The following is a 57,671-nucleotide window of genomic DNA, read 5'->3' as shown; positions in this document are numbered from 1 at the left end:
CCCGCAAATTACTGTTGAACTTACCGATCAGTACCAAACCGTCATTCACCATAATCCCGATTAGGGCGATGATACCCAACATCGATAGAATATTAATCGGAAAACCATGGATCCAATGGCCCCAAGAGACCGCCGTCAAGCTAAAAGGCACCAATAGCAATAGCAACAAAGGTTGGCTAAAACTTCTAAACGTGAAAGCAATGGTTAGGTAGATTAAAAAAAGTACGGCCAGACCAACGAAATTCAATGAATCGGTCAACTTGTTACGTTCCCTGTTCTGACCTTCATATGAGGCGGTGACGGTCGGGTATTTTGACTGTATATCGGGCATGATCTCACCCCGTATCCAAGTTAAGATATCAGGTGCACTGGTGGTTTCGGCATCTTTCAAATCGGCACTTATCCGAATTTCGCGCTGTCCTTCCAAATGGTTGATGGCAACGTCCCCCCTAGAAATACTGTAGGTTGCAATTTCTTTAAGTGGCACCCTAGCCCCTGAAGCGGTAGCGATTCGCATTTCATCCAAATCAATAATCGATGACCTATTTTCCCGGTCATATCGAACCCAAACCCTGATTTCATCTTGGCCCCGTTGAAAGCGTTGTGCCTGAACCCCGAAAAACCCTGCCCTTACTTGGTTCATCACAGTACGGAGGTCTAGCCCCAAAAGATAGGCGTTCTCTTTTAGGTCTAACTGAATTTCCTTAATTCCCGCAGGGTCGTTATCGGCCACATCCTTCAATAAGTCATTGCTTAACAATGCCGCTTTTAGCTCTTTTTTAGCCGCCTTAAGTTCCGAGATATTATTTCCGAGTAATGAAACGGACACGGGATCACCCCCGAAATTACCCCCTGAGCCGTATATCAGACTTTCTACCCCAACTACTGGGCCAACCAATTCGCGTAGGCGAGTGGTGACCAAATCTGAGCGAATGGCATCAGGTCGCTCTTCACCCGGCAGTAAATTAATTACCAGAGTGGCCGTTGAAGAACCAGGACCCACATTCTTAATCATATTCTTAAAAAGCATCTTATCGGCCCCTTGCAAATATTCTTCGGTCAACTCTTCATTGACCAATACTGCTTTTTCCTCTATCAGACTGATGATGGAATCCGTAACTTTTTCATTGGTCCCATTAGGCATAAGTAGCTCGACCGCGATACGGTCACTTGCAATTCTGGGAAAGAAAGCGGTTCTAATAATTCCCCCACCAATAGATCCGAAGGTCAACATCAAGGCCATTATGAACAGGGCAAATGTCAATAACTTGTAGTCCAATGTGAATTTTAGGGCCGGGCTGTACAGTTTATCACGCATCCAACCCATAAACTGGTCCCCTGCCTTATTGACTACCCTTAGTTTGGCAAACACTTGGCCAATTTTTGATTTTGGCCCATCACTTTGCTGACTTAATGCCTTTGAGTGTGCTAAGTGGGCTGGTAGTATGATCAGTGCTTCTACAAGTGAAACTACCAAGGTCAGGATTACAATTACCGATACCTCACCAAAAAAATCCCCTATACGACCATCTAAAAATAGAAATATCGAAAAAGCAAGAATCGTAGTGATGATTGCCGAAACGATGGGTGGAATTACTTCCATTGTACCATCAACAGCCGCTTGAATGGGGCTCTTACCCTTTTCATAGTGTTGGTAAATATTCTCTGCTATGACTATACCGTCATCTACTAGGATACCGATGACTATTATCATTCCGAATAAAGACAATACATTGATGGTAACATTTAGCATTGGTGCAAATACGAACATCCCCAAAAAGGCGACCGGCAGACCAAAAGCAACCCAGAAAGCAAGTCTTGTATTCAAGAACAATGATAAAAACAGTAATACCAAAATCATACCCATTACCGCATTTTCAGTGAGCAATTGGGTTCTTTGGGTCAAGGTGGTCGATAGATCACTTACAACGTTCAGCTCAACATTGTTATATTTTTGATTGAATTCCTCTATGTATTCCTTTACGTTTTCGGCCGACCCGATCAAATCTTCGGTATTCGTACTTGTAATGGTGACATTTACCGCCAAATCGCTATTGTAGTAGGTCGCATTCGGAGTTTCGGAAAAACGATCTGAAATCGTAGCTACATCTTTTAAGCGCACGGTTCTTCCAGAGGCATCGCCCCTCACGATAATATTTGAAAGTTCATCGCCATAATAAGAACGATTGTTGGCCCGGATCAAGTATTCTTCGGCACTTGTTTTGATATTACCGCCCGTAACCAAAATATTGGCGTTGGCAACGGCTTGGGACACCTCATTAAAAGATAGATTATAGGCCAATAGACTATTTTCATTTACGGCAATCTCAATTTCTTCTTCTGGATACCCTGAAATGCTAATTTGGGATATTCCCTCCATCGCCCTTAAATCATTTTCTACCTGTCTGCCAATTTGTTTCAAGGTCGCCAATGTTATGCTCTCGCCACTTATCGAGAAACTTATGGTCTGACGAACAGCTTCCAATTTGGAAACCACCAAAGGCTCCATACCCGTAGGAAAGGTAGGAACACGATCAACGGCATTCTTTACCTCTAACAACATAAAATCGATATCCTGACCCTTTTCAATCTCAACATTGATGGAGCCGGAATTTTCTCTAGAGGTCGACGTAACCCGGTCTACACCCTGTAACCCTTTTAGGTTATCTTCTATTTTCAATACGATCCCTTCTTCAATTTCTTGAGGGGACGCCCCGGGGTATACGATACTGATCAATACATTTTTTGATTCGGTAAGCGGAAAGAACGAGGATTTTAGGGATAATGCACCTACTACACCAAATACCAAGAATGCTACGATTATGACATTGACCGCAACATGGTACTTGATGAAATATTCAATTATCTTTCTCATTTTGAAGCTTTTTCTTGATTCGCACCTGCGTAAACCTTCACCAACATACCTGAATAAGCGCCAACGACCGGTCTAGAAACTATGGTTTCACCATTTGGTACATTTTTCAAAACCACCTTTTTATCGGAAAAATAAATGGGTGATACATCAATAAGATCTAAGATTGAATCACGTACCACATAAATTTGATTGTTTTCGGTCAGCAGGGCACGATCGACCTCTATGGCATTATCCTCATTTTTGGCATTGAGGTTGGCCTCTAGATATTGACCTTCTTTAAGGCGTTCACCACTGACCTCGATAAATGTGGTAATGGTTTGCGAGGCTTGGTCTACCCGTCCGTTTATGCGAACCACCTTACCTGTATATGTTTTGGTTTTCCCTAAATTATTAAGTGTGACCTCTTCGCCGACATTTAAAAAATCAGCGTACGACTTACTAATCGCCACTTCAAGCTCATATACATCAGGTTTAATAAACTCGCCCAACTTCTGCCCTGCCCGCACCAAGGTACCCTCAGTAACGAGCGTCTCGGTAAGCACCCCGGAAAACGGTGCTGCTATGGTATATTTTGATAGACGTTGTTCAAGGTTCTTAACATTGTAGTAGGCGCTAAAAACCCCACGGCCCGTTATAAAGAATTTTTCTTTTTCAGAACTTATTTCAGGCAATGGCGGTGTGGTCTTGTTCAAATCAAAATTGGATACATAACCCTGCCATTTTGAAAAGTGTTCAGGATAATCCAATCGTAAATCAGGAAGCACGGATGTAATCAAGTTGTACAACTCACTTTTTGCCGATTGTACAGTGGCATAATACTCAGATGCGTCAATTTTAATAAGGGTCTGACGGGCAGAATAGGATTGTCCCGTTTTGAAGAGATGGCTTCCCTTTCGAAGTACCCCTTGTACTTCAGCATACAATTCCACACGGTTTTTGGCAACAAGGTTACCGTTGGCCGGAACTTTAATGGCCACGGTAGTATTCTCGACTGTGTCGACAAAAACGGTCTTAACTACTTTTTTCGGTTGGGGCCGACGATTTTCTTTACTGTCAACTATGAATTTGGAGATGAGTATGGAACCTACGATTACGGCAATACCCAATATAACTGAGAGAATTGTTTTACGCATTAGGGTCTGATTAGTTTCTGCAAAACTATTGCAACCGTATAGCTTCTTGGTTAAAAATTTCATAAATGTTCGGGCCAGGCCCAAAACCATGGAACAAAAAAGGGGACACACCTCTGCGTCCCCGAACCAAACAAACTAAAGTATAACTAACTACTCATTATCGTCATCATCTTCAAACTTCGTATCGGCCATTCGGGTACGTGCACGTTGAAGATTGATTTCATTATAAAGGTTCAATGTCTTATCATCGGTATCAAAGACCAAAAACTGTTTTGAATCCATTGCTTGTAATCCTTTGAAGGATTCGAACCTATTGTTCTGTATTTGCAAAACCTTAAGGCTCGCCAACTGACCAAACTCCGTAGGAATCTCACCACCCAACTTATTATTGGCCAAGACCAATTCCTTCAATTTTCCCAGCTTACCCATTTCTTGGGGAATCGCTCCCTCAAGGCTATTCTCAAAAAGGCCCAGTACTTCCAATTTACTTAAGTCACCGATTGAAACCGGTATGAAACCTTTTAGATTATTACTAGATAAATTCAACACTTTCAGGGATTTTAAATTCCCCAGACTTTCCGGTATAGGACCGGTCAAAAAATTGTTGAACAATGATAGTTCTTCTAGCTCACTGAGATTACCAATGCCCTGGGGCAATGAACCTTTTATCCTATTCATCTCTAACTTCAAAACCCTCAACTCGGTTAAATTCACGATGTCTTTAGGCAGAACACCGGTAAGGCTATTGAAGGCTAGATTCAGCTGTCTTAAGTGTTTAAGTAACCCTATGCTTTCAGGTAGGGTTCCGCTGAGATTGTTATTGAATAGATCAATGGCCACCACATGATCATTTTCTACCGAAACCCCCTTCCATTTCGCTATTGGTGTATCCAAATCCCAACTTGTAGACCAATTCTCACCATTTGTACTCGCATATAGGTCTAGCAATGCCTTCTTCTCTTGCGTAGAAATGGTGCTTGCAACAGTCGTTGAACTTATACAAGCGACCCATAAGAGTAAAAAAATAGTGGTTCGGTTCATATCAGCCTTTATAATTATAAGAATTTACCTACAAATAAATAGGAACCCATGACTATCACCAAATAAAATAAGTGTAATCGCTAAAAATTGTGGTGAAAGTGATGAATCTTGTGGTAAAGTAAGTTTATTCTTACTTTATTGTTCATTTTCGACTTGTACGGAAATTTTTTCCCAATCTTTCATAAAAGCGTCCAACTGCTTTTTTGCCCCATTATATTTGTCAAAGAAACCGGGGTCTGCGACGGTATTGTCGTAATCCATTAAAAGTGCATGGTCGAATTCGGCAATCTCACTTTCTAGACCCGTTATTTTTTTCTCAATACCGCTCAATTTATTCTTTAAGGATTTTTGCCGTTTCTGTTTTTCGTATTCATTGGCGGGTTTATCCAATTTCTTTTTCGCGTCGACTTTTTCCTTAAGCTCAATCTTTCTAAAGTTAGCTGCATTTCGTTGTTCTAAATAAAAGTCAATGTCACCGAGATATTCTTTTATTTGTCCGTCTTTGAATTCGTAGACCTTGTCCGTAAGTCCTTGAAGGAAATCACGGTCATGGGATACCAAGATCAAGGTTCCCTCAAAACGCTGTAAGGCTTGTTTAAGTACGTTTTTAGATTTGATATCCAAATGATTGGTCGGTTCATCCATCACCAGAACATTGAAAGGCTGCAACAACATTTTTGCCAGGGCCAACCGATTTCGCTCACCCCCTGATAGTACTTTTACGTATTTATCCACATCGTCACCACGAAACAAAAAAGAACCCAAAATATCACGTACCTTACTGCGATTACCCTCATTGGCGGCATCTATCATCGTATCAAGTATCGTTTTATCGCCATCTAGGTATTCTGCTTGATTCTGGGCGAAATATCCAATCTGTACATTATGGCCCAATCGAAAGGTGCCCGTATAATCCAATTCGCCTACCATTATTTTGGCAAGGGTCGTTTTCCCTTGTCCGTTCTGACCTACAAAAGCAGTTTTACTTCCGCGTTCGACAAGCAGGTCAATACCAGTCAAAACGTGCTTTTCACTATAGCTTTTAGCAAGTCTTTCGAGTTCGGCAACAACTTTGCCCGGTGTGATGGATACGGGAAAACGTAGATTCATCACGCTGTTATCATCTTCATCTACCTCGATACGATCGATCTTATCCAATTTCTTGATCAACGATTGTGCCATGGAGGCCTTTGTTGCTTTTGCCCTGAATTTCTCAATGAGCTTTTCCGTTTGCTGAATCTGCTTTTCTTGGTTCTTCTGCGCATTTAATTGCTGTTCTTTTATTTCGGCGCGAAGGGTCAAATATTTTGAATAGGGTTTGTTGTAATCATAGATACGACCTAAGGATATCTCAATAGTTCTATTCGTCACATTATCTAAAAACATTTTATCGTGGGAAACGATGACGACCGCCCCTGAATAATTTCTTAGAAACTGTTCCAACCAAATAATGGATTCTATATCGAGATGGTTTGTAGGTTCATCAAGAAGAAGCACATCGTTTTTTTGTAATAATAATTTGGCGAGCTCGATACGCATGCGCCAACCCCCAGAAAAGGTTTCGGTCAATTTGTCAAAGTCTTCCCTTTTGAAGCCTAGGCCTTGAAGTACTTTTTCCGTCTCACCTTGATAATTATAGCCCCCAAGTATTTCGTAATGGTGTGAGACCTCATTTAAATCGATCATCAATTGGTTGTAGCCTTCACTTTCGTAATCGGTTCTTTCGGCCAGTTGGGTATTTATACCTTCTAACTTAAGTTCAAGTGTTTTGATTTCCTCAAAAGCCTCATAGGTCTCATTCAGTACGGTCTTGCCCAGGTTAAAATCAATATCTTGTTTCAAGAATCCGATCTTTACTTCTTTATCTGCTGCTATGGTACCCGAATCAGGCTTCATTTCTTTACTCAATAATTTGAGTAGGGTAGATTTTCCGGCACCATTTTTTCCAATAAGTCCGACCCTATCACCCGAATTCAAACGAAATGCGATCTCTTCAAATAAATACTCCCCCCCGAAAGAGACGGAAAGGTTATGGATATTGAGCATAGGTGCTATATAATTTCACTATTATGAAATCAGGTTTTAATATTACTACGAGGTATTGAAACCTGACCAATTTCTATCTTTGCCTTAAACAGCTGCAAATGTTAAAAAAAGGAAGCAAATTGTACAGTATTTTAACAGGAAGTTGTCCTAAATGCCATGCCGAGAGTATGTACAAAAATCAAAATCCGTATGCCTTGGGCACCCTCTTTAAAATGCATGAACGTTGTTCTAATTGCCATACCAAGTATAAGATTGAGCCTTCTTTTTTCTATGGCTCCATGTATGTCAGTTATGGTGTTGGTGTGGCCTTTGCAGTAGCGACATTCGTACTGGCCTTTTTGATATTCAAAACCTCATTGATGAATACCTTCGTTGCCATAGTACTTACCCTAATCGTGTTTATGCCCATAATCATTAGGTTATCAAGAAATATTTGGATCAATCTGTTCATTAAATACGATCCAAACCTGAAAGATCAACCTAAATGATATTTTTCGGTGAACCTTGCGCTATCCATTTCTGGGTCTAGCGGTCCCCCATGTTCGATATGATCAAAAAGATTTTGGGAGGCATATGGGGCTATGAGCACTCCCCTAGATCCGAACCCGTTCAATACGTACATGTTTTGAATTTTAGGATGCCGACCGACCAAGGGCCTTCTATCCACCACGGTAGGGCGCACCCCGGCCACATGATCCACTACGTGATAATCACATTGTAAAAACGAATCCAATTTTTCAAGCAGCTCATTTTTAGAGGCTGCCGTGGGGGTATTCGTCTTGTCTTTCCATTTATATGTCGCTCCCACACGGTACAAGTCGTTCCCCAACGGAATAATAAAGACCGAAGACTTGATGACCTTAGCTTCTTTGAGGTCCGTTGCCTTGATCGTCAACAGTTCTCCCTTGGTTCCATTCATGGGTAAATATTGAAAGTATGGATTCATCTTTAAACCATATCCCTCTGCAAATACTATTTGTTTTGCCTCAAACTGTTTGTAAGCGACACTTTCTTTGGCAATCGCCAATTGTGCATATTCAAATTTCTCTTGAACAAGCAGTTCGTTCTTAATCAAATAGGCATGGTATTTTTTTAATAATTCCCTAGTCTCGATCCTACCCGTATACTTCACGACACCATATCCGTAGGGTGCATCAATACAGGGATTATGATTCTGTAGGATTTTTGGGGATAAGAAATACCCCAAATCTTGATGATCCATTGCCTCAAACCATGCATTCTGTTCTTCTATGGAGGCAAACCTTCTCAAAACCGGTAATTTGTAGTCTAATCTTGTATCCAGTTTTTTCTCTAAATGGGCATAAAATGGTAATGCCATGTCCATCTGCGTACGTGCCTTCCAGGCCAAAGTGAAACGTTTAAGAATAACAGGGTTATAAAGTCCGCCAGCTACAATTGATGCTTGTTGTGAGTTATCACTTATGATACGAAATGATTTACCTTCTGCCTCTAACCGTTCGCAAAAAGACACCCCCGCCAAGCCCAGACCTACGATTATATAATCAAGCATGACGCAAATGTAACCATCAACGATTTATTAAATAAATCGGAACCACCATTTCTCGATCCCTACATCAAAAAAATGAATTAAACAAAACGCCTCGATGGTATGACCATCGAGGCGTTAATTTATAATGAATTGGAAATTCTATGTTTGGGGAATCACGCCCCGAAAAAGGTTCGGAAACATTCGAACCACCAAATTTAAATTTGGATTCTCATCAATAGGCCCACATATCTTGCTCCCTATCTCGAATAGCCTCTTTGATCCTATTCGCTTCAAGTAACTGAAACAAGGCGTTATCGAATACGTAATCATCAATCTTACGGTCACCATGAACATTATCCTCTTTGTAGATAACCCCATTAAACCTTCTCGCATTCAACAACATATCATACGATATGGGTTGCGCAGAGTTTCGGTTATTGAAAACCTTGGCCTCATGTAAGATCTGTCTGGCGCTAGGGTACCATACCCAAAACAATTCTACCTTGTTTGCATTGGGATCGACTGATTCATCGTCAATAAAGTTAACATCCGGAGCCACTGGGGCAATACCCAATAACCTGTACTTTAACTCGCCCTGACGTTTATCAAAATACCACATTCCCTTTATACGATACTCTTCAATATCCGCAGCATCCAAATCCCTTTTGTTGATAAACTCTTCTGAGATTTGTTCCCCTGCGTTGAATTGCTCGTAACCCAAGTCTGTAGTATCGACCTTTTGCATGGTCGCCGTTAGGTCTTCAAACTTCCGCTTTTCGGTAAAGTAAGAATCCGTGTATACCTCGGTCAGATTTCCATTCTTGATATTCTTCATCAATACATGGTACAAAGACCTTCTGTCGGCACCGATACCAATGGTGTCGGTAGGGTAATATAGTGGAAAATTCACACGCTCATCCAAGTCTATGGTTTCCCATACGGTTTTTGACCAGAGGATATCCCTGTCATCAACATAACCATACGCCAAGGGGGCATCGTTATCTTGGGCAATCTGAGCTTCCGTTTTCTTACCGACATCTTCTGGCTTCTTCGCATTCAAGATGTTAGCCTGCGCAGCCATTGACACGGGTAATAAACCCACCGCAACAATTACTAAAACATTTTTCCAATTCATAATTAACTATACTTTTTAGTTTGTAAGCTCAACCACAACAGGAGATACTTTTTTCAGCTTGTAACTCTTGTTGTTTGTGATGAAAGCTTGAATATCAAATATCTGGACAGCATCACCTCGACGGGCCCTTTTTAAGGCCGACTTGGCCGCACCGTTCAACTTACTACCTTTCACTACTACAGTAGGCTGACCTGGAACTTTGAACTTAAATCCGCTTACGCCAATATTCAATTCAAAATCAAAATCCTCCAACATGGCACTGATCGTAGAAACCTCAAGATTCTTTCTTGGCATTTTGATGCTACCAGGCTCACCACGTACCGTACCTGAAGGTCTTGGAATATCTTTGATACGGAATGTAGCAGGAGTACTGATTCGCTGTCCATCAGGCAATACACCTGAAGCACTGATCGTAACTTCCCTACCCTTACCAGGATTCATAACATACCTACTTCCTTTTACCGGTCTAAGACCTGGAGCGGACGCGGTTACTTTATTGTCAGGAATTCCAGGAATGGAAATCGTCATCGGGTTTGCTACCCCGCGGTATACCACGTTCATTTTATCGGCGGCAATTACGGCAGCATTAGGTTTGTTTATGGTAGCAAAAGAATTTTTAACCTCTACAGGCACTTCTTTACCATCTTGCATAAACGTTAGCGTACCTGCAATCTCATGGTCACCGGCAGAACCAGCACCAATTAACATTTTGACGCCACCAGCTTCCAATTTGTAATCCCTACCTTCTGTCAACTTTCTACCATCTAGGGTAAGTTCAGCTTTGACCGGTGTGGATGTCTTATCCGTTTTACTGACAATGATCTTACCGTCATACTTGTCACCACTATAGAATGCAGATTTAGAGGCATTCAACGAAGTAGTGAAGTTTTTCAAGGAGACGGCAGCAGTTAAGTTACCTTCCAATAAACTCTTCAATACTTCTTGCTCCGTGGTTTTAATGTCGGCTTGCAACTGGGTCAACTTGGTCAACGAGGCCACCATTGGAAAACCTTCAAAATGATAGTTGATCCAATCTTGGCGCGTACCATCCCTTTTCTCTACCTTACCTTCGGCATCACCTGTAGAAAAACGGGTCTTAACAGCTTCTTTGATATCTTTAAACTTATCTTTCGGCAAGGCGTTTACCACCCCTTCACGATAATTATTGATAAAGTTCAAAAACTTCTTACCTTCTTCAGTCAAATTGTCTCCTTGAAAGAATTTACCGTCCAAGAAATCTGACTTATCCATAACCACATAATCCTTAGGATCTTCTAAATCAGCGGTCATTTCGGTTTTTAATTCTTCCAAATACGCGAAATACTCATTTGAAAGCTTATTGACCTCTTGTGCGTTTTTGTAAAGCGCACCATATTCTTCTGAATTCTCAGAGGCTTTTGTAGCCAAGCCCTCAAAGAAACCATCATTACTTGCGGTCATCTTTTCGTTTGAAGTCTCTAGCTTCTCATTCATCAATCCGAATGCTGCTAACACTTCTTTACTCATATTTAATGCCAACATCGCGATGAAGATCAAGTACATAAGGTTGATCATCTTCTGACGTGGTGTTTGTTTTCCTCCTGCCATGGTTTTTCTAATTAGTTTTGATTAATAATTTGATTTGGGGGTCCTAATTAGTTTTTACTCATAGCTGACAACATACCACCGTAAACACCATTCAATGATGAAAGGTTAGTTGCCAAAGATTCCATTTGCTCTTTTAATGCACCGGCATTTTGAACAACTTCCTCATTGATGGAAGCTTGTCTGCTAGCACTTTCCAACTGAACTTTATACAAACTGTTCAAAGATTCCATTTGGGCCGCAGCGTGCGACAATTCTTCAGAGTATTTCTGAGTATGCTGAATCGCATCGGTTGTAGGAGAGATATTTTTGGCAGCTCCCTCAAAACTTCTGATGCTATCCCCTAAGCTATTGAACAATTCAGTATCAATGTTAGCTTCTTTAAGCATTTCATCTAATTTTCTACCTAAAATACCTTCAGCTTCTTGTGCTTGCTGAACATCATTTTTACCAGCTTTAGCTTCACCATTGGCTAATTCTGGATAAACCAACGACCAATCGTATTCGTCGTCAACCGGCTCAAAGGCACTAATAGCAAAGATTAATGCTTCGGTAATAAGACCCACTGCAAGTAACAATCCACCGGTAAGTGGTCCGAATTCCCAGTGAAGGATTTTAAATAATGCTCCAATAATTACTACTGATGCACCTAGGCCATAGGCCATGTTAAACAGTTTTTTTGTTGATTTTGACTGTGCCATAATTTCAATTTTAATTAAGTTATAATAAGAATTTGGTTAAAAGACCTGATAGCGTTCCCATTACTATATATACTTTCAATTTTCTTTTTCTTATTGGGTCGAATCTTCTTCGCCCATGTAATCTTGTACGGTTCTAAAACCTATGTAGCTTCTTGCTGAATCTTGGTATTCGTAATCGCGTGTACTTACTTGCAAGAAATAAGCAACATCTTTCCAAGATCCACCACGGATCACTTTTCGTTGATTCTGACCAGACCCAGCGTTCGGGTTCATGGTAGATACGTATTCGTATGCCCCGGGATCGTAGCTAGAGTTTGTCCACTCTGACACATTACCGGCCATATTATATAAATTATACTCATTTGGTTCATAAGATTTCGCTTCTACGGTATATAAAGCGGCGTCTGCAGCATAATCCCCTCGTTGCGGCTTAAAGTTTGCCATGAAACAGCCCGTGTCGCTTATCACATAAGGTCCACCCCACGGATACGTACCACCTTCGATACCACCCCTGGCGGCATATTCCCATTCTGCTTCCGTTGGCAATCTAAACTGATTGACGAACTGCCTACCACGACTTTTTTGGTCGTCATTCTTGTATTTGGTCCTCCAATGACAGAAAGCCTTGGCCTGTTGCCAGCTTACACCTACCACAGGATAATCACTGTATGCATCATGCCAAAAGTAATCGTTGTGCATAGGCTCATTGTACGAATATTCAAAATCACGGATCCAAACCGTCGTATCGGGATAGATTTCAAATTCCTCAGTACGAATGAAATCTTTTCTGCTTCCCGTCTTGGCCCTAGCCGCAGCTTCGATATCCATCCAATTGTACTTGTATTTCAATTGTTTGACATCGATGGTACGTTGACCATTATACGTCTCTTCCTCAGACAAATACAATGAATCCATTACCTCAGCATAGTACTCATCGGGGTAATCGGATGTATCCCATTCCAAATCAACGTCTTTGTTCAAAGCATAGCCTTCGTAATAATTATCGCCCATTCCGGCATAATTATCCAACATATACTTGTCATAGACGGATAAATTGGTCGTATCGGCACTTTTGAATGCATACTCCCCAATGGTGTCATCATCTTCTGGACCCAGACCCAGTTCATCGGCCAAAATGGCCAATTTGGTCCGTGATACGGAATCTTTCACCCATTCTACGAATTGACGGTATTCACTGTTTGTGATTTCAGTATCATCCATATAAAAAGAACGGACTGTAACGGTTCTTGTGGGCGCGTTCAATACTTTTGCTTGGTCCTCTTCGGCTTTACCCATTATAAATGAACCACGAGGTATCAATTCCATTCCATATGGTTTTTCAGGATACCATTTCTTGCCCCGTACACCAACTAATTCACCTTTTGATTTAGATTTTGAACCACAACTTGTGAGCAACAAAACAAATACTACAGATGAAAACAATAGCTTTCTCATACTTTAGGTTAAATTTTCGATTTAGTTTACAAACTGTAAAACACAATTTTCGTTATTCTCTAAACTCGCTTTTGAACAAATTATTGTATTCGAACAATTTATAAATCAAAAAATATTTCTGTTTAGTTAAAGCCTTTTTTGTAGGCTTTGAGCCACCTTTCAGGAATCTTTTGATTGCAAGCATCTAGATAATCCTGCTGAGTGCATGGTAATAACGCAATCGAATTTGTTTTAGTATGTTCTGGTAAAATAGAGGGTACTTCGACCCACCAACGCTCTGTAAGATGACTTTTGAAAAAAACAAGTTCCTCTGCGTCGGTCGGTACGGTAAACTTTGTGAAATCTTCATCGTTTGAACTAGGCACTTCGGTAATTCGAAAACTAAGGCCTTCTATAAAATACCAGATTATCTGTGCAGTGAGTTGATATGATAGTGGTGTATTCTCTATTTCATAAATACCAAAAACAGCCACCTTATCACTTATACCCGCATATCTGGCAATGGCACAAATCTCTTTTCCGTCAAAACCGTTTGGGGAAAAATTGGAAGGCACCCCTACTTCACTTGCCCTAACGGATCGCATATCCAAACTGACCAAATGTGCATTTCGTAAAACAGGCTCCGCCAGGGAAATGGTCGAGGCAATCTCGCCTAGGCGATACGCATCAAAAAACAAACGCTCCATTAAATCAATCTCCTCTTGGGCATTAAAATAACTCTGATATCCTAAGTTGGAGAAATTATATAGGTTATTGGGCTTGTCGGTTATGATCTTACTCATGTAGGATTCTGAGGAAATCAACTCTTCATCTTCCCCAAAATCAAATCGACTATCTATGGAAACAATATTGACCATGTCTTTGATACCATCGAAAGCCCTATAGGTCGGAAAGGTAATATCTTGGGTTGCCCCAATAATGATCGGAATGATTTTTTCCTCTAAAAGACCTGCGATAATTTCTTTGACCACAAAATAAGTGTCTTCAACGGTTTCGCCGGGCTCGACATCACCGATATCAATGATGCTGGTATTCCAATTACCCATCATCAATCGGTACAATTGGATACGAATACCGTCAGTATCCAACTTTCCGGGTTTTTTTTCAAATGCGTTTCGAGACTCCAAAACCCCAAAAATAGCCACTGAAGCATTGGCGAACACGGGCAATCCTTTTTTCTTTGTGTGCTTATATGTGTTTTTTCCTAGGGATTGCGGTGGTAAAAATTCGGAGAACGCCAGCACCTTATCACTAACGGGAACCAAAAAATCAAATGCCATGGTAAGGTTAAAGGTTAAAGGTTAAAGTAAGTCTTATCCGAGAATTTCTTGACAAAATATTATTTTTTGGTTTTTGCCTTCGCCTTGGTTTTTTTCTTTGGGGTCTTTTTCTCAATCAAAGCTTTGGCCTCTTCCAAAGAAACTTTTGTCGCATCAACATCTTTTGAAAGCTCTACCTTGATCTTACCTTTGAGTATATTATGCCTGCCCCACCTTGCTTTTTCAATACGGATACCTTCTTCTGGCCATTCTTGGATCAGCTTCTCGATTTCCTTTTGTTTTTTGGCCTCGATCAGCTCGACAATATCATCTTTGGTCAGATTATCATAATCGTATTTTTTGTTCACATTGATGAACATGCCGTTCCATTTTATGAATGGCCCGAAACGACCGACCCCTTTGGTAACTTCTTTGTCTTCATAATGGGCTATAGGTGCATCTGCCTTCTGTTTGGCAATGATGAGCTCAATGGCCCTGTCCATATCTACGTCAAAGGCGCTTTCACCTTTGTCGAGGGAGATGAATTTCTTTCCAAATCGCACATAGGGTCCGAATCGGCCCACATTGGCCTCAACCTCTTCCCCCTCGTACACCCCAAGTTTGCGTGGTAACTGAAAAAGCTCCATGGCCTCGTCAAAAGTAATCGTAGTAATCGACTGCTCTGGAAGCAAACTGGCAAACAAGGGTTTTTCTTCTTCATCTACGGTACCTATCTGTACCATAGGGCCAAAACGCCCTAATCTAGCGGCCACTTGTCTTCCCGTTTTAGGGTCGGTACCCAGTACGCGTTCGCCACTTGCCCTATCGGCATTTTCTTCAACATCTTTAACGGTAGGATGAAAATCTTCATAAAAAGCCTTCATTACTTTCTGCCAATCTTCTTCCCCAGCAGCAATTTCATCGAAATCCTCCTCAACTTTTGCCGTAAAGTTATAATCAAGGATATTGGTAAAATGGGTCACCAAAAAATCATTGACGATCATACCGATGTCCGTAGGTACCATTTTACCCTTGTCTGAGCCTATTGTCTCTGTCAAAGGCTTTTCTTTTATGGCATCGGACTCCAATAGCAATTGGACGTATTTTCTTTCCACACCTTCAATAGTACCTTTTTCAACATAGCCCCTATTTAAAATAGTGGATATGGTCGGTGCATATGTAGAGGGACGGCCAATACCCAATTCCTCCAGTTTTTTGACCAACGAAGCTTCGGTATAGCGGTAAGGTGGTCTTGTAAAACGTTCGGTGGCAGTGATGTAGTTGTTAGCCAGTTTTTCGCCAACGACCATTGCCGGTAACATCCCTTCTTGTTCTTCATTTGAATCTTCGTCATCAGTGCCCTCTAAATACACCTTCAAGAACCCGTCAAATTTGATTACCTCACCATTGGCCGTGAATTCTTCTTGATGCGAGTTTGATTTGATTCGAACATTGGTGCGTTCCAATTGTGCATCACTCATTTGCGAGGCCAGGGTACGCTTCCAAATCAGTTCGTACAATTTTTGTTGATCCCGCTCCAACGAAAGGGTCTGCAGTTTCATATCGGTGGGTCGAATCGCCTCATGTGCTTCTTGTGCACCCTTTGACTTCCCCGTATAATTCCTCACCGTACTATATTGTTCTCCAAAATTATCTACAATGGCGTCCTTGGCAGCATTCAAGGCTTCTTTTGATAGATTGACACTATCGGTACGCATGTAGGTTATCAAACCTGCCTCGTACAAACGCTGGGCCACTTGCATGGTGCGCCCTACCGAGAAATACAGTTTTCGAGAAGCTTCTTGTTGCAAGGTTGAAGTCGTAAAAGGTGCTGCAGGTGATTTCTTGGCCGGTTTTTTATCCAATTTGGAAACAGCGAAATCAGCACCTATATTTTTCTGAAGAAAAGCTTTCGCATCTTCCTTTGATGCAAATGTTTTTGATAGTTTCGCTTCAAAAACCTTTCCTTTTCCAGTTTTGAATTCTGCTTTTATTCGATATGAAGCCTCTGGTTCAAAAACCTCTATTTCCCTTTCACGCTCTACAATAAGTCGTACCGCTACTGATTGTACCCGGCCTGCAGATAGGCCTGGTTTGATTTTTTTCCAAAGCACGGGTGACAATTGATACCCCACCAACCTATCAAGAACCCGTCGTGCTTGTTGGGCATTCACCAAATTGTAGTTGATCTCACGCGGATTTTCAATGGCCCTTTGTATGGCCGACTTGGTAATAGAGTTGAAAACGATACGCTTGGTCTTGTCTTTATCAAGATTCAGTTCTTCGGCCAAATGCCATGATATGGCTTCCCCTTCGCGATCTTCATCACTTGCAAGCCATATCATATCCGCTTTCTTTGCAAGGCCCTTTAATTTGGTGACCAAAGCTTTCTTTTCTTTGTCAACAATGTATTTGGGTTCAAAATTCTTCTCAACATCCACCCCCAATTCTTTTGAAGGAAGATCGGCGATATGGCCAAAACTGGATTCTACCTGAAAATCTTTTCCAAGGAAACGTTCAATGGTCTTTGCTTTGGCAGGGGACTCTACAATTACTAAATTCTTTGGCATTCAATGGGTTTTGCGAGAACAAAAGTATATCAATTTTTTGATTTCAAATCTTTAGACACCTATGTACATAAAAAAATATCCTGTCAAAAACAGGATATTTTATGCTACAACTCCCGATGCACCATTAAGATTTTCGTCATGCTTTACTATCAACCACGTTCACATTCCGTACACGCTTCCATGGTCCCAAAGGGCACCGTGCCGTTACAGCCGCCCCAAATAAACTCTTTGCATTTTTGTTCTTCTCTATCGTAATAGTATCTGCGAAATGCAGCAAAACAAGGCCCCGGGGCAGGTTCTAAATCGCAATGACTATAAATTAGAACCGGCTTTCCATCTTGGCATTGCACCCCAAATGGTGCAGGTTCCACAGCACAATCCGAAATCAAACCCTTGCGTTCATTCTTGGCGCGAACAGCTTCGTTGTACTCTTCTAATCGACTTAGAAAGTCAATGGTATCAATGCGCTGCGAATATGCAATATAATCAGTAGGTCCACCACAAGGCTTTGATCCCAATCCCGCATAGCTCCATTCACTACTGTCCTCACATACCGCGCTTTCCGAAAGCTCAATAAGTGCATTGAGCTTCACTTCCAAGTCCTCTACTTCGGTATCATCCGAAAAGCATGAGCCTGCGCTCAAAAACACAAAAAAACCTATAAAGCAACTAACATAAAGTGACCTCATACTAATTTAAATTCAGACTACTTATCAATCGAATTTCATCATTCAGATACTCGTATTGATACAGCACCTCATCCCCCACCATCAATAGATGCTCCTCTAGAGGAATCACATCAAAGGTGACGATATCCTTAAAATGGTTCAGCTGTTCTAAATCAGGGATTTCTGATTTATCATAAACCTTCAACCCAGATGCACCATCACAGACGAAGAGTTTATTGCCCTTGACCCCTAACCCGTATGGTTCGTCCATCGGATAAATCACCTTCAACTCAGGCGTTTCGATCTGGGCAATATCTATAATATAAAGTCCACTTTCCGTCGCCCCACAAAAATTACCACCCCTAAGGGTCACATAAGCGTAATTATCATCAACGACCACAGGGTCACAAGCGGTACCATGTTGAAATTCTGAAACAAAAGTAGGGACGGCCGGATTTGAAATATTGTAAATGTACATGCCTCGCATACTACCCAAAAACAAGTGTTCGCCACGATTGAATATGGTCTCAATATCGAAACCAGCGAATACATCTTCAAGGTCTTTCGGATTTTCTAAATCTGAAATTTCAAAAACATTGATCTGATGACTGTCTACGGCATACAGATAGTCATCGACAATTTTAAATCGTGCAAGTGACCCCCCTTGACCCGTATCTCCACTACTTGTCGGTGCAGCATCGTTAAATGCCTCATCAACAAAAATGTCGGGTTGTGCCACATCCTCGATTCTTCTGCGCTCCACAACGGTTTCCCAGCCAACAATGATTTCATTTTGATGATCGATGGTACCCCATTCAAATAGTTGTGCCTCGGTAGGGAAAATTATATTGCCGAGTAACACATTTTCAAGTCGATTAACTTGCTCAATGTTAGTAATATCAGAAATATCAAGTATGATCAAATCCGTAATACTATCTGCGAAAAGAAAGTCATCTTTTATAGAGATATCAACATTTCCGACTATTTTGATAAACGCTATTTTTTGTGGGGACTCTGGATTCGAATTGTCAATGACATGCACCCCTTTGTATTTGTCATTGATAAAAACATAGTCTTGATAGGCATATATTTTTCCTGATTCATTAATTGGCAAAGGCGAAACGACGTCTACGCTATTGGCAAATTCTGTTCTGCTTATGACCAAGGGCCTAGCAACTAAATAATCGGCAAACTCTTCATTCCGGTCTTCATCACAAGAACTAAAAATGGTTACGAATACGGCGATGAGTACTAAAATCCTCTTTTCCATGATGATTGTTTTTTGATTGATAGTTGTTTTACAGATTCTTAAAAACGGAATCCTTTGTTGTTTAAATAGTGAGGTAATTACCCAATAATGTTTAACCTTATTTAATCAAACCTCCTTAAAAGGATACGATACCTTAAACAAAGTTGCGTGATATTTGCATAATTTTTAACTGTCAAATTGTCACTATTTTGTATTAAGCATTATCTTTGCAGATGCTAAATCAATGCGAATGAAGCCTAATACAGGTACTGAAAAGGTAATTGACGAAACCGTTCAAGGTGCTACGTTAGCCTTAACGGAAGACGATAAAAACACCCGTAAGCTATATATTGAAAGTTATGGCTGCCAGATGAATTTCTCTGACAGTGAAATTGTGGCTTCCATCTTGGCAAAGGAAGGATTCAATACCACACAAGAACTTGCGGAAGCTGACTTGGTATTGGTCAATACTTGTTCTATACGGGAAAAAGCAGAACTTACCGTTCGCAAGCGCTTAGAGAAATTCAACGCCATAAAAAAAATCAATCCGACCATGAAGGTTGGGGTTCTTGGTTGCATGGCCGAGCGTTTAAAAAGTAAATTTCTTGAAGAGGAAAAAATTGTGGATATGGTGGTAGGGCCTGATGCCTACAAGGACCTTCCCAACCTCATTCAAGAAATTGACGAGGGCAGAAACGCCGTAAACGTTATTCTTTCAAAAGATGAGACCTATGGCGATGTGGCCCCCGTTCGATTAAATTCAAACGGAGTTACCGCTTTTGTCTCTATTACAAGGGGCTGCGATAATATGTGTACGTTCTGTGTAGTACCTTTTACCCGGGGCAGGGAACGAAGCCGTGATCCGCAATCCATCATAAATGAGGTCAATGATTTATGGGAGCGAGGTTTTAAAGAAATCACTTTGTTGGGGCAAAATGTAGACAGTTACCTGTGGTATGGCGGTGGTTTAAAAAAGGACTTTGACAACGCGACTGAAATTCAGAAATCTACGTCGGTCAATTTTGCCAAATTGTTGGAAATGACGGCACTGGCCCAACCAAAAATGCGTATTCGTTTTTCTACATCAAACCCTCAAGACATGACACTTGATGTGATTGAGACCATGGCAAAATTTGAGAATATCTGCAATTACATGCACCTGCCCGTTCAAAGCGGAAGTAATCGTATTCTTAAAGCCATGAATCGTTTACACACCCGAGAAGAATATTTTGAACTCATTGATAATATTCGAAACATCATTCCCGATTGTGCCATAAGCCAAGATATGATTACCGGCTTTCCGACTGAAACGGAAGAAGACCATCAAGACACCCTATCATTGATGGAATATGTAAAATATGATTTTGGGTTCATGTTTGCCTATTCTGAACGACCCGGAACCTTGGCGGCAAGAAAATTAAAGGATGATGTGCCTGCCGAAGTCAAGAAAAGAAGACTTACCGAAATCATTGATTTGCAGCGGGCGCACGGACTATATAGAACCCAACAACATCTGGGTAAAATCGAAGAAGTGCTCATCGAGGGAACCTCAAAGAAATCCGATGCACACTGGATGGGTCGTAATTCCCAAAACACCGTAGTGGTATTTCCGAAAGAACATTACAAAGTCGGTGATTTTGTAATGGTCAAAATTCAAGATTGCACCTCGGCCACGTTACTAGGCGAGGCAATGGAATATTCTAAGAACAACTAGTTTATGGAGAATATACAGGCCATAAAACAACGTTTTGAGCTAATAGGTAATGATGGCAAATTGAATCGTGCCATTGAAAAAGCCATTCAGGTGGCCCCGACCGATATTTCGGTTTTGGTTACCGGTGAAAGTGGTGTCGGTAAAGAATCCATTCCGAAGATCATCCACTCCCTATCACATCGAAAACACGCCAAGTATATTGCCGTAAACTGTGGCGCAATTCCTGAGGGAACGATAGACAGTGAATTATTTGGACATGAGAAAGGTGCATTTACCGGGGCTACCCAAACAAGAAGTGGTTATTTTGAAGTCGCTGACGGCGGAACCATTTTTTTAGATGAAGTTGGTGAACTACCATTAACGACCCAAGTACGTTTGTTGCGGGTCTTGGAAAACGGCGAGTTTCTAAAGGTGGGCTCATCACAAGTTCAAAAAACGAACGTACGAATTGTCGCGGCAACCAATGTCAACATGTTCGAGGCTATTAAAAAAGAAAAATTTCGAGAAGATCTATACTACCGCCTCAGCACAGTGGAAATCAATATTCCACCCCTTCGGGAACGCAAGGATGATATTCATCTGTTATTTCGGAAATTCGCTTCCGATTTTGGACAGAAATACAAAATGCCAACGATAAGACTGTCGCCCGAGGCCGTCGATCTTTTATTAAAATATCGCTGGCCCGGAAATATTAGACAACTAAGGAATATTGCGGAACAAATCTCGGTTTTGGAAGGGAAAAGGGAGGTTTCGGCGGCAACGCTTCATGGGTACCTACCCAACTCGATGACCACCAATCTACCTGCCGTTGTTGGTTCCAATAAAAAAGAAAGTGATTTTAGCAACGAACGTGAAATACTATATAAAGTGCTTTTCGACATGAAAAGTGACTTAAATGATCTGAAGAAACTAACACTTGAACTTTTACAAAACAATGATGCGGAAAAAGTACAGGAAGAGAATGAGACACTGATTCGCAAAATCTACGGCAATAAAGATGACCATCGCACCCCTGAACAGAACGAAGTAGCCGAAGTGCTGCAATTACCCGAACCTCTTATTGAAAATACCCCCCCCAGCAGCCCAGTTCAAGAAGATAGATATCATTTTGCTGAAGAGATACAAGAAGAAGAAACCTTATCACTACAACAAAAAGAAATCGAACTCATCAAAAAATCATTGGAGCGTAATAGGGGTAAGCGAAAAGCCGCTGCTTCAGAATTAGGCATCTCTGAACGTACACTATATCGAAAAATCAAACAGTATGATCTTTAAAGCGTATTCAAGCATACCATTTATGAAGAAAAAATTGTATTCCACCATTATCTTGACTTCTGCATTACTACTCAGTGGATGCGGTGCCTATAACTTCTCGGGTGCAAGTACGGGTACTGCCCAAAGTTTTCAGGTAAACTTTTTTCAGAATTATGCAGATCAGTCGCCGGGATCTACTATTGAACCCCAGTTAGATCGCGATTTTACCAATGCCTTACAAAATCTGATCACCAATCTTACCAGTTTAAACCTTACGGGAAACAATGGCGACTTGATATATGAGGGCGAAATCGTAGAGTACAGGGTATCACCCATGTCAGCGACCGCCAATCAAACCGCCGCACAGAACCGCCTTACCATGAGCGTAAACGTTCGCTTTTACAATACCACAAAAGAGGATTCCGACTTTGAGAAACGCTTTTCCTTCTTCTTTGATTTTCCGGGGACCCAATTGCTGGAGAGTGTGAAAAGTGAAGCCCATGAAGCCCTTTTCGATAGGATTACACAAGATATTTTTAACGCATCCTTAGCCGATTGGTAATTATGAACGTGACCGATTTCATACATATTCTTCAAAATCCGAACACGATTCTTTCTCCCAAACAAACAAGGGAGCTAGAAGGCATACTAGAAGAATATCCCTACTTTCAATCGGCACGGGCACTCCATTTAAAAGGACTTAAAAACCTTGACAGCTACAAATACAACAATGCCTTAAAGACTACTGCGGCCTACACCGCTGATAGAGAGGTACTATTTGATTTTATTACCTCAAAGGATTTTGACCAAGATGAAATTGCCAATAGTATTTTAGGGCGAAGTGCCCCCCTTGAAGAGACCCATACCATAGCTGAGGAAATTACGGCCAACCCCGATACTACGACGATCTTAGGGGAAAAGGAGGAACAGAGCCCCTTACCCCAAAATATTAAAGATGCAGAACAAATTTTAGATCCTGCGCTGTTCGAATCAAAGCAAGACCTGACCGACGATGACACCGCCAATGGACTAAATATTGGTAAACCACTGCCTTTTACCAAAAGTGAAAGACATTCTTTTAATGAATGGTTGCAGTTGGCGTCACAACAGCCTATAAAAAGGGATAAATCAGAAGCGGAAAAGAAGAAGAAATTTGAGCTACTTGACAAGTTTATCGAAAGTAAACCCAAGATAATCCCGAAAGACGACAAAGCACCTAAAATCAACATTAAGGAATCAGTCAAAATCGATCAAAACCAATTGATGACAGAAACCTTGGCCCAAGTTTATCTAGAGCAGAAAAAGTACAAGAAAGCTATTCAGGCCTACAAAATTTTGAGTTTGAAATATCCAGAAAAAAGTGGTTTATTTGCAGACCGAATTCGGAAGGTAAAGAAATTGCAGAAAGAAAACGAATAACAAATGAGTACGTTTACCATATTTTTAGTTTTAATAATCGCAGTATGCCTATTGTTGGTTCTCGTGATTATGGTTCAAAACCCAAAAGGTGGCGGTTTGTCATCCTCATTTGGCGGTGGCGGCAACCAAGTTGTAGGCGGTGTCAAAAAAACTGGGGATTTTCTTGATAAAAGTACCTGGACCTTGGCAGCCCTATTAATAGTTTTGATATTACTTTCAAATGTTGCCTTAAAAGGTAATTACGGAAGTGCTGATTCGAAGTTATTGCAAGGTGACGATATTGAAAACACCATACCTGAAACAGTACCCGAAGCAGTCCCTGAACAGACTCCGACCACAGATGGTAATGATCCATTGGATACGATTCAGTAGAAATAATTTTTAAGGAATAAAACAAAAATGCCAGCTTTAATGACAAGCTGGCATTTTTGTTTTACATAATGGCAGTTTTTAAGCAATGGCATAATTTCTGTCAAATACAACAAAGATTTATAAACTAATACCTAAAATTTTATAAAAATGGCTAAAGTGAACATTAAACCATTGGCAGACAGAGTTCTAATTGAACCTATGGCTGCTGAAACCAAAACTGCTTCTGGCATTATCATCCCTGACACTGCAAAAGAAAAACCACAAAAAGGCAAAGTAGTGGCAGTTGGGCCAGGTACTAAAGAAGAAAATATGACCGTAAAAGTCGGTGATTCCGTTTTGTATGGCAAATATGCTGGCACCGAATTAAAATTAGAAGGCACAGACTATTTGATCATGCGTGAAAGTGACATTTTTGCTATTGTATAAATAGTGTCTGTGATTTTCAATCAAAAAAAATTTAAAATTCACTACTAAAAATTAATCATAGAATCCTATCCCTACGGAAGGACAAAAAATAAAATCATGGCAAAAGATATTCAATTTGATGTTGACGCAAGAGATGGCTTAAAAAAAGGCGTTGACGCATTGGCAAATGCAGTAAAAGTAACCTTAGGCCCAAAAGGTAGAAACGTAATTATCAGCAAATCATTTGGCGCCCCCCAAGTAACCAAAGATGGTGTTACCGTTGCAAAGGAAATAGAATTGGCCGACGCCTTAGAAAATATGGGTGCGCAAATGGTCAAAGAAGTAGCTTCGAAAACCAATGATTTGGCTGGTGATGGTACAACGACTGCTACCGTACTTGCTCAAGCTATCGTAAAAGAAGGTTTAAAGAATGTTGCCGCTGGTGCAAACCCAATGGATTTAAAAAGAGGTATTGACAAGGCTGTTGAAGCTATTGTTGAAAATTTATCAAAACAGTCTAAGAAAGTTGGGGATTCCAGCGACAAAATAAAACAAGTTGCCGCCATCTCTGCCAATAATGACGAAACCATCGGTGATTTAATCGCCCAGGCGTTTGACAAGGTTGGCAAAGAAGGGGTTATTACTGTTGAAGAGGCAAAAGGTACAGATACCTATGTTGACGTAGTTGAAGGTATGCAATTTGACAGAGGCTATCTTTCCCCATACTTTGTGACCGATTCTGAAAAGATGATCGCTGATTTAGAAAATCCATACATCCTTTTATTTGATAAGAAAATCTCTTCAATGAAGGATTTATTGCCGGTACTTGAGCCAGTTGCGCAATCAGGAAAACCCTTATTGATCATCGCTGAAGATGTTGACGGTGAGGCGCTGGCGACCTTAGTGGTGAACAAATTAAGAGGTTCATTGAAAATAGCTGCGGTAAAGGCCCCAGGTTTTGGTGACCGTAGAAAAGCAATGTTGGAAGATATTGCCATTTTGACCAATGGTACCGTAATTTCTGAGGAAAGGGGATTCTCTTTAGAAACCGCGACTATCGATATGTTAGGTACAACGGAGCGCGTTACCATCGACAAAGACAATACTACAATCGTCAATGGTGCTGGTGCAGCCAAAAACATCAAGACTAGGGTAAACCAAATCAAATCGCAGATTGAAAGCACGACTTCTGATTATGATAAAGAAAAACTACAAGAGCGTCTTGCAAAACTTGCAGGAGGTGTAGCCGTACTTTATGTTGGTGCCGCATCAGAGGTAGAAATGAAAGAGAAGAAAGACCGTGTTGATGATGCACTACATGCAACGAGAGCCGCTGTTGAAGAAGGTATCGTAGCAGGTGGGGGTGTTGCCTTGGTAAGGGCAAAATCAGTATTATCAAAAGTTGCTACTGAAAATGAAGACGAAGCTACAGGTTTACAAATTGTGGCACGTGCCATTGAAGCACCGCTACGAACCATTGTTGAAAACGCCGGTGGCGAAGGATCCGTTGTAGTTGCCAAGATCTTGGAAGGAAAAGGAGATTATGGCTATGATGCCAAATCTGATAAATTTGTTGAAATGATGAAGGCGGGAATCATCGATCCTAAAAAGGTGACACGTGTTGCTTTAGAGAATGCTGCTTCTGTTTCAGGAATGATCTTGACTACCGAATGTGCCCTGACCGACATCAAAGAAGATGCCCCTGCAATGCCACCAATGGGCGGCGGAGGCGGAATGCCGGGCATGATGTAGTGGCAAGCCGCCACAGGCTAAATATTTAGTTTAGTCGCGGATTACACTACATTTAGTATATAGTTATAAAATAAACCGTCCTTGGTAAACCAAGGACGGTTTTACTTTTTAAATCGTTTTCTCAAACTGGGTGAACTTACGAACCAAAGGGTAAAACCACTAAGAACGGTCAATAGGCCCATAAAACTGAAAACGCGTAACAATACGGTATTGAAGTTGTCGCGCCCCTGATAATCCATGGTATGGGTCATCCATAAAAAATCAAACCAACGCCAATCACGATGCCGAACGGTTTGAAAAGCCCCATTTCGCAATGCTACGTACGCTTTGATGTTTTCAGATGATTCATAAGAAATTTCATAAGCAGGTAGTGGTCTACCTCGATATTCGTGGTGCGGACCAACACTGTCAATTCGCCTAATTCCACTTACCTCAAGCATTGATTTCATATGGTTACTGGCGACGGCCAAGGCCTCTTTTGAAGTGACCGTTTTTTTCAACACGCCTGTATTTGCGTCAAACAGCAGGTTGTTGTTTACCCAATAATAGGGTCTGCCAGCGATTGCGATAAGTTCTAATGACCGAATGGCATCTACCCCATTCAACTGGGCCGTTTCCAATAAATTGGTAAACGAGGTTTGCTCAGGTGGTAACTTCTTAAAATGATCACCATGGATTTCATCGAGATCCGTCCAACTAAAATACAGGCCACTTATGGTCCAAAGTAAAAATTGAATCCCAAGAAAAAGTCCTAGATATCGGTGGACTTTTCGAATTTTTAGCGCGGTTTTTCTATTTGTCATCGAGCTATTTTAACGTGAGTTCGACGTAAGAAACCTGTCACTTATTTGGTTTCTCGCGATTTATAGACTTATGTCAGGTTGAGCCTTTCGACTTCGCTCAAGACAGGCTCCGTCGAAACCTCTCTTTAAATGTACATTCTTTCAAGCCCTCGACTGCACTTCGACTGCGCTCAGTGTGACACGTTCGGGATGACAACTGTCTATTTTTGTTGACATTTATTCTCTTTTGGATCTACTGTTGCGTCGAACTTACGTTATTTTATCAAAAATACTGAACAATCATCACGAATGCCATTACCAGCATGATGGTATTTTCAATAAAAGTAGCTTCGGTCATCGGCAATTGCAAGGCCGTACCTAAACAAGCACAACGAATTTGTTTTTTATCCAACAAGGTGCGCACAACCCCAAAAGTGGTCATACCTAGAATAACAACCGTAACCACCAATGCCACACGTATTTGAAAGCGCATTAAAAACAACAAACCGAGTGTCAATTCTAAAAACGGATAAATCCATCCATAAACGGGTATCGCCCTTGCCAGAGGGTCATACATTCTAAAACTTTCTGGAAATCCTTTTAAATCAAGAAACTTAAAAAAACTAAAAACGATATAGAAAAGCCCCATGAAATCAAGCATAGCTGCATTACTGTTCCAATCTTGATAGTTTAGTAGAAAAACAGCCACGAACAGATAAGTAAAAATCAAGAAAAGTGGGCGCAACTGCACCCACTTTGATTTTTGGTCCGCAACCTCATGAACACTATCAGTTACATGACCTTTCTTTACATCAATTCGATATTTATCAGGGAGGGCCTTTCGTAATTCAGAAAGGGAAAGTGCTTCTTGTGCCTCGATTTCCGCCTCTGCCCGTTGCAAATCGACAACCACATTCTCGACCCCAATGACCTTGGCAAGTTTCCCTTGAACAGCTGCCGCACAGCCACTACAGGTCATTCCAGTGATATGGTACTTATATTTCACGATCAATGCTTGTCGCTATCGTCTGTATTGTCGTCTCGGTATTTACAGCAAGGATGCACGTTATCGTAAGCTTCTTTGGTCGCCTTTAATTCCTTTGAATCATGACCTACTTCGGCGATGGCCGATTTGATGGCCATGGCATTGGTTTTTCGCTCATCAAGTATCAATGAAAGTTCATGTGTAGGTATGTCCCAAACCGCGTATTTTACCCCTGAAACACCCAATGCAGCTTTTTCTATACGCATTTTGCACATTTCACATTTACCATCAACCTCAAAGGTCATTTTCTTATTCTTGTCTTGTGCAAAAGAAAGACTTGATATTAGCATTGCCACTATCACTATGAATACATTATTTTTCATTTGTTTTCTGTTTTTATTTATTAAGATTTAAATCGGAATCCCGCATAAACCATTGTCCCCAGAACTGGGGCATACACAATGGTGGTATCAAAGTTTGGGCCAAATGGATCATTCGCCGCCAGAACAGGATTATCTTGTCTAAAATTAGTCAAATTCTCCCCACCCAGATATACTTCAAACTTTTTAGAGAAAACCCTTGTAATTTGGGTGTTCATCAGGCTATAGCCTTGTACAAAATCCCCTAATTGAAATTCAACGGGATTAACCTCGGTACTTGGCAGACGTTGTTCGCCCAACGTGTGCAAGGTATAATCAAATCGCCATTGCGAACCGTTTTCTTTTTGAACGGTATTGTACCCCAGATTAAGAAAATACCGATTTCTCGCCTGTAATGGCTGTTGCAGCAAGCCAGTTTGATAGTCTGTTTTTACATCGTAAAACTTATATGCCGTCCGCAGTTCCAATTGCGGCAATACCTCATAATTCAATTCGATTTGAAGACTGTTGGCATAACTTTGCCCCTCAAGATTTGAAAAACGAACCGCTCTTGGGTTTTCCCAATCAACCACTACTTGATTCTCAAAATCGGTACGGTAAAAATCAAGTGATACATTTCCAGAACGCTCAAAAAGTGTAAATCCTTGTATGAAACTAAAACCGAAATTAAGTGCTTTTTCACCATCAAATCCATAAACCTCACCTCCATTGCCTATCAACTGTATGGTTCTTGAAGATGCAAATAAGCGTTGGTTCTCGGCAAAAATATTGGCAGCCCTTCTACCAATACCAAATGAACCCCTGAGGCTGCCCCTTTCCCAAGGGGTATAGCGAATATGCAATCTGGGCGTAAAAAAATTACCCAAACGATTATGGGTGTCAAATCGAAGCCCGGCAGTCAAGCTAACCTTATCTAGGTCATCATAACTATATTCAAAAAAAGTGCCTATGGATCTATCGACCCGTTCAAAGTCTTGGTCATTCACCAGTTCTTCATATGCGTCATAAGCAACCGTAATTCCGGTTTTGAATTTGTTCTGTGTGTTCCCCAGTATTGAATTGAAAATTAAATTGGAATAGATACTGGTATGATTAATATCATACACATTAAAACCATAAAACGAATCTTGTTGATGCTTACTATACGATGCCTGAAATCCGAAACTTTGATAGGGCAACTCAGGAAATACGTAACCCAACTTTAATGATGAATCGAAGCGTTTGGTATCGATTTCACTGCCCCAGACGTTTGTGGTAAATCTATCGGTATCTGGGTCAAAATCGGTTTGACCCACCTGTTTTTCATCATTCAAAAAACGAACATTAAAAAAACTGACCCATCCTTTTTCTGGATTTTGATACTGCCAACGATTTTGAATGTTGATTTGGGTAGCCAAAGGTGCATCTAAAAATCCATCGTCATTATTATCAATTTCAAAACTCCTATCATTACCATGAAGATATAGCCCCGTACTCCATTTGTCGGAAAGTCTTTGGTTGATATGGGCATTGAGTTCCAATCTACCATTTCTGTTACCATAAGCATTGATAAAAAGAGGATTGTCAGTCAAAGGTTTTACCAATTCCGTATTGATTTGCCCTGAAATACTTTCATAACCATTGACTACACTACCTGCCCCTTTGGTAATCTGGATGCTCTCTACCCAAGTACCCGGGGTGAACGTCAGTCCATAAGTCTGAGAGGCACCCCGTACCATTGGGATGTTCTCTTGGGTAATCAACAAATAGGGGCTTGTGAGGCCCAACATTTGAATTTGCTTGGTTCCGGTAAGGGCATCATTGAAATTGACATCTATGGCGGGATTGGTCTCAAAACTTTCAGATAGGTTACAGCAAGCCGCCTTCAACAATTCGGCACTATTGACGGTTACCACATTCTGTGCGGCGAAAAAAGTTTTCTGCACGGCCTCACGCTTTTGCTCCACTATCACCTCATCCAATTGATTCTCAGGTTTCAGCCAATGCTTGATTTCCGTAGGCTCCGTTATTGTCAGCGTATCGGTTGTAAAACCTATATAACTTATTACCAGTTTATTGTACTTACTCTCAAACGGAATTGAAAACACGCCGTTTTTTTTGGTAATAGTTCCAATAGGAGAATTCAACCAATACACATTGGCACCGTTTAGTGGGTTTTCGGAATTGGCTTCCATCACTAAACCTGTTACTTCGTTTTGTGCCTTTATGGAAAAGCTGCTTATCAAAAAGATGACAAGGAGCCAAAAATTAGTTTTCATTAAGAATTAGATTTAAAATTAAAATTGTATCCCACGGTTTCTTTAACCGTTTAAGGGGCATCAAGTTTAATTTTAAATCAAATAAGAAAGACCTGACCGAGCAGTTGTATATCCCTGACCAGTATGGGTGGTGGGTAATCGAATCCCTCAAAAGAAGGTTTTAAAGGTTTTGCAAAAAGACTAAGGTAAGAGTTTGTGAAGACCGTTAAAAAGTATTGCTGATCCAAGTCGATGTCGTTCCAGTTCAACTTCAAATCATCTTGGCCCTCTAAGGTAAAAGACTCATCATCACAACAATGATTCCCTTCTTCATCCCCTATAAGCATTACAGCAGCCTCCATACCGCAATCTTCAGCATCCATGAAAAAAGAAACATCCATTAAACGGCCCATACAAAAATGCTTTTCAACCGTCCATGAAACCGTTGAAAGCAACAATAGCAAAGCCATTGTTGTAGAGCCAATTTTCTGAAAAACCTTTTTCACAATACAAAGATAACAAAACGTGATTTTTCAACTGTAACTTATTCAAATAGTTAACCTAAATTTATAAAAACCGATTTGTAAGATTTTCGCATTTCATCGACTTTTACTTTCCCAAAGCAAAATAAGTTAAGATGTTTAGTAGCTTAAAGTCAAAAGTCACCACTATAGTTCAGGATGAATCATTTGGTTCTACCCAAAAAATGCAATTGATCTGTGATTTACTGCGTAATGAAATACCTTATTACAATTGGGTTGGTTTTTATTTTAAAAACGGGGAAAAACGTGAGTTGAAATTAGGACCCTATGCGGGCGCACCAACAGACCATACCATAATCCCATTCGGAAAAGGCATTTGTGGCCAAGTTGCGGAAAGCAACGAGAACTTTGTCGTACCCGATGTGGAGGCCCAAGATAATTATATCGCTTGTAGTATTACCGTTAAGTCAGAGATTGTGGTGCCAATGTTTAAAAATGGGGAAAACATCGGGCAAATCGATATTGATTCTGATACGCCTGATCCATTTTCAAAAGAAGACGAACTTTTTTTAGAATTCGTAAATCAGCAGGTGGCCGGGATTCTTTAAAACTTTTAAGTTTTTGTTAATAACCCAAATGCGTTGGTGCCCTGAAAAAAAGTACTTTTGAAACTTAATTTTTTTGCAGCAATACACGTATGAGCACCACTAAAAAAGCATCTTCAGCCCTTATTTCAGTTTTTCACAAAGATGGTTTAGAACCAATCGTGAGAAAGTTTGACGAATTGGGCATCACCATTTATTCTACCGGGGGAACGGAAAAGTTCATTAAAGACCTTGGTATTGATGTCGTACCTGTAGAAGACGTTACCAGCTATCCTTCCATACTGGGTGGCAGGGTCAAAACCCTTCATCCGAAAGTATTCGGGGGAATTTTAAATCGGCAAGACCACAATGGTGATATTGCCCAAATGGAAGAGTTTGAAATTCCACAATTGGATATTGTCATCGTAGACCTCTATCCTTTTGAAAAAACGGTGGCCAGTGGCGCCTCAGAACAAGATATCATCGAAAAGATCGATATTGGGGGCATCTCTTTGATTCGCGCTGCAGCCAAAAATTATAAGGATGTGCTTTGTGTCTCTTCTATGGAGGATTATTCAGATTTCTTGAATGTAATTTCAGGGGGAAATGGAGAAACCACCCTTGAAGATCGTAAACGTTTTGCCGCCAAAGCCTTCAATGTTTCGTCGCATTACGATACGGCTATCTTCAATTATTTCAATCAAAATCATGGGGAAGCTGTTTTAAAAATCAGTGAACTTAAAGGTAATGTATTGCGGTATGGTGAAAATCCACATCAAAAAGGATTCTTTTTTGGCGATTTTGAAGCCATGTTTACCAAACTACATGGTAAAGAGCTTTCATACAACAACCTTTTGGATGTTGATGCAGCCGTTCTGCTTATGAATGAATTCAAAGGTGAGGCGCCCACATTTGCAATCTTGAAACATAATAATGCCTGTGGTCTGGCACAACGCAACACCATTCATCAAGCTTATGTAGATGCTTTGGCAGGCGATCCAGTATCCGCCTTTGGGGGAATCTTGATTTCGAATGTAGAAATTGACGCGGCCACGGCAGCGGAAATCCATAAACTTTTTTGCGAGGTAGTGATTGCACCAAGTTATTCAGATGAGGCGTTGAACACTTTAAAGGGCAAGAAAAACCGCATCATATTGACACAAAATGAGGTCGAACTTCCGAAAACATTGGTACGCACCTGTTTGAACGGCGTTTTGGTCCAAGATAAAGACTTCAAGACCGATACCGAGGAAGATTTGACCCATGCTACACGAAAAAAACCTTCCAATCAAGAATTGGAAGACCTATTGTTCGCCTCTAAATTGTGCAAGCACACTAAGTCAAATACCATTGTATTGGCAAAAAACAGGCAACTCTGTGCCAGTGGAACAGGGCAGACATCACGTGTTGATGCATTAAATCAAGCAATCCATAAGGCAGGTACGTTCAATTTCGATTTGAATGGCGCCGTTATGGCAAGCGATGCGTTTTTTCCATTTCCCGACTGTGTCGAAATAGCACATAAGGCCGGAATAACAAGTGTCATACAACCCGGTGGTTCCATTAAAGATCAATTGAGCATTGATTATTGTGATGAAAATGACATGGCTATGGTAATGACCGGCACACGTCATTTTAAGCATTAATTTCACTACTTTTGCCGGTAAATTTTACCATTAAACCGATAATTTAAACTTTATATGGGCTTTTTTGATTTCATGACCGAGGAAATTGCAATTGACCTTGGTACGGCAAACACCCTTATTATCCACTTAGACAAGGTCGTAGTGGATAGTCCTTCTATCGTGGCACGTGATCGGGTCTCTGGAAAAATAATCGCTGTTGGCAAAGAAGCCAACATGATGCAAGGTAAGACCCATGAGAACATAAAAACGATACGTCCGCTAAAAGACGGGGTAATTGCTGATTTTGATGCCTCTGAAAAGATGATCAACATGTTCATCAAGAACATACCCGCCTTAAAGAAAAAATGGTTTCCCCCTGCGCTTCGAATGGTCATCTGTATTCCCTCAGGTATTACAGAGGTTGAGATGCGGGCGGTTCGGGAATCAGCGGAACGCGTAAATGGCAAAGAGGTTTATTTGATACACGAACCTATGGCCGCCGCGATTGGAATCGGGCTGGATATCATGCAACCAAAAGGCAACATGATCGTAGATATTGGTGGTGGTACAACTGAGATTGCCGTCATCGCACTGGGTGGAATCGTTTGTGATAAATCGGTTAAAATTGCAGGTGACGTTTTCACCAATGATATCATCTATTACATGCGTACCCAGCATAATTTATATGTGGGTGAAACCACGGCCGAGGCCATAAAAATCGAGATAGGTTCGGCAACTGAAGATTTACAATCGCCCCCTGACGACAAATCCATTCAAGGTCGTGATTTATTGACAGGGAAACCAAAACAAGTCCATGTCTCTTATCGAGAAATTGCAAAAGCATTGGACAAGAGTATTTTACGTGTTGAAGATGCCGTTATGGAAACCTTATCACAAACCCCACCAGAATTAGCAGCCGATATTTATAATACCGGTATTTACCTAGCGGGTGGTGGGTCTATGTTAAGAGGGCTTGATAAAAGACTATCGCAAAAAACCGATTTGCCGGTCTATATTGCCGAAGACCCCCTTAGGGCCGTTGTGCGCGGAACGGGTATTGCACTTAAAAATTTAGAGCGCTATAAAAATATCTTGATCAAGTAGCGGAAGTAGTTTTATAGGGTACAATTCATTTAATAAAATTGAATGCAACGGATTATCAATTTTATTCTTAATTATAGGAATTCAGTTCTTTATTTCTTCTTGCTTATCGTTTCGTTGACGTTTACCATACGTTCACACTCTTACCATCAATCGTACTTTTTCAACTCTTCAAAATGGTTCACGGGATCTGTCTATAATGTCTCATCCAATATTACCTCTTACTTCAATTTAGAAGAGGAAAATCAAAGGCTATCTGAAGAAAATGAAAAATTACGAAACCAACTTTTCAATACCTCCACTATCAGTGACTCCATTAAATACCTTAGGGTTGATTTTGAAGTAGTACATGCCAGGATCGTAAAGAACAGTTACGCTTCGCCACGCAACTATATCACCATCGACAAAGGGGACAAAGATGGTATTTCACAAGATATGGGCGTAATTACAACAAAAGGTATATTGGGTATTGTTGAAAATACTTCTGCCAACTTTGCAACCGTCCAAAGTATTTTAAATACCAAATCCACGATCAATGCCAAAATAAAAAATACCAACTATTTCGGTTCATTAAAATGGGATGCGAAAAACTTCAATGTTGTGCAACTCATTGATATTCCGCGATTGGTTCCCTTGACTGTTGGTGATACCATTGTAACAGGTTCCATGTCAAGTATTTTTCCAGAAAACATACCCATCGGGGTAATTAAAAAATACAATCTGAATCAGGCACAGAGTAGTTATAATATTGATGTGACCCTATTCAATAATATGGCCAACCTCAAAAATATCTATATCGTAAAAAACAAAAACCGTAAGGAAGTTCTGGAATTGGAAAAAACAATCCTTAATGCTGAGTAATCCGATTATTGTCACCATTGTTCGTTTTGTGCTCTTGATACTCGTGCAGGTATTGATATTCAATAATTTGAACTTTTTTGGTTATATCAACCCGTTGGTCTACGTACTTTTTTTCTATTGGTATCCCATCAGGGAAAATAGGGCCGCTTTCATTACGGTAAGTTTTCTGCTAGGTCTTTTCATAGATATCTTTTCAGATACACTTGCACTTCATGCCATTGTCTCCATAACCCTTGCCTATGTAAGACCTTTTTTAATGCGATTTTGTTTTGGGGCAAATTTTGACTTTCAAGCCTTCACATTTAAGAATGCTACCCGACTACAGCGCATAACCTTTTTGTTTTTGTTAATATTGATACAACATGTGCTATTCTTTTCGTTGGAAATATGGAGTTTTGCCCACATACTATTAATTTTGAAAAAAATACTTTTTACCAGCTTTTCAACGTTTTTAATCTGTATACTGCTAACCTCCCTCTTTGCAAAAGAAAATGATTAATACGTCACAATCAATAGGATAAGAAGATGAAAAAAATACTTTTATCATCAATCATAGTGATTATCGGGATAGTCTTTATCGGTAGGCTGTCTTATCTGCAACTTTTCAGTTTTTCCCCGAATCAAATCATGGAAGATCCAGCAATAAAAGCAGTATATGATTATCCTGAACGTGGTTATGTCTATGATAGAAACGGAAAACTATTGGTGGGCAATCAACCCGCCTATGACGTGATGGTCATACCAAGGGAAACCAAGTCATTGGATACCCTAGAGTTTTGTGGGTTATTAAAAATCAGCAAAGAAGACTTTGTCAAAAAAATGAAGAGGGCCAGACGTTATTCTACGCGGCTGCCTTCAGTTCTTGTACCACAGCTCGCAAAAGAGGATTATGCAGGGTTACAGGAAAAAATGCGCAAATATGTTGGTTTTTATATCCAGAAAAGGTCTTTACGTGACTACATGACGAACGGTGCAGCAAACGTTTTGGGTTATATCAGTGAAGTCAATGAGGCTGATCTCAGGGCAAATCCGTATTACAGGGCCGGAGAACTAAAGGGCAGAACCGGCATCGAAAAGCAATATGAAGAGTTATTACGAGGTAGAAAAGGGGTCAAATACATTCAGAAAGATCGTTTTAACCGCGATATCGGTCCTTATAAAAATGGAAAAATCGATACATTACCTGAATTGGGCAAAGAACTTCATATTACCATAGATAAAGAATTACAAGAATATGGAGAACGGCTAATGCATGGTAAGAGGGGTGGTATTGTTGCCATAGAACCTTCCTCAGGGGAGATTTTGACCATGATTTCAGGCCCCACGTATGACCCAGCATTACTGGTCGGTCGTGAACGTTCTAAAAATTACACCAAATTACATTACGACAGTATCGCAAAACCGACTTGGGACCGTTCATTATTGGCCCAACCTTCACCAGGGTCGCCCTTCAAGACACTAAATGCGCTTGTAGCCCTGCAAGAGAATGTTATTGAACCCGAAACAAAAATCAGATGTTACAATGGGTTCTACGTCGGAAAAAATAAAAAAGGCTGTCATTGCGGCGGGGGGATGCGAAATTTAAATTCGGGTATTTTCGAATCATGCAATGCGTATTTCGCCGGGACTTTCAGAAAAATTTATTCCAAGTATAAAACGACCGATGAGGGAATGGATGTTTGGGAGAAACATATGAAAAGTTTTGGTCTCGGAAATTACCTTGGTACCGATCTGCCCACAGGTGCACCTGGAAGGATACCCGATAAATCGTATTATGATAGGGCATATGGCGATAATAGATGGGCCTCATCTTTTATTATCTCAAACGCAATAGGTCAGGGCGAAGTGGCCGCTACCCCTATTCAATTGGCAAATATGACATCGGCTATTGCCAATCGGGGCTATTTTTACACCCCCCACATGATAAAGAAAATAAATGGCACGACCAATATAGACCCCAAATATACCGAACGACGCTATACCACGATCGACAAAGAACATTTTGAACCCGTCGTTGAGGCCATGGCCAATGTTTATAGGCACGGAACGGCAAAATGGCTTAAAATACCCGATATTGAAATCGCAGGAAAAACGGGTACCGTAGAGAATTTTACAAGAATAGATGGCGAACGGGTTCAACTTACCGATCACTCCATTTTTGTAGCATTCGCCCCAGTTGAAAATCCAAAAATTGCCTTGGCCGTTTATATTGAACACGGGTACTATGGGGCTCGGTACGCCGGTCATATTGCCTCCCTTTTAATCGAAAAATACCTTAAGGGTGAAATAACGAGAAAAGACCTTGAAAAGCGAATGCTGGATAAAACTTTGGAGCACGAGTATGCAAAACCTTTTAGCGGAGAGCCTTTTAAGATAAACGAGTATGTCTGGTAAAAGTGTTCTTAAACGGTTAGACTGGCTAACCGTTCTTCTTTATCTTTTATTGGTCTTCTTTGGTTGGATAAACATTTATAGTACCACCTTTACAGATGCATCAAGCTCCATACTTGATTTTTCGACCTCATATGGAAAACAGCTTTTCTTTATGGGCATTTCATTCGTGATGGTCATTGTAATCATGTCTTTGGAAACCACTTTCTTTGAACGTTTTGCCAGTATTTTCTATATCGTTTCGATTGTATTGTTAATCGGACTGTACCTTTTTGGTAAGACGATTGCTGGGGCCACTTCATGGTATGATCTGGGGTTTTTCAACTTTCAACCTTCAGAGTTTACGAAAATGGCCACTGCCCTCGCCATAGCCAAGTACCTTAGTGATATACAAACCGACATCAAGAAAATCAGGCATCAATGGTACGCCATTCTGATCATAGCGATACCCGTTCTTCTTATTATACCGCAGCCAGACCCCGGTAGTGCCCTAATCTATTTTGCCCTGTTTTTTGTGCTTTTTAGGGAAGGGCTTCCGCTAAAATATTTAGGGTTGTCCATTTTGTTGGTGCTTCTCTTTATCAGCACACTTAAGTTTGGGGTGGTTTGGGTATGTATTGGCTTGGGAATTTTGATCTCTTTGTTTTTTTTCATTAAAAGGGGGGATGTGAAAATCCCAAAAATCCCACTCGTACTATTTCTGATATCGTGTCTGATCATATCACTATCGGTGAACTTTGTTTTCAACAATGTCTTCGAACAGCGACATCGTGATCGATTCGGTTTATGGCTAGGCCTAGAAAAAGACCCTGTAAAACTAGAACAAATCAAAAAGACGATCGGTTACAACACCTATCAATCAGAAAAGGCCATTGAGTCTGGAGGATTTTTTGGAAAGGGCTTTTTGGAAGGAACCCGCACAAAGGGCGACTTCGTACCCCAACAACATACCGATTATATCTTCAGTTCTGTAGGGGAAGAATGGGGGTTCATCGGCACCACATTGATCATAATCATCTTCACCTTGTTATTTTTAAGATTGATACACGTCGCAGAACGGCAGAAACGTGATTTTAGCCGTATGTACGGTTATGGCGTAATCTCCATTTTGTTGATTCATTATTTCATTAATATCGGCATGGTCATCGGTCTTTTACCGACAATAGGTATTCCACTACCCTTCTTTAGTTATGGTGGATCAGGCCTTATTTTTTTTACCGCCATGCTCTTCACCTTTCTAAAGCTCGATACAGCTAGGTTGAACGAGCTTTAAAAGCTCCATCCTGATTTATTGATCTTCGTTTCCAATTGCCGTTGCCAGTCTAAATCCTGTTGGTAAAAAAAGTCAATACCCGTACGTTTCTCGATTTCATCAATGGATACTAAAAAATAATCCAAGGGTTGTTTACTTTCTTTATTCGGCATTAAGAATGCAAGGGCCTTGCCCTGCTTACCTGCCTTTCTATAAACAATTTTATAGAACATATTAGGGACGTCAACATCCTCTTCACCGATTTCTTCCAGGTCCCGTTCCAGTATCCCCCCAGTGACTATAAACAAGTCCCCATAACTTTTGCACCATTGTCTTACCTGTTTTTCAAGCCTATTCCATACCCCCGCATTAAAATCGCGATTTTGCGGTGCTATATTGCTCGTATAAAAGGTTTCGTTGTAAGCATATTCCGAAAATCTGCGATCACCGGCCGGGCATAAGTGCCCCCTGTCATAACCAGAACCCTTATAGTTGCGCCAATCAGCAGATTTAGAGCTTATCTTAGGATCTTCTATAAAGTATGGTCTTTCTCTGTCATCATAAGTTAGATGCTCTTTCTTAAGCTCGTAAGCAACCCATTCGGCCTGTTCATGCCCTTCACTATAAGATAACATATAGAAATTGTGTTCTGCCAAACTGTTCGTCGTTGAGCTAGGCACCAACATATGATCGACAACCGTCTTTTTTCCGTCGTATTCAGGATTGGAATAGGTACTGGGATTATAAAAATTCTCAAATACCCAAAAACCAATGATACAGACTGCCAGTAGTAGGGTATAAATGGTTCGGCTTCTTTTTATTTTTCTTTGTACCATTAATTTGAACTTTGCTATCAAAAAGGTTCATTACTTAAGTAGATAGGGACATAGAACAAGTTTTGTCATCTTTTGACATAAGCTTACTTTTACCCCTTTGTATTTCAATGGCAATTATAACGAAAAATATACAAGGGGCTAAGACCATTCTTGATGATGGTGGTCTGGTAGCGATACCAACTGAAACCGTATATGGCCTAGCTGCCAAGGGTACTGACCCAGATGCGCTTGCCTCCATTTTTAAAACCAAGGGCAGGCCAAGTAACAATCCCTTGATTTTACACTTCTCCGATTTTAAGACTATGGAACCTTATGTCAAGGTAATCACTGACGAGGTACGGCTGCTTGCAAATACGTTTTGGCCAGGTCCACTTACACTCTTACTACCAAAAACAGCTATCGTACCTGACGTGGTTACTGCAGGACTGCCCAGGGTTGCCGTTCGCATACCTGACCATAAATTGACATTGGGGCTATTGAAAAAATTGGATTATCCACTTGCTGCTCCAAGTGCCAACCCCTCTGGTTATATCAGCCCGACAAAACCATCTCACGTCAACATCCAACTTGGGGATAAAATACCTATGATACTTGATGGTGGAAACTGTGAAAAGGGATTGGAATCCACTATTTTAGGATGGAATGATGACGGAATTCCCACCATTTACAGAAAGGGAATCATTACCAAAGGTGATCTAGAAACTGTTTTGAATAAAGAAGTCTGTATATACGACTCCCATTCACAAACGTTGGAGGCACCAGGGATGCTTTCTTCCCATTACGCACCGAACACAAGAACGCTGCTTAGTTCGACCATATCAGAAAAGATTGACGAGAACAAACATTTGAAAATAGGGTTGATCAGCTTCAAAAATGCCTATGAAGGTGATGTTGCCATAACCAAAGAAATCGTACTGTCAAGTGATGGTGCATTGGACGAGGTGGCCTATAAGCTTTATGCGGCCATGCGTGAATTGGATGGTTTAGGGCTTGACGTCTTACTTATCGAAAAAGTACCGGATACAGGTATCGGTGAAGCCATCAATGATCGCTTAACAAGATCTGCAATAACCGGTACCGAATAGAAAAGCCCTGAATTATCAGGGCTTTTCTATTTTATTTTCGATTACACTATCCTTTTACGCTTGCTAATTTTGCCTTGGTATTCTTTAAAGAATTCAATTTAAGGTCTTCCAATACGTTAATCGCTTCTTCAACATAAACGTCTTTGGCCAAGTCGGTGTGCCAACGATCACGTTTTTCCCTTAAAACAGGATCTTGGGTGAACAATTCCTTCTCATATTTCAATGATTCAAAAGTCAGTCTTGAATCATATTTAGAAAGTTCCTTAAAGTAATTTGATCTCTCCCTGTTCTTCTCTTGGGTTGACTTGTAAGATTCGTAATTAAGGGAAACTGACATTTCATCTTGTTGATCCCTTAACCATTTTGCATTTTCTTCAATCAATTTAATTTGGGAATTGTTGGCCATTCTTGCCTGGCTTCTGGCCACGGTGGCCTCATAATCAATATTTCCATTCCATACCTCATAATCAGCAGGGGAAATCTTATCCCAATTCAACGGATTTTCTTGGTCACGCTCGCCGAGATCGATATAGCTGTATTTATCTGGTACCACGATATCACTTTTTACGCCTTCCAACTGGGTCGACCCTCCATTGATCCTATAAAATTTTTGCGTGGTCAACTTGATGGCCCCTAAGTCACCATGTTCATTACTTCGCACGATATTATCAAGCGGAATCACATTTTGAACGGTTCCCTTACCAAAGGTCTGCTTGCTTCCAAGCACAACAGCTCTTTTATAATCTTGCATCGCTGCCGCTAGAATTTCAGAGGCAGAAGCCGAAAGTTCGTTTACCAAAATCACAAGTGGCCCGTCCCACTGAATACGCTCATCCTTATCTTCATGGATTTCTTTGTCTTGGGTAGAAGACTTGACTTGAACAATTGGTCCATCTTTAATGAAAAGCCCCGCCATTTCAACTACGGTTTTCAAAGAACCACCTCCATTGTCCCTTAAATCAAGAATAAGTCCTTCGACACCTTCTTGCTTCAATCTTTCAACCTCTTTGGCCACATCAGTTGCTGCATTTCGCTCGGTATAATCATCAAAGTCCACATAAAATTTGGGTAAATTGATCAATCCGAACTTGGTATCTTCCTTAATCACTTTGGCGGATTTTGCGTATGATTCTTCCAATTCGACCACATCACGCGTAATAGATACTACATCTTGTGTGCCATCGACCTTTCTTACCGTGAGGTCTACAATAGTCCCTTTAGGGCCCTTGATCAGTTTTATGGCATCATCGAGACGCATACCGACAATGTTAATGGGTTCTTCACCTTCTTGACCCACCTTCAGGATCTCATCGCCGACTTCTAGGCTTTTATCCCTCCAAACAGGTCCGCCGGAAATAATCTCCACTATCTTGGCCCCTTCCGGTTTCTTTTGTAGTCTTGCGCCAATACCTTCAAATTTACCTGATATCTGGATATCAAATTTATCTTTTGCATCTGGTGCAAAATAAAGGGTGTGCGGATCAAACTCGCCGACTATGGTGTTTATGTATTGTTCAAACCAATCTTTACGTTCCCACTCATCAACAAAGTCAAAAAACTCATCTAAAGTATTTTTGGTGGTTTCCCTTGCTGCCGCCTCGATTTCGGCAATCGTCATATCCTTGATGGCCTTGTCGGTATCTTCAGGTTCTTTTGTGATCTCAACACTTGCAATATCACCTCCCACCGCGGCACCACCAGAGGCAATCCTATTTTTGATTTTCAATTTACCATCATACACACCTAGGGCATTGTACTTCAATTGCTTTCTCCAACGTTCTTTCAATTGCTTTTTGTTGGACGCATAGGGTTCCTCTTTGTAATCGATATTAATCGTTTCATCGTCGGTATAATCAAAAGGTTTTTCCAAGATTGCCGCATAAATGACCTTGGCCTCATCCATTCTTTTCATCAAACGCTGGTATACCAAGTTAAAGAAAGAGATATCGGTATTCTTGATTTGGTCGTCAATTTGGTACTTATATTGTTCAAATTCACGAATATCACTCTCTAAAAAGTAACGTTTGGTAGGGTCGACAATATCTATAAAATCTTCATAGACACTGGCTGAAAAACTATCGTTGATGTCTTTAGGTTGAAAGTGCGCCCGTTCTAAGACATACGTAATGAGGTCTATTAGTAATTTATCCTTATCGTTGGTTTCAAAAGACTTATTTGTGAAACTGCATGAGGCAACCGCAATAAGAATTACCAATAAACCCAGTATAAAATTCTTTTTCATAATATCGTTTTTAGAACTGTGTTATCGTCATTTAACTAGGCCAAAATAGTGCCTTTGATTTCGCATTATTCTACCTACGAATTCACTAATATACTGAAAAAATCATGCCGCTTTTTAGAGACCGATTTAATTTTTTGTTAAACGCCGAAGCCGTTGTATCATAATGAAAAACGTATTTTTACCATATTAATTATACGAGATGTCAAAACCACTTATTCTTGTTACAAATGATGACGGAATTACCGCCCCAGGTCTGCGTTCTTTGATTCACTTTGTACGACCCTTGGGTGAGGTGGTGGTGGTGGCCCCTGACAGCCCTCAATCGGGTATGGGTCATGCCATAACTATTGACAACACACTGTATTCTAAGAGCGTGGTCATTGATACTGAGAAAGGGGCACCCCAAGAATACAGCTGCAGTGGCACTCCTGCTGATTGCGTGAAATTAGCCTTACAAGAACTTCTGGGCAGAAAACCTGATATTGTGCTTAGCGGAATCAACCATGGCTCCAACGCTTCCATAAATGTCATCTATTCTGGAACCATGAGTGCTGCCATCGAAGCTGGTATCGAAGGGATACCCGCTATTGGTTTTTCGTTGTGTGATTACACTTGGGATGCCGATTTTAGTCAAGCAGGAAGCATCATAAAACGTATCGTATCCGAAGCACTTACCAATGGCATACCTAAAGGAACCGTACTTAACGTAAATATTCCGAAAACCGATGGACAAGCCCTAAAAGGCATACGCGTCTGCAGACAGGCAAGGGCAAATTGGAAAGAGCAATTTGATAAGCGTACCAGCCCGACCGGAAAAGAATATTATTGGCTGTCTGGTGAATTTGAACTTTTAGACAAGGGCAATGACACCGATATCCATGCACTTGAAGAAAGGTACGTTTCGATTGTCCCTACCCAGTTCGACCTCACCGCCCATCACGTTATTCAAAATATTAATAATTGGAACCTTAATGAATAAACAAAAAAAAGAAATCATAATCGGCTTTTTAGTGGGACTCATTGCAAATACGGCAGGCACATTGCTGTATATCGTACTATTCTCTGATTTGGGTATTGTAGAAACTTATAACGCTGCCGTTACCCAAGGTCATGTAGGCAGTATACTGGCCCTTGGTGCCATATTAAACCTTGTGGCATTTTTCGGGTTTCTGAGAATTCGACGTGATTATCGCGCCCGCGGCGTTATGATTGCCACTATTTTGACCGCGCTATTGATTTTGTACTATAAGATTTTTTAGGGGAAAAGAAATTAATTCGAAACTGGAATGAAGTATTATATCATTGCTGGAGAAGCCTCGGGAGATTTACATGGCTCGAATCTTATCAAAGCACTTTTGAGGGAAGATGCCCAAGCCGAGGTTCGTTGTTGGGGCGGTGATTTAATGCAAGATGCCGGTGGCGATTTGGCAAAGCATTACAAAAGCATGGCCTTTATGGGCTTTCTAGAGGTCATCAAGAACATACCAACTATTTTTAAAAATATCCGTTTTTGTAAAGATGATATTGCCCAGTTTCATCCAGATGTGGTGATTTTTATTGATTTTTCAGGATTTAACCTCCGTATCGCCGAATGGGCCAAATCAAAGGGTTATCGAACCAACTACTATATCTCACCCCAAATCTGGGCATCTCGTGAGGGCAGGATCAACAAAATCAAACGGGACATTGACAAAATGTTCGTCATTTTACCATTTGAGAAGGAGTTCTATGCAAAACACAGCTATGATGTCGAATTTGTGGGTCATCCGCTACTCGATGCTATTTCACAAAGCGATTTGCCAGACACCCATGAATTTTATTCGGAAAATGGGTTGGACCCAAAAAAGCCCATTATTGCACTGCTACCAGGAAGCAGAAAACAGGAAGTTCAGAAAATGCTAAACACGATGCTCTCCGTAATTGACAGTTTTGAGCAATACCAATTTGTAATTGCCGGAGCACCAAGTTTAGATGCTGAATTTTACAAATCGTTCTTGAAAAAAGACCGCGTTAATTTTGTTTCGAACAAAACCTATGCATTATTAAAACATTCTTATGCAGCCTTGGTTACTAGTGGAACGGCAACATTGGAAACCGCACTCTTCAAAGTACCCCAAGTGGTTTGCTATAAAGGCAACTGGGTATCATATCAAATTGCTAAACGTATTATTACCCTCAAGTACATTTCATTGGTTAATTTGATTATGGACAGGGAAGTGGTAAGAGAATTGATCCAGGGGGAACTGAATACCGAAAACTTGAGAACAGAACTTCAAAAAATCCTTGAAAACGGACATCGAAAACAACTGCTTGAGGACTATGATCAACTGATAAAAAAACTAGGTGGCCCAGGAGCGAGTAAAAAAACCGCACAATTGATCGTTGAAAATGCCTAATTTTATACACCAAGAAGAAACTTTATTCTTGGATGATGCGTAAAATCCTCATATTTCTTTCATTCTTATTACTGGTCGGGTGTTTCGCAAAAAAGAAAACCACCTACAGTAAAACCAGGACCGTCTCCGTCAAATCTTCAGAAGATGACTTAGCAAGAGAAGAAAAAACCAAGAAGGATACTTTTGAGAATAAAAAAGCGGAACAAGTCATCGAAACGGCATTGACGTTCACAGGGGTTCGTTACAGGTACGGCGGAATTACCAAAAAAGGCATGGACTGCTCCGGATTAGTTCATGTGGCCCTCACCGAAAACGATATTGTTTTTCCGCGGGTCTCCCATCAAATGGCAAACGAAGGAAAACGAATTAAAATCGGGCAGGTTCAAAAAGGAGACCTATTATTTTTCAAAACGAGTAAACGTGGAAAAGACATCAATCATGTAGGTTTGGTAGTAGCGGTAGATGACGAAATCAAATTCATACATTCCACTACTTCACGCGGGGTAATCGTTTCGTCATTAAGGGAAGGGTACTGGAATGCGGCTTTTGTAAAAGCAACCCGTATTTTGTAATGCGATTTTTCAGCTTTATCCCCGTAAAACTGTCTTGCTATCTCATACTCGGTATTCTTATAGGTTTTTATCTTCAGCCCAAGCTTTTGTTCGCCAGCATTCTACTTGGTATTTCGCTACTGTTCTTATACCTTACCTATCGTGTACAAACCAGGGATAAATTCCCGTTTTTTGGCATTTTGACCGCATGCACCACTATCATTCTGGGCGTATTCACAACAACCGTATCAAGTCCTAAAAATCATATCAACCATTATTCGAAACATTCAACTCTTACCCATGAACTATGGACATTGAAAGTCCGCGAAGTTTTAAAACCAAATGCGTTTTCATATCGCTACATTGTAGCGGCGAAATATATCAATAACACTCAGGTTACCGGGCCATTACTGGTCAACGTCCAAAAAGATTCAACCGACAATGGTTTCAAAGTCGATGATGAAATCGTGGTTTTTTCGAAAACTACGGGTATCAATCCTCCGTTGAACCCCCATCAATTTGACTATCAAAGCTATTTGAAGAAACTTGGAATCTACCATCAAATCCATATCAAAAACGGTTCCTTTTTACAAAAAAAGAAGTTCTCTAAAACCCTTTTCGGAATCGCTTCCAATTTCAGGGAACATTTAATACAAAAACTCAAACAAGAAAATTTTGGCACACAAGAATTAGGGGTCATCCAAGCTTTACTACTGGGGCAACGTAATACGATTTCAGAAGATACCTATAGTGATTATAAAAATGCAGGTGCCGTACATATTTTAGCAGTTTCGGGGCTTCATGTCGGAATCTTGCTTTTAGTACTGCAGTTTCTGCTAAAGCCTATTGAACAACTGCCTAAAGGAAAAACCATAAAGCTCATCACTATTGTAATTCTTCTTTGTGCATTTGCCTTTGTAGCTGGCTTATCCCCTTCCGTGGTGCGAGCAGTGACCATGTTCAGTTTTCTTGCCTATACATTATACTTAAATAGGCCCACAAGCACCTTTAATATTCTAGCACTTTCACTATTCTTTATCTTGCTTATAAAGCCACGCTTTCTTTTTCAGGTAGGGTTTCAAATGAGCTATGCCGCTGTATTTGCCATTGTTTGGGTATATCCTAAATTACAGCGTTTCTGGTACCCGAAAAATTGGTTGGTTAGAAAAGTATGGCAATTGCTTTCAGTGAGTTTTGCCGCACAATTAGGCGTTCTCCCGCTGAGTCTGTTTTATTTTCACCAGTTTCCGGCGTTATTCTTCGTCTCAAATTTATTGATTGTTCCCTTTTTAGGTATCATTCTTGGCATTGGGATATTAGTCTTGGTATTAGCCGGTCTAAATCTTCTTTTTGAACCACTTGTAGTTTTGTACAATTCCCTTATTGGGTTTATGAATTCAACAATCAGTTGGGTCGCAAGACAAGAAAGTTTTCTGTTTAAGGATATCCCTTTTGATACGGTACAATTATTTATAGGGTATTTTGGCGTGATTGCGCTAATCTTAGTGCTGTCGAAATCAAGTTTTAAGAACGTATCCGCTTTAGCCTTAGGTATCATCGGATTTCAAGGCTATTTGGTTTTTACCACATATACCTCAAACAAAAAAGAAGGTTTTGTTTTGGTCAATCAGACCGCCAATAGCGTAATTCTACATCAAAAGGGAAGTCTTTTAGAGGTTTATAGTCACAAAAATGAGCCTCTTGAGTATTTACTTTCCAATTATAGGATAGCGGAGCGCATAGCTTCCATCAAACATAAGCCACTTCAAAACAGCTATGGTATAGCGCACCGAAAACTATACATCGTCGATAGTATAGGCGTGTATCCTTCCACTGGCAAGGTTGATTATTTGTTATTGACACAATCACCAAAAATCAATTTAGAACGTTTATTAAACATGCTAAAACCCGATTTGATTTTGGTTGACGCCAGTAATTATAAAAGTTACGTAAAAAGGTGGAAAGCTACTTGTCTTAAAAAAGAAATCCCTTTTCACTATACCGGTGAAAAGGGAGCTTATTATTTTGACATGAAATAAGTCTAATGCACGTTACCCATTAGTTTTTTGATTAATGGTGATGCCAAGAGCACCAATATTCCCGCACCTATCGAATAGTACGCGATTAGCTCAAAACCACCGGTGTAGACCTCTAAAGTTTCAAAACCACCAATATTCTTGTCGGTACTTTCGATTGCCAGCTGTTTTCCGATGAAACCAACAACCTGAAATGCAAAAGCTGAAGATAAGAACCAAACGCCCATCATAAAGGCCACAATACGTTTTGGTGAAAGATCGGTTATTTTAGAAAGACCTACCGGAGACATGAACAACTCACCAACCGACAGTAAAAAATACATCAATAAGAGGTAGGCAAATGGTACTAGACCGTTTTCATTGGCACTGCTACCGCTTAATGCCAAAATATAAAAACTGATTCCCGCAAAAAGCAATCCCAACCCAAACTTGTAAGGCGTTCTAGGATTCTTTCCACTTTTTGCCAGCTTGGTCCACATCATGGAAATGGGTATGGCTAAAATGATGATCCACATGGAATTGAGTGAATTGGTCTGTGAGGCCGACATGATACCATCCAACGATACATTTCTAGCCGCAAATAAGGTGATAACGCTTCCTGAAAGCTCATGAAAGCCCCAAAAAATCGTCATGAATACGGTTATCAAAACAGCGACAAAAAGTTTCTTGCGTTCTTCTAAAGTCGCTTGATACATGATATATCCCAAATAAGCCAAAATTGAAATACCAATCAACTTAAAAATAACATTGACAATATTTTGATCTTCAAAAAAAGTGCCTTCAGCGCCCAAAGATTTATATGCTGATAATAAATAAGCAATTAGGGGGGCAGAGGCAAAGGCCAAAATTGGGATTAAGATTCGTTGCGAAATTCCCATGACCTTTCTATCGATATTGCTATCTGCTGGAGGAAGTCCATTTTGTCCGAAAACCCCTTTTTTAATTCCGCTCCAAAAAAATAACAGCCCCGTAAGCATTCCTATTCCGGCAAGACCAAAACCGTAATGCCATCCGTATTTTGCCGCTAACCAACCACATAATAAAGGAGCCACCCATCCACCGATGTTAATACCCATATAAAAAATGGTAAACCCAGAATCTTTTCTGGTATCTCCATCTTTATAAAGGGTACCCACGAAAGTGGAGATATTCGGTTTAAAAAAACCGTTGCCGACTATGATGAACGAAAGTGCCAAAAAGAATGCAATATTATTTTCAATCGCCAAAACAAAATGACCAATCGACATGAGGATACCACCGAGAAAAATCGAGTTTCGCATACCCAGAATCTTATCTGATATGCGACCCCCTATCACGGTTGATGCATAAACAAGCGAACCATAAGAGGCGTAGACAGCCGCAGTTGCAAAATCCCTTTCTGCCAATGCTTCGAATATGACCTGCACCATATACAGGGTCAACAAAGCACGCATTCCATAAAAACTGAAACGTTCCCACAATTCTGCGAAGAACAGATAGAACAATCCCTTTGGATGTCCGAATAATTCGTTCTCTCCTGTTGGTCTCACTACTTCTGACATATCTTAAATTGGTTTGGTTAAAGTTTGGCTTTAATGAAATTGGTCATTTTGGTAAACAGATGCAATCGTGTATTACCCCCGTAAATACCATGGTTTCTATCGGGATATATCGCCCAATCAAACGGTTTATTCGCTTGCACCAAGGCTTCTATCATTCGCATGGAATTTTGAACGTGTACGTTATCGTCGCCAGAACCGTGAACCAATAAATAATTGCCTTTCAACAGTTCGGGATAGTTGAATGGGGACTCATTATCATATCCTTCCGGATTTTCTTGGGGGGTGCGCATAAACCGCTCGGTATAGATGGTATCATAAAATCGCCAGCTCGTTACAGGGGCCACCGCTATCGCCGTTTCAAAAACATCATTCCCCTTTAAAAGGCAGTTCGTACTCATATGACCCCCAAAGCTCCACCCCCAGATTCCTGTCCGCTTTTCATCAATATAGGGTAGTTCACTCAGTTTTTTTGCCGCTGCAATTTGGTCCTCGGTTTCGTATTTCACCAAGTTCATATAGGTTACCTTTTTAAAATCACGCCCTTTTAAACCCGTACCCCGACCATCTACGCAAGCTACTATATAACCTTCAGAAACCAATAGTTGGTGCCAATAGTCGTTGCTGGTCATCCAACGATTGGCAACCTGCTGTGAGCCCGGACCACTATACTGAAACATCAACAACGGATATTCTTTTTCAGGATCAAAATCAGCCGGTTTGAGCATATACATGTTCAAATCATTACCATTGATATTGATCGTAGAGAACTCTTTGGGTACGAGCCTATAATCAGCCAACTTTGTCAATAAAGCCTTATTATCTTTAATTTCTTTTACCAGCTTGCCATTTGAAGCTTTATGTAGGGTATATTCAGCTGGTGTCGTCGCGCTCGAAAAAGAATTGATAAAATAAGTGTAGTCGGTACTGAATGCAGCATAATTCGTTCCTGTTTTTGAAGACAATCGTTTTTTATCGGTTCCTCCAGAACTGATACTGTAAATGTCTCGATTGATACTGCCATTCTCGACGGATTGGTAATAAATTCGATCTTCACTTTGATCATATCCATAGTATATAGTCACTTCCCAAGGCCCCTTAGTAATCTGATTCATTAAATTACCTTCTTGGTCGTATAGGTAGAGGTGGTTGTAACCATCTTTTTCACTTGTCCAGATAAAACTATCATCAGCCAAAAAGGTTAGGTTGTCATGAATATCAACATAGGCCTTATCTTTTTCCTCCAATAAAACCGAAACCGTATTTTCTTTGGCATTGACCTCACGCAGTTTTAAGTGGTTTTGATGGCGATTTATGGTTTGAACACTGAGATAATTGGGATCATTCATCCATTTAATACGCGGAATGTAATAGGCGTCACCCAAATCCACCTCTGATTTCACATTCGATTCGACATCGTACAAATGTAGGCTTACCTCAGCATTGGCCTCCCCCGCCTTAGGATACTTAAATTCATTTTGGGTCGGATACAGATTGGTGCCATAGACATCCATTGAAAACTGGGGCACATTGGTTTCATCAAATCGTATGAAAGCAATCTTGCTGCCATCGCTATTCCATTCAAAAGCTTGTACAATGGAAAATTCCTCTTCATAGACCCAATCCGTAATACCATTGATAATCGTACCATAGCTGCCGTCAGTGGTTATTTGGCGGGTACTATTCGAACTAACATCAAATAGGTAAAGATTGTTTTCAAAGGCATAAACCACCTGAGAACCATCAGGTGACAGTTCAGGTTCTTGTATTTTTTGATCGGCGATCTTGACCATACGCTGTGCATCAATGTCATAAACGTAGTAAATGCCCAATCGTGAACGCCTGAATATCGCCTCAACCTCTGTTGCTAAAATCACCTTTGATTCGTCGTCACTAAATTCATACGAGGTAAAATAGGGTATCGTTTCATTTGAAGCGACTATGGTCTCTATCTTCTTTAAACTTTTGTAATCGTACTTGTCGATACTGCTGGTCTTCGACCTTCTATCAATATTCAGAACGGTGTACTGCTTTCCGTTTTTCATGGAGCGAAGGGCATCTATTCTTTCTGTTCTAAAGGTTCCGTTCCATATTTCTTCAATGGTAATCTTTTTCTTTTGCCCAGTTACCACAATGGTCAAGGAGAGCATGAAAATGGACAGAATAGTAGTGTTTCGCATATTTTGAAAGTGGTTTAAAAACTACCAAGTTTACTAATTATTTGTCGAATAGTAAACTTTACTTTCCCAAATGAACTACAACAAGGGTAGCGGATATCGTTTTTGGTATCTTTGAAACTTTAATTACACTTTATGCGTACCCCTGTAGAAGGATTTTCAAAGCTGACCAAAGAAGAAAAAATCAATTGGATTGCGACACAATATACGAGTAACCCAGAAGTGGCCAAAAGTGTCCTAAAACGTTATTGGAACACGAATTCCTACGTTCAAAAAGTACATGACGAGTTTATCGAGAACACAATCTCGAACTATTATCTACCGTTTGCAATTGCCCCAAATTTTCTGATCAACGATACGCTTTACGCCCTGCCCATGGCCATTGAAGAAAGTTCCGTCGTTGCAGCGGCTAGCAAGGCGGCAAAATTTTGGCTAAACAAAGGTGGGTTCAAAACCACCATTGTTGGAACCGAAAAAGTGGGGCAAGTACATTTTATGTATAAAGGGGATAAAGAAAAACTAGAGCGGTTTTTCAAAACCCATAAGAATGCCTTTTTTGATGACGCTAAAACCATTACCCAAAGTATGGAAAAAAGAGGTGGTGGTATTAGTTCCGTTCGACTTATTGATAAGACCGACTCCATAGAAAACTACTATCAACTGCACTGTACTTTTCAAACCATGGATGCCATGGGGGCAAATTTCATAAATTCTTGTTTAGAACAGTTTGCAAAAACACTAAAACAGAAAGCCGCGGTTTACGATCGATTTTCAAGCCAAGAAGGGAGTATTGAAATCGTGATGAGTATTTTGAGCAATTATGTACCCAATTGCGTAGTTCGTGCAGAAGTGAGCTGCCCATTGAACAACTTGGACGAAGCGGGTTTATCTGGAATCGATTTTGCAAAAAAGATGGTACAAGCCGTAAACATCGCCAAAATAGAACCCTACAGGGCGGTAACACATAACAAAGGGATCATGAACGGTATTGACGCAGTGGTCTTGGCCACAGGAAATGACTTTAGGGCCGTTGAGGCCGGTGTTCATGCATATGCTGCTAAAGATGGAAGGTACTCAAGCCTTACCCATGCCGTTATTGAAAATGGGGAATTTCGATTTTGGATCGAGTTGCCTCTGGCACTGGGAACCGTTGGGGGCCTTACCTCATTACACCCTATGGTGAAACTAGCCTTAGAAATCCTTCAAAAGCCTACTGCCGAAGAATTGATGCAAATAGTAGCAGTCGCCGGTCTTGCTCAAAATTTCGCCGCGTTACGCTCCCTTGTAACCACAGGCATTCAAAAAGGACATATGAAAATGCACCTACTCAATATGCTCAATCAATTAGGTGCGACGGAAGAGGAAAAAGAGAGACTAGTAGACTATTTCAAAGATACCGTAGTTACCAATGCCTCGGTTAAAGAAGCACTTAAAAAAATCAAGGCTGACTAATGCAGCAACAATTCTACAGTAATGGAAAACTTCTACTCACCGGGGAGTATGCCGTTTTAGACGGCGGACTTTCTTTGGCCGTACCGACGAAATACGGCCAATATTTAAACGTAGACCCCAAGACTTCTGATGATATCAATTGGAAAAGCATCAATAGTGATGGTAGTCTTTGGTTTGAGGCAAGTTTTGATTCAAAATCCTTGAAAGCAATACAGACCACGGATGAAAACGTTGCAGCTACACTGTCGAATATTTTAAGAAAAGCCCAAAAACTGAATCCGGGTTTTTTAGAAAACACCGAAGGATACGACGTCACTACAACCCTTACTTTTGACCGTAATTGGGGATTGGGGTCTTCATCTACCTTAATCAACAATATCGCCGATTGGGCATCTGTAGATCCCTATCGGCTTTTACGATATACTTTCGGGGGCAGCGGTTATGATCTGGCCTGCGCCAAATACGATCATCCAATTTCATATCAATTAATTCAAGGAAGACCTATAGTCAAAAAAGTTGATTTTAATCCCGAATTCAAAACCTTCCTTTACTTTGTTTACTTGAATAAGAAGCAAAATAGCCGGGAAGCTATTGCCAATTACAAGAATCAAAACGTCGAGAAATCGGTATTGCTGAAAAAAATATCTGACATTACTGAAGGTATTGTGCGTACCAAGAGTTATGCTGACTTTCAAGAATTACTCCAGATCCATGAAGAGGTTCTTTCATCCGCTTTAAAAATTAAAACCGTTCAATCGCAACTATTCAGTGATTTTGACGGCGTCATCAAAAGTCTTGGGGGCTGGGGAGGGGATTTTGTATTGGCATCAGGAAATGAAAAAACCCCTGACTATTTCAAGTCCAGGGGTTTCAAAACTATTATTCCTTATCAGGAAATGGTGCTATGACCGATTCACGTTCATAACCCTATATTTTAGTAATACTAAATTAAGCTTTAATAGAAAACAGCCCTGCTGTCTTCAATTTCAGCTCCTTCTTTCAGTGCATTGTAAACTGAGGAATTAACGGCGTTTCTATTCGAAGTGGACAATGCATCACTAAAAGTGCTGAAGTTAGGTAGACTGACGCCGGCTTCTTTTTTAGTTACTTTTATTTTAAATACGCCCGTATCGCCTTGGATCAAGTCAGATACCTGCCCCTCTTCCAGTCCGAAGGCCTTACCAACGACCAACGGTTCTTTACCTGCACCTGGAATGGTCGGGGAATTTCTGGTCAATGAAGAGGCATTTGAGATGGTCAACCCGTTGTTGGAAACAATATCATCCATCGATCTTCCTTTATTTTCAGCAATAATCTGCGCTGCTTTCTTATCCTTACGTATTTTGGGCAAAACGGTTGCTGAGGCATCTTCAGCCGACATCACCCCTTCTTGATGCTTTTTGGTCAGTTGTACGACGGCGTAACCGCTGGTCAAATCAAACCTTTTGATATCACCCACTTCAGTATCATCATTAAATGCCCATTGTACAATGGCACGTTGACTGGAAAGACCGGGTAGGTTTTCGTCCATCTCCTTGATTTTGTTTACCGGTCGAACGGTGTACTCGCTTTCTTTGGCCACATCTGAAAAAGCATTCGCCTCTGCATCTATGGCAGACATCTCGAATTTGGTAGCATCAGTAAATAATGTATTTATAGTCTCTTCAGATGCTTCGATAGCTTGGGATAAAGTGGCAACCTGCACGATATCTTGTTTATCGTCGATTTTTATCACATGAAAGCCAAAAGGGGTCTCGACCAAACCGATGTCACCAAGATCGTTGGCGAACAGAAACTTTCTGTAGGCCTCTGCCAAGCCAAGGTTTGATTCTTGAAAATAACCGATATCACCAGCCCGTTGGGCCGCAGTGGGATCATCGGAGTTTTCCTTTGCCAATCGTGCGAAATCGGCATCCGCCTTTTTGGCTTCCGACAGCATTCTTTCTGCTTCTTTCTCGGCCTCTTCTTTTGTTCTTGTAATATCAGGGGCAGCCCGTTCCGCTCCGGCATAGGCAATCAATATATGGCTTGATTTCACACTGCCATCGGCAATCTTATCGGTAATTTTCGAGACCTTGAAACTATCACCATCGCGATAGGGACCATAGACCGAACCTACCGGCAAATTCATCAGGGTATCAGCCACTACCGCAGGCAACTCATTCTTGGCCTTGAAAATGGTGTCGAACTTAGTATCTGAATTTCGATCTAAAAAAGCGGCAATATCCTTCGTTTTTGCAAAACCCAAAATTGTATCGGTCGTATTGCGTTCTTGATTGTATTCAACACTATCGTTCAGCAGGGAAGCAACATCATCCTTTACCCTATTTTCATCTTCCAAAGAGGGTTTTTCCTCAAAAAAGACAAACCTAAGGTCCCTTGCCTTCTCTTGTTTATAATCTTCTTTGTTTTCTTTTATGTAAGCATTGATTTCTTCTTTGGAAACCTGAATCGTGCTATCTGCAATTGAATTATAAGGCACCCTTACATACTGGATATCTACTTTGTCATTGGCTAATTTGTAATCAAATTCACCCTCAGCCAGTGTGGCACCAACACCTGCCTTCACTAAATTGAAATACAATTGTTCTTTTGCCGATTGCATGATTGACTTCTCAATGTTCAACCAGTTATCATAGGCCAACGGATTGGTCTCTTTCCAATCTGCAATCGTTCTTCTAAAAACCTCTTCATTGAATACCCCATTGTCATCTTGAAAAGTGGGGTCTTGTGCATAACCCGTATTCTTGATAAACTCAACGATCTGATCACTTTCAACATCAATACCCAAATCCTCAAATTGTTGGTTTAAGATAGTTCTTCTGATTTCTTGATCATAAACCGTATTAACCAATTGGGTAGAAGAAAAATTCGGTCCGTACTGTCTAGAAGCCTGTTCCACCTTTTGCCTGAAGGCATCTATCGCTATCGTCTCACCATTTACCTCGGCTACAGCCGATCCCACCTTGCCTCCGGAAAGACCGTCACTTGTAAAAACACCTGAAATAACAAAGGCGAACAGAGCCATACCTATTATAAGGATCAATACTGTAGTTCGCTTTCTAATATTCTCTAAAATTGCCATTTACCGTCTACTTTATCGTAATTTTCAGTGGGCGAAAATACCATTTTCTTTTCAATTAAGAAAGCTAAAAACGAGGTGATGTTTTTGTCTGAAATGATATCATTTACAGGGCCTCCATTTCTATTGCGAAAGTTTAAGTCAATACTCGTTCAACAACTGCACCTTGACCAAATCGATTTTGTTGTTTGAAACCTCTAAGATTTCAAATAGAAAATCCGCTATTCGAATTTCTTCATTTTGTTCGGGAATCTCGCCTGTTTCATTGGTAATAAGACCACCCAGCGTTTCATACTCATCCCCTTCTGGCAGCTCTAATTTATAATTCTCATTGATATAATCTACCTCTAACCTTGCTGAAAACTTAAAGGTTTTTTGATCAAGTTGTTCTTCGTATAAATCAGTGGTATCATGTTCATCCTCTATCTCACCGAACAATTCCTCTACAATATCCTCAACGGTCATCATACCGGCCGTACCACCGTATTCGTCTAAAACCACGGCTATACTTTTACGTCTTTTGGTCAGTGCATTTAAGATATCGTGTATCAACATGGTTTCAGGAACCAATTCGACAGGAAGTAAAATACCTTTTATCGTTTTAGGCTTTTTAAATAATTCATACGAATGTACATACCCGATAATCTCATCGATCGTTTCTTTATAGACCAATATTTTCGAAAGGCCTGTCTCCGTAAAGAGCTTGACCAAATTTTTAGGGGTCTCATGAAGTTCGACCGCGATAATTTCAGTTCGCGGGACCATAACTTCACGCGCCTTGACCTCGGAAAATTCCAAGGCATTCTGAAAAAGTTGAATTTCTGAGTCCACCTCATCTTCCTCCTCAACCGATTCCATTTGCTCCGTAATGTAATCGCCAAGCTCAAGCTTGGTAAACGCCAACTGAACTTCATCACCATCGGTTTTGAAAAATGCCTTCAAAATAAAATCAGAGACTTTTATAACGAACCAAGAGATGGCAGAAAACAAAAGGTAAAAAAAGTAGGCAGGGGCAGCAAAAAACTTCAACAAAGTGTTCGAGTAAATTTGAAATAAGACCTTGGGCAAGAATTCTGCAGTAAGCAAAATAATAAGTGTCGAGATCAGGGTCTGGGTCAGTAAGCTAAAGTCAGTTAAAGCAAGATTGATAAAATTCAGATTACTCGGCAGAAAACCGGCAAACCAATCAAGTAACAAGTCACCCATGTAGAAACCGTATACGACCAAAGCGATATTGTTGCCAATAAGCATTGTCGCAATAAACTTAGAAGGTTTTTCAGTGAGTCTAGCCAAAACTTTGGCGAGAACCCCCTCTTGCTTTTTTTCAAGCTCAATATGAATTCTATTCGCCGAGACAAAAGCAATTTCCATACCTGAAAAAAATGCCGAAAACAGCAGTGAAAGCGAAATAATGAGTATTGAAGCGAACACTATCGACCCTTGTTTTCTTCGGT

48 protein-coding genes (2 of these 48 cut by a window edge) are annotated in these 57,671 nt (G+C 40.6%); 23 read left to right on the top strand and 25 right to left on the bottom strand.

The features are described from left to right. The 4 genes from AACM45_RS12245 to AACM45_RS12230 form a co-directional block, all read right to left on the bottom strand. Nucleotides 1-2,875, bottom strand: the 5' portion of a protein-coding gene (locus AACM45_RS12245; protein ID WP_339143013.1) for an efflux RND transporter permease subunit. The gene continues 413 nt to the left of window position 1, outside the view; only the first 2,875 of its 3,288 coding nucleotides appear in the window; the start codon lies at nucleotides 2,873-2,875; its stop codon lies off the left edge, out of view. Continuing rightward, complete coding sequence (locus AACM45_RS12240; RefSeq protein ID WP_339143012.1) at nucleotides 2,872-4,008, bottom strand: efflux RND transporter periplasmic adaptor subunit; 1,137 nt, start codon at nucleotides 4,006-4,008, stop codon at nucleotides 2,872-2,874. Before AACM45_RS12240 ends, AACM45_RS12245 begins: the two co-directional genes overlap by 4 nt. Before the next feature lie 150 nt (nucleotides 4,009-4,158). Further along, complete coding sequence (locus AACM45_RS12235) at nucleotides 4,159-5,049, bottom strand: leucine-rich repeat domain-containing protein (RefSeq protein ID WP_339143010.1); 891 nt, start codon at nucleotides 5,047-5,049, stop codon at nucleotides 4,159-4,161. A gap of 135 nt (nucleotides 5,050-5,184) precedes the next feature. Further along, entirely contained in the window at nucleotides 5,185-7,095 is a 1,911-nt protein-coding gene (locus AACM45_RS12230) for an ABC-F family ATP-binding cassette domain-containing protein (RefSeq protein ID WP_339143009.1), read from the bottom strand. Between the two features lie 98 nt (nucleotides 7,096-7,193). Here AACM45_RS12230 and AACM45_RS12225 point away from each other — a divergent pair, with 98 nt between their 5' ends. Then, entirely contained in the window at nucleotides 7,194-7,583 is a 390-nt protein-coding gene (locus AACM45_RS12225) for a DUF983 domain-containing protein (protein ID WP_339143008.1), read from the top strand. On the opposite strand, the gene AACM45_RS12220 is transcribed toward AACM45_RS12225, so the two are convergent. The 9 genes from AACM45_RS12220 to AACM45_RS12180 all read right to left on the bottom strand — a co-directional run bounded on the left by AACM45_RS12220 (nucleotide 7,571) and on the right by AACM45_RS12180 (nucleotide 19,247). Next, complete coding sequence (locus AACM45_RS12220; RefSeq protein WP_339143006.1) at nucleotides 7,571-8,626, bottom strand: NAD(P)/FAD-dependent oxidoreductase; 1,056 nt, start codon at nucleotides 8,624-8,626, stop codon at nucleotides 7,571-7,573. The genes AACM45_RS12225 and AACM45_RS12220 overlap by 13 nt on opposite strands. Before the next feature lie 211 nt (nucleotides 8,627-8,837). Beyond that, on the bottom strand, nucleotides 8,838-9,740 hold the full coding sequence (porN, locus tag AACM45_RS12215) for a type IX secretion system ring protein PorN/GldN (RefSeq protein WP_339143004.1): 903 nt from the start codon (nucleotides 9,738-9,740) through the stop codon (nucleotides 8,838-8,840). Between the two features lie 15 nt (nucleotides 9,741-9,755). Further along, nucleotides 9,756-11,327 carry a type IX secretion system motor protein PorM/GldM gene (porM, locus tag AACM45_RS12210; protein WP_339143002.1) on the bottom strand — a complete coding sequence of 524 codons (1,572 nt, stop codon included), beginning with the start codon at nucleotides 11,325-11,327 and terminating at the stop codon, nucleotides 9,756-9,758. Nucleotides 11,328-11,374: 47 nt separating this feature from the next. Beyond that, nucleotides 11,375-12,025 carry a type IX secretion system motor protein PorL/GldL gene (gene porL / locus AACM45_RS12205; protein WP_339143001.1) on the bottom strand — a complete coding sequence of 217 codons (651 nt, stop codon included), beginning with the start codon at nucleotides 12,023-12,025 and terminating at the stop codon, nucleotides 11,375-11,377. A 90-nt stretch (nucleotides 12,026-12,115) separates the two neighbouring features. Further along, complete coding sequence (gene porK / locus AACM45_RS12200) at nucleotides 12,116-13,480, bottom strand: type IX secretion system lipoprotein PorK/GldK (protein ID WP_339143000.1); 1,365 nt, start codon at nucleotides 13,478-13,480, stop codon at nucleotides 12,116-12,118. A 122-nt stretch (nucleotides 13,481-13,602) separates the two neighbouring features. Continuing rightward, nucleotides 13,603-14,760 carry a formimidoylglutamase gene (locus tag AACM45_RS12195; protein ID WP_339142999.1) on the bottom strand — a complete coding sequence of 386 codons (1,158 nt, stop codon included), beginning with the start codon at nucleotides 14,758-14,760 and terminating at the stop codon, nucleotides 13,603-13,605. Between the two features lie 59 nt (nucleotides 14,761-14,819). Further along, nucleotides 14,820-17,309: a type I DNA topoisomerase gene (gene topA, locus AACM45_RS12190; protein ID WP_339142998.1), complete on the bottom strand. Its 2,490-nt coding sequence runs from the start codon at nucleotides 17,307-17,309 to the stop codon at nucleotides 14,820-14,822. Nucleotides 17,310-17,458: 149 nt separating this feature from the next. After that, on the bottom strand, nucleotides 17,459-17,998 hold the full coding sequence (locus AACM45_RS12185) for a BPTI/Kunitz domain-containing protein (protein WP_339142996.1): 540 nt from the start codon (nucleotides 17,996-17,998) through the stop codon (nucleotides 17,459-17,461). 1 nt (nucleotide 17,999) lies between these two features. After that, the gene (locus AACM45_RS12180) at nucleotides 18,000-19,247 is read right to left on the bottom strand and encodes an LVIVD repeat-containing protein (protein ID WP_339142994.1); all 1,248 of its coding nucleotides are present in this window, start codon (nucleotides 19,245-19,247) and stop codon (nucleotides 18,000-18,002) included. Nucleotides 19,248-19,476: 229 nt separating this feature from the next. On the opposite strand from AACM45_RS12180, the gene miaB reads away from it, so the two are divergent. From miaB to groL, 7 genes are all read left to right on the top strand, one after another. Further along, a complete protein-coding gene (gene miaB / locus AACM45_RS12175) occupies nucleotides 19,477-20,940 on the top strand; it encodes a tRNA (N6-isopentenyl adenosine(37)-C2)-methylthiotransferase MiaB (protein WP_339142992.1) in 1,464 nt (487 codons plus the stop codon). Between the two features lie 3 nt (nucleotides 20,941-20,943). Then, nucleotides 20,944-22,215 carry a sigma-54 interaction domain-containing protein gene (locus AACM45_RS12170; protein WP_339142990.1) on the top strand — a complete coding sequence of 424 codons (1,272 nt, stop codon included), beginning with the start codon at nucleotides 20,944-20,946 and terminating at the stop codon, nucleotides 22,213-22,215. 22 nt (nucleotides 22,216-22,237) lie between these two features. Next, entirely contained in the window at nucleotides 22,238-22,756 is a 519-nt protein-coding gene (locus AACM45_RS12165) for an LptE family protein (RefSeq protein WP_339142988.1), read from the top strand. Between the two features lie 2 nt (nucleotides 22,757-22,758). Beyond that, nucleotides 22,759-23,613 (top strand): hypothetical protein, encoded by an 855-nt coding sequence (locus AACM45_RS12160; protein ID WP_339142987.1) that lies wholly within the window; start codon nucleotides 22,759-22,761, stop codon nucleotides 23,611-23,613. 3 nt (nucleotides 23,614-23,616) lie between these two features. Further along, nucleotides 23,617-23,985 (top strand): preprotein translocase subunit SecG, encoded by a 369-nt coding sequence (gene secG / locus AACM45_RS12155; RefSeq protein WP_339142986.1) that lies wholly within the window; start codon nucleotides 23,617-23,619, stop codon nucleotides 23,983-23,985. Nucleotides 23,986-24,132: 147 nt separating this feature from the next. Next, entirely contained in the window at nucleotides 24,133-24,411 is a 279-nt protein-coding gene (locus AACM45_RS12150; RefSeq protein ID WP_339142985.1) for a co-chaperone GroES, read from the top strand. Between the two features lie 96 nt (nucleotides 24,412-24,507). Then, on the top strand, nucleotides 24,508-26,142 hold the full coding sequence (gene groL / locus AACM45_RS12145; RefSeq protein ID WP_339142983.1) for a chaperonin GroEL: 1,635 nt from the start codon (nucleotides 24,508-24,510) through the stop codon (nucleotides 26,140-26,142). 101 nt (nucleotides 26,143-26,243) lie between these two features. Here the strand turns inward: groL and AACM45_RS12140 are convergent, their stop codons facing one another. The 5 genes from AACM45_RS12140 to AACM45_RS12120 all read right to left on the bottom strand — a co-directional run bounded on the left by AACM45_RS12140 (nucleotide 26,244) and on the right by AACM45_RS12120 (nucleotide 31,032). Beyond that, the gene (locus AACM45_RS12140; RefSeq protein WP_339142982.1) at nucleotides 26,244-26,945 is read right to left on the bottom strand and encodes a PepSY domain-containing protein; all 702 of its coding nucleotides are present in this window, start codon (nucleotides 26,943-26,945) and stop codon (nucleotides 26,244-26,246) included. Nucleotides 26,946-27,207: 262 nt separating this feature from the next. Further along, nucleotides 27,208-27,930 (bottom strand): heavy-metal-associated domain-containing protein, encoded by a 723-nt coding sequence (locus AACM45_RS12135; RefSeq protein WP_339142981.1) that lies wholly within the window; start codon nucleotides 27,928-27,930, stop codon nucleotides 27,208-27,210. A 2-nt stretch (nucleotides 27,931-27,932) separates the two neighbouring features. Then, nucleotides 27,933-28,292, bottom strand: a complete 360-nt coding sequence (locus AACM45_RS12130) for a heavy-metal-associated domain-containing protein (protein ID WP_339142980.1) — start codon at nucleotides 28,290-28,292, stop codon at nucleotides 27,933-27,935. 20 nt (nucleotides 28,293-28,312) lie between these two features. Continuing rightward, the gene (locus AACM45_RS12125; protein ID WP_339142978.1) at nucleotides 28,313-30,547 is read right to left on the bottom strand and encodes a TonB-dependent receptor plug domain-containing protein; all 2,235 of its coding nucleotides are present in this window, start codon (nucleotides 30,545-30,547) and stop codon (nucleotides 28,313-28,315) included. A gap of 77 nt (nucleotides 30,548-30,624) precedes the next feature. Continuing rightward, on the bottom strand, nucleotides 30,625-31,032 hold the full coding sequence (locus AACM45_RS12120) for an HYC_CC_PP family protein (protein WP_339142976.1): 408 nt from the start codon (nucleotides 31,030-31,032) through the stop codon (nucleotides 30,625-30,627). Nucleotides 31,033-31,163: 131 nt separating this feature from the next. Here AACM45_RS12120 and AACM45_RS12115 point away from each other — a divergent pair, with 131 nt between their 5' ends. From AACM45_RS12115 to rodA, 7 genes are all read left to right on the top strand, one after another. After that, nucleotides 31,164-31,616: a GAF domain-containing protein gene (locus AACM45_RS12115; RefSeq protein WP_339142974.1), complete on the top strand. Its 453-nt coding sequence runs from the start codon at nucleotides 31,164-31,166 to the stop codon at nucleotides 31,614-31,616. Nucleotides 31,617-31,705: 89 nt separating this feature from the next. After that, nucleotides 31,706-33,238 carry a bifunctional phosphoribosylaminoimidazolecarboxamide formyltransferase/IMP cyclohydrolase gene (purH, locus tag AACM45_RS12110; protein WP_339142973.1) on the top strand — a complete coding sequence of 511 codons (1,533 nt, stop codon included), beginning with the start codon at nucleotides 31,706-31,708 and terminating at the stop codon, nucleotides 33,236-33,238. Between the two features lie 54 nt (nucleotides 33,239-33,292). Then, on the top strand, nucleotides 33,293-34,321 hold the full coding sequence (locus AACM45_RS12105) for a rod shape-determining protein (protein WP_339142972.1): 1,029 nt from the start codon (nucleotides 33,293-33,295) through the stop codon (nucleotides 34,319-34,321). Nucleotides 34,322-34,363: 42 nt separating this feature from the next. Next, the gene (mreC, locus tag AACM45_RS12100) at nucleotides 34,364-35,179 is read left to right on the top strand and encodes a rod shape-determining protein MreC (RefSeq protein ID WP_339142971.1); all 816 of its coding nucleotides are present in this window, start codon (nucleotides 34,364-34,366) and stop codon (nucleotides 35,177-35,179) included. Then, on the top strand, nucleotides 35,169-35,678 hold the full coding sequence (locus tag AACM45_RS12095) for a rod shape-determining protein MreD (RefSeq protein WP_339142970.1): 510 nt from the start codon (nucleotides 35,169-35,171) through the stop codon (nucleotides 35,676-35,678). The genes mreC and AACM45_RS12095 overlap by 11 nt, the downstream gene beginning before the upstream one ends. Before the next feature lie 26 nt (nucleotides 35,679-35,704). After that, a complete protein-coding gene (locus AACM45_RS12090) occupies nucleotides 35,705-37,573 on the top strand; it encodes a peptidoglycan D,D-transpeptidase FtsI family protein (RefSeq protein WP_339142969.1) in 1,869 nt (622 codons plus the stop codon). After that, on the top strand, nucleotides 37,563-38,843 hold the full coding sequence (rodA, locus tag AACM45_RS12085; RefSeq protein WP_339142968.1) for a rod shape-determining protein RodA: 1,281 nt from the start codon (nucleotides 37,563-37,565) through the stop codon (nucleotides 38,841-38,843). Before AACM45_RS12090 ends, rodA begins: the two co-directional genes overlap by 11 nt. Here the strand turns inward: rodA and AACM45_RS12080 are convergent. Continuing rightward, on the bottom strand, nucleotides 38,840-39,658 hold the full coding sequence (locus AACM45_RS12080; RefSeq protein WP_339142966.1) for a DNA/RNA non-specific endonuclease: 819 nt from the start codon (nucleotides 39,656-39,658) through the stop codon (nucleotides 38,840-38,842). The two genes, rodA and AACM45_RS12080, sit on opposite strands and share 4 nt — an antisense overlap. Nucleotides 39,659-39,765: 107 nt before the next feature. On the opposite strand from AACM45_RS12080, the gene AACM45_RS12075 reads away from it, so the two are divergent. Beyond that, nucleotides 39,766-40,743 carry an L-threonylcarbamoyladenylate synthase gene (locus tag AACM45_RS12075; RefSeq protein WP_339142965.1) on the top strand — a complete coding sequence of 326 codons (978 nt, stop codon included), beginning with the start codon at nucleotides 39,766-39,768 and terminating at the stop codon, nucleotides 40,741-40,743. Nucleotides 40,744-40,789: 46 nt separating this feature from the next. Here AACM45_RS12075 and AACM45_RS12070 read toward each other — a convergent pair whose 3' ends face one another. Further along, on the bottom strand, nucleotides 40,790-42,985 hold the full coding sequence (locus AACM45_RS12070; RefSeq protein ID WP_339142964.1) for a carboxy terminal-processing peptidase: 2,196 nt from the start codon (nucleotides 42,983-42,985) through the stop codon (nucleotides 40,790-40,792). Nucleotides 42,986-43,184: 199 nt separating this feature from the next. Here AACM45_RS12070 and surE point away from each other — a divergent pair, with 199 nt between their 5' ends. Genes surE through AACM45_RS12045 form a run of 5 tightly spaced genes read left to right on the top strand, consistent with a single transcriptional unit; the run spans nucleotide 43,185 to nucleotide 47,971 of the window. Continuing rightward, a complete protein-coding gene (surE, locus tag AACM45_RS12065) occupies nucleotides 43,185-43,964 on the top strand; it encodes a 5'/3'-nucleotidase SurE (protein WP_339142963.1) in 780 nt (259 codons plus the stop codon). Further along, on the top strand, nucleotides 43,957-44,244 hold the full coding sequence (locus tag AACM45_RS12060; protein WP_339142962.1) for a hypothetical protein: 288 nt from the start codon (nucleotides 43,957-43,959) through the stop codon (nucleotides 44,242-44,244). The genes surE and AACM45_RS12060 overlap by 8 nt, the downstream gene beginning before the upstream one ends. A 27-nt stretch (nucleotides 44,245-44,271) precedes the next feature. Continuing rightward, nucleotides 44,272-45,381: a lipid-A-disaccharide synthase gene (lpxB, locus tag AACM45_RS12055; RefSeq protein WP_339142961.1), complete on the top strand. Its 1,110-nt coding sequence runs from the start codon at nucleotides 44,272-44,274 to the stop codon at nucleotides 45,379-45,381. Nucleotides 45,382-45,413: 32 nt separating this feature from the next. Then, the gene (locus tag AACM45_RS12050) at nucleotides 45,414-45,953 is read left to right on the top strand and encodes a C40 family peptidase (RefSeq protein WP_339142959.1); all 540 of its coding nucleotides are present in this window, start codon (nucleotides 45,414-45,416) and stop codon (nucleotides 45,951-45,953) included. Next, on the top strand, nucleotides 45,953-47,971 hold the full coding sequence (locus tag AACM45_RS12045) for a ComEC/Rec2 family competence protein (protein WP_339142957.1): 2,019 nt from the start codon (nucleotides 45,953-45,955) through the stop codon (nucleotides 47,969-47,971). Before AACM45_RS12050 ends, AACM45_RS12045 begins: the two co-directional genes overlap by 1 nt. Nucleotides 47,972-47,973: 2 nt before the next feature. Here the strand turns inward: AACM45_RS12045 and AACM45_RS12040 are convergent, their stop codons facing one another. After that, the gene (locus tag AACM45_RS12040; RefSeq protein ID WP_339142956.1) at nucleotides 47,974-49,509 is read right to left on the bottom strand and encodes a peptide MFS transporter; all 1,536 of its coding nucleotides are present in this window, start codon (nucleotides 49,507-49,509) and stop codon (nucleotides 47,974-47,976) included. A 17-nt stretch (nucleotides 49,510-49,526) separates the two neighbouring features. Beyond that, nucleotides 49,527-51,686 carry a S9 family peptidase gene (locus AACM45_RS12035; RefSeq protein WP_339142954.1) on the bottom strand — a complete coding sequence of 720 codons (2,160 nt, stop codon included), beginning with the start codon at nucleotides 51,684-51,686 and terminating at the stop codon, nucleotides 49,527-49,529. A gap of 132 nt (nucleotides 51,687-51,818) precedes the next feature. Here AACM45_RS12035 and AACM45_RS12030 point away from each other — a divergent pair, with 132 nt between their 5' ends. Further along, nucleotides 51,819-53,135, top strand: coding sequence for a hydroxymethylglutaryl-CoA reductase, degradative (locus tag AACM45_RS12030; RefSeq protein WP_339142953.1), 1,317 nt, complete (start codon nucleotides 51,819-51,821; stop codon nucleotides 53,133-53,135). Continuing rightward, nucleotides 53,135-54,043 carry a GYDIA family GHMP kinase gene (locus AACM45_RS12025; RefSeq protein WP_339142952.1) on the top strand — a complete coding sequence of 303 codons (909 nt, stop codon included), beginning with the start codon at nucleotides 53,135-53,137 and terminating at the stop codon, nucleotides 54,041-54,043. Before AACM45_RS12030 ends, AACM45_RS12025 begins: the two co-directional genes overlap by 1 nt. A gap of 47 nt (nucleotides 54,044-54,090) precedes the next feature. Here AACM45_RS12025 and AACM45_RS12020 read toward each other — a convergent pair whose 3' ends face one another. From AACM45_RS12020 to AACM45_RS12010, 3 genes are all read right to left on the bottom strand, one after another. Continuing rightward, nucleotides 54,091-56,220, bottom strand: a complete 2,130-nt coding sequence (locus AACM45_RS12020; protein ID WP_339142950.1) for a peptidylprolyl isomerase — start codon at nucleotides 56,218-56,220, stop codon at nucleotides 54,091-54,093. Nucleotides 56,221-56,358: 138 nt separating this feature from the next. Continuing rightward, nucleotides 56,359-57,648 (bottom strand): hemolysin family protein, encoded by a 1,290-nt coding sequence (locus tag AACM45_RS12015; protein WP_339142948.1) that lies wholly within the window; start codon nucleotides 57,646-57,648, stop codon nucleotides 56,359-56,361. Continuing rightward, nucleotides 57,648-57,671 carry the 3' portion of a hypothetical protein gene (locus AACM45_RS12010; RefSeq protein WP_339142947.1) on the bottom strand. Its footprint extends 183 nt past the window's final position, so 24 of the gene's 207 nt are visible here — the last part of the coding sequence; its start codon lies off the right edge, out of view — the gene reads right to left on this strand; its stop codon occupies nucleotides 57,648-57,650. Before AACM45_RS12010 ends, AACM45_RS12015 begins: the two co-directional genes overlap by 1 nt.

It is taken from the genome of Croceitalea sp. MTPC5 (assembly GCF_036985505.1).
Lineage (GTDB): Bacteria > Bacteroidota > Bacteroidia > Flavobacteriales > Flavobacteriaceae > Croceitalea.
Note: the sequence above shows the minus strand (reverse complement) of the source record. Positions and strands in the feature narration are given on the sequence as shown.

Bases quoted from the DNA above. Each gene is read 5' to 3' on its own strand.
- mreC (WP_339142971.1), top strand. From the start codon at position 34,364: ATGCAACGGATTATCAATTTTATTCTTAATTATAGGAATTCAGTTCTT.
- AACM45_RS12170 (WP_339142990.1), top strand. From the start codon at position 20,944: ATGGAGAATATACAGGCCATAAAACAACGTTTTGAGCTAATAGGTAAT.
- AACM45_RS12020 (WP_339142950.1), bottom strand. From the start codon at position 56,220: ATGGCAATTTTAGAGAATATTAGAAAGCGAACTACAGTATTGATCCTT.
- AACM45_RS12240 (WP_339143012.1), bottom strand. From the start codon at position 4,008: ATGCGTAAAACAATTCTCTCAGTTATATTGGGTATTGCCGTAATCGTA.
- topA (WP_339142998.1), bottom strand. From the start codon at position 17,309: ATGCCAAAGAATTTAGTAATTGTAGAGTCCCCTGCCAAAGCAAAGACC.
- AACM45_RS12160 (WP_339142987.1), top strand. From the start codon at position 22,759: ATGAACGTGACCGATTTCATACATATTCTTCAAAATCCGAACACGATT.
- secG (WP_339142986.1), top strand. From the start codon at position 23,617: ATGAGTACGTTTACCATATTTTTAGTTTTAATAATCGCAGTATGCCTA.
- AACM45_RS12105 (WP_339142972.1), top strand. From the start codon at position 33,293: ATGGGCTTTTTTGATTTCATGACCGAGGAAATTGCAATTGACCTTGGT.
- surE (WP_339142963.1), top strand. From the start codon at position 43,185: ATGTCAAAACCACTTATTCTTGTTACAAATGATGACGGAATTACCGCC.
- AACM45_RS12230 (WP_339143009.1), bottom strand. From the start codon at position 7,095: ATGCTCAATATCCATAACCTTTCCGTCTCTTTCGGGGGGGAGTATTTA.
- AACM45_RS12130 (WP_339142980.1), bottom strand. From the start codon at position 28,292: ATGAAAAATAATGTATTCATAGTGATAGTGGCAATGCTAATATCAAGT.
- porN (WP_339143004.1), bottom strand. From the start codon at position 9,740: ATGAATTGGAAAAATGTTTTAGTAATTGTTGCGGTGGGTTTATTACCC.
- AACM45_RS12125 (WP_339142978.1), bottom strand. From the start codon at position 30,547: ATGAAAACTAATTTTTGGCTCCTTGTCATCTTTTTGATAAGCAGCTTT.
- AACM45_RS12235 (WP_339143010.1), bottom strand. From the start codon at position 5,049: ATGAACCGAACCACTATTTTTTTACTCTTATGGGTCGCTTGTATAAGT.
- AACM45_RS12185 (WP_339142996.1), bottom strand. From the start codon at position 17,998: ATGAGGTCACTTTATGTTAGTTGCTTTATAGGTTTTTTTGTGTTTTTG.
- AACM45_RS12195 (WP_339142999.1), bottom strand. From the start codon at position 14,760: ATGGCATTTGATTTTTTGGTTCCCGTTAGTGATAAGGTGCTGGCGTTC.
- AACM45_RS12025 (WP_339142952.1), top strand. From the start codon at position 53,135: ATGCAGCAACAATTCTACAGTAATGGAAAACTTCTACTCACCGGGGAG.
- AACM45_RS12050 (WP_339142959.1), top strand. From the start codon at position 45,414: ATGATGCGTAAAATCCTCATATTTCTTTCATTCTTATTACTGGTCGGG.
- AACM45_RS12080 (WP_339142966.1), bottom strand. From the start codon at position 39,658: ATGGTACAAAGAAAAATAAAAAGAAGCCGAACCATTTATACCCTACTA.
- AACM45_RS12060 (WP_339142962.1), top strand. From the start codon at position 43,957: ATGAATAAACAAAAAAAAGAAATCATAATCGGCTTTTTAGTGGGACTC.
- AACM45_RS12035 (WP_339142954.1), bottom strand. From the start codon at position 51,686: ATGCGAAACACTACTATTCTGTCCATTTTCATGCTCTCCTTGACCATT.
- AACM45_RS12040 (WP_339142956.1), bottom strand. From the start codon at position 49,509: ATGTCAGAAGTAGTGAGACCAACAGGAGAGAACGAATTATTCGGACAT.
- porL (WP_339143001.1), bottom strand. From the start codon at position 12,025: ATGGCACAGTCAAAATCAACAAAAAAACTGTTTAACATGGCCTATGGC.
- porM (WP_339143002.1), bottom strand. From the start codon at position 11,327: ATGGCAGGAGGAAAACAAACACCACGTCAGAAGATGATCAACCTTATG.
- AACM45_RS12225 (WP_339143008.1), top strand. From the start codon at position 7,194: ATGTTAAAAAAAGGAAGCAAATTGTACAGTATTTTAACAGGAAGTTGT.
- rodA (WP_339142968.1), top strand. From the start codon at position 37,563: ATGTCTGGTAAAAGTGTTCTTAAACGGTTAGACTGGCTAACCGTTCTT.
- AACM45_RS12095 (WP_339142970.1), top strand. From the start codon at position 35,169: ATGCTGAGTAATCCGATTATTGTCACCATTGTTCGTTTTGTGCTCTTG.
- AACM45_RS12220 (WP_339143006.1), bottom strand. From the start codon at position 8,626: ATGCTTGATTATATAATCGTAGGTCTGGGCTTGGCGGGGGTGTCTTTT.
- AACM45_RS12070 (WP_339142964.1), bottom strand. From the start codon at position 42,985: ATGAAAAAGAATTTTATACTGGGTTTATTGGTAATTCTTATTGCGGTT.
- purH (WP_339142973.1), top strand. From the start codon at position 31,706: ATGAGCACCACTAAAAAAGCATCTTCAGCCCTTATTTCAGTTTTTCAC.
- AACM45_RS12150 (WP_339142985.1), top strand. From the start codon at position 24,133: ATGGCTAAAGTGAACATTAAACCATTGGCAGACAGAGTTCTAATTGAA.
- miaB (WP_339142992.1), top strand. From the start codon at position 19,477: ATGAAGCCTAATACAGGTACTGAAAAGGTAATTGACGAAACCGTTCAA.
- AACM45_RS12075 (WP_339142965.1), top strand. From the start codon at position 39,766: ATGGCAATTATAACGAAAAATATACAAGGGGCTAAGACCATTCTTGAT.
- AACM45_RS12115 (WP_339142974.1), top strand. From the start codon at position 31,164: ATGTTTAGTAGCTTAAAGTCAAAAGTCACCACTATAGTTCAGGATGAA.
- AACM45_RS12090 (WP_339142969.1), top strand. From the start codon at position 35,705: ATGAAAAAAATACTTTTATCATCAATCATAGTGATTATCGGGATAGTC.
- AACM45_RS12165 (WP_339142988.1), top strand. From the start codon at position 22,238: ATGAAGAAAAAATTGTATTCCACCATTATCTTGACTTCTGCATTACTA.
- AACM45_RS12180 (WP_339142994.1), bottom strand. From the start codon at position 19,247: ATGGAAAAGAGGATTTTAGTACTCATCGCCGTATTCGTAACCATTTTT.
- AACM45_RS12140 (WP_339142982.1), bottom strand. From the start codon at position 26,945: ATGACAAATAGAAAAACCGCGCTAAAAATTCGAAAAGTCCACCGATAT.
- AACM45_RS12030 (WP_339142953.1), top strand. From the start codon at position 51,819: ATGCGTACCCCTGTAGAAGGATTTTCAAAGCTGACCAAAGAAGAAAAA.
- groL (WP_339142983.1), top strand. From the start codon at position 24,508: ATGGCAAAAGATATTCAATTTGATGTTGACGCAAGAGATGGCTTAAAA.
- lpxB (WP_339142961.1), top strand. From the start codon at position 44,272: ATGAAGTATTATATCATTGCTGGAGAAGCCTCGGGAGATTTACATGGC.
- AACM45_RS12045 (WP_339142957.1), top strand. From the start codon at position 45,953: ATGCGATTTTTCAGCTTTATCCCCGTAAAACTGTCTTGCTATCTCATA.
- porK (WP_339143000.1), bottom strand. From the start codon at position 13,480: ATGAGAAAGCTATTGTTTTCATCTGTAGTATTTGTTTTGTTGCTCACA.